The sequence below is a fragment of the Pseudomonas sp. NPDC086251 genome, from assembly GCF_044746405.1.
GTDB lineage: Bacteria > Pseudomonadota > Gammaproteobacteria > Pseudomonadales > Pseudomonadaceae > Aquipseudomonas.
The window spans coordinates 573,326-629,459 of sequence record NZ_JBIVBY010000001.1; the positions used below are offsets into that span (position 1 = coordinate 573,326).

The window sequence follows — 56,134 nt, forward strand, 5'->3', positions numbered from 1 at the left end:
TCGTCAGCAGCATGCGTCGCACATCCGGGTGCGCGATGATCGGGTCGGCTGATTGGTGGGGGGCCTGCGGACCGGTCGGCGCACGGCTCTGGGTGCGTTCGCGGGCATAGTCGATGGCGTTCTGGTACGAGCGCTCGCCCAGGGCCAAGCCTTGAATGCCGACGCCCAGGCGTTCGTAATTCATCATGGTGAACATCGCCGCCAGGCCCTTGTTCGGCGCGTCGATGATCCAGCCCGTGGCGCCGTCAAAGTTCATCACACAGGTGGCAGACGCCTTGATGCCCATCTTGTGCTCGATCGAGCCGCAGGACAGCGCGTTACGTTCGCCCAGCGAACCGTCGGCATTGACCAGCACCTTGGGCACCAGAAACAGCGAAATACCTTTGGGACCGGCCGGCGCATCCGGCAGCCTGGCCAGTACCAGGTGAATGATGTTTTCGGTCAGGTCGTGTTCACCGCCGGTGATGAAAATCTTGCTGCCACTGATCCTGTAGCTGCCGTCGGCCTGGGGCTCGGCGCGGGTGCGGATCAGGCCCAGGTCGGTGCCGGCATGGGCTTCGGTCAGGCACATCGAACCGGCCCAGACTCCGGCGTACAGGTTCGGCAGAAAGCGTTGCTTGAGTTCTTCGCTGGCATGCGCGTTGATCGACAGGCATGCACCCGCCGTCAGCATCGGGTACAGGCCGAATGACAGGCTGGCCGAATTGACCATCTCCTCGACCTGCGCCGAAATCACCTTGGGCATGCCCATGCCACCGAACTGCGGGTCGCCACCGACACCGCCCCAACCGCCCTCGGCGAACGCCTGGTACGCCGCCGCAAAACCATCCGGGGCGCTGACCGAACCGTTGCTCCAGGTACAGCCCTGTTCATCACTGTCACGGTTCAGCGGCGCGATCACTTCAGCACTGATCTTGCCCGCCTCTTCAAGAATCGCGGCTGCGGTTTCGGCATCGATCACCTCGGCCAGGCCGGGCATTTTGGCCCATCGCCGGGAGACCTCGAAAACCTCGTTGAGTACGAAGCGCATGTCGCGCAGGGGAGCTTTGTAGTCAGACATTGTTGGCTTACTCGGAAGTGGTCAAGGCATGAGGCATGCCGGGACGTTCAGTGGTTTCGGTATTTTCGGTTGATGCCACGGGGGCAGGCACCCGCTCACGCAGCAGGAAGTACGACAGGGCCGGAATCAGGATCAGCGCCCCGAGCATGTTCCACAGGAACATGAAGGTCAGCAGGATGCCCATGTCGGCCTGGAACTTGATCGGCGACCAGACCCAGCACACCACGCCGGCCGCCAGGGTGATGCCCACCAGGCCGACGACCCGGCCGGTGAACGACACGGCGTTACGGTAAGCCTGGGACAGCGGCAAGCCCTGACGCTGGAAATGCAGTTGCACGCTGAGCAGGTACAAGGCGTAATCCACGCCAATCCCCACGCCCAAGGCGATCACCGGCAGGGTCGCGACTTTCACGCCGATGCCCATGGCGACCATCAAGGCTTCACAGAGGATCGAGGTCAGCACCAGCGGCAACAAAGCCACCAGCGTCGCGCGCCAACTGCGGAAGGTGATCAGGCAGAACAGCGTGACCGCCGCGTAGACATACAGCAGCATGGTGCGATTGGCTTCGCGCACCACGATGTTGGTCGCGGCTTCGATCCCGGCGGTGCCGGCGGCCAGCAGGAACTGCCGATCATCGGTGCTGTTGTCCCGGGCGAACCTGTCGGCGATGGCCACCACGGCGTCGAGGGTTTCGGCCTTGTGGTCCTTGAGATAGGCAATCACCGGCATCAACGAGCAATCGGTATTGAACAACTCCGGGGAGTTGACCGAGGCTTGCTGCGCGGCGTAGTTCAGCACGTCCTGGTTGCGCTGGATGCTGTTGAGCTTGGGGTTGCCTTCGTAGGTCCCGGCGGTGATCTGGCGCACGGCATTGACCAGAGATGTCGTCGCTTGCACGCCGGGGTTCTGTTGCAGTTCCCAGGCCAGTCGATCGGCGAGGATCAACGTCTGGTAGCTCAGGCAGCCTTCCGCCGGGGTCTTGATCATCACCGCGAACAGGTCGCTGGACAATGCGTAATGCTGGGTGATGTAGGCGTTGTCGCGGTTGTAGCGCGAGTCGGCCCGCAATTCCGGGGCGCCACTTTCCAGGTCGCCGATCTTCAGGTTCAGGCTGACCACGAAGCCGCCGACGCCCATCAATACCGCGACCAACACTGCACCGGTGGCCCACTTGGCCGTGGTGAAGCGGTCGAGCCAGTCCCACAGTTTGCCAAAGCCTTTATGCGCACTCGCCCGCGTGTCGATTTTCAGTGCGCGCTCGGCCGCCTTGGCGCCGACGCCGACATACGACAGCGCCACCGGCATCAGCAGCAGCGAGGTGAAGATCAGCACCGCGACACCGATACTGGCGGTGATCGCCAGGTCCTGGATCACCGGGATGTCGATCAACATCAACACGGCGAAGCCCACCGCATCGGCCAGCAGCGCAGTGACGCCGGCAATAAACAGCCGGCGGAAGGTGTAGCGCGCGGCGATCAGCTTGTGGGTGCCACGGGCGATGTCCTGCATGATGCCGTTCATCTTCTGCGCTGCGTGGGACACGCCGATGGCGAAGATCAGGAACGGCACCAACACAGAATACGGATCGATGGCATAACCCAGCCAAGCGACGATGCCCAATTGCCAAACCACGGCAATCAGCGAACAGCCGACCACCAGCAGCGTGCTGCGCACGCAACGGGTGTAGGCGTAAATAATCAGCAGTGAAGTGATCACGGCCAGGCCGAAGAACATCATCACCTGGATCAGGCCATCAATCAGGTCGCCCATCAACTTGGCGAAGCCGATCACCCGCACCTTGTACTGGCCCTTGCCCTCCTCCCCGGCCTTGCGCGCAGCGCTATCACCGGCGTATTCGATCTTGTCGCGCAACTGCTCTTCGAGCATCTGCGAAAATGCGTGGTAGTTGATGCGTTGACCACCGGCCGCAGCCTTGTCCATCAACGGTACGATCAGCATGCTCGACTTGTAGTCGCTGGCCACCAGGCTGCCGACGATGCCGGCGCGGGAAATGTTCTGCCGCAGCTGTTCGATTTCTTCCGGCTTGCCCTGATAGGTATCCGGCATCACCGGGCCGCCCTGGAAACCGTCTTCGGTGACTTCGGTCCAGCGTACGGCCGGGCTCCACAACGACTTCATCCAGGCACGGTCGACGCCCTCGGTGAGGAACAACTGGTCGTTGACCTGCTTGAGTACGTTCAAATACTCGGGGTCGAAGATGTCGCCCTGAGTGTTTTCCACCACCACCCGCACCGAGTTGCCGAGGCCACGCAACGAGGCGCGGTTCTCGAGGAAGTTCTGGATGTACGGCTGACTCTGCGGAATCATTTTTTCGAAGCTGGGGCGCAACTCCAGGCGGGTCGCGGCCATGTAGCCGAACACCACGGTGGCCAGCGCCATCAGCAGCATGAACAGCGGGCGGTAGTTGAACACCAGCCGCTCCAGCCGGTTGCCGGACTGTCGGTCGAAATCACGCAGGTCGCGGATCACTGGCATGGCGTCTTGTTTGATATTGCCCATGTCTGGGTTCTCGCTCTAAGGGTTCGAGGGCTTGTCGACAGACTCTGTGCGCACGCCACGGCTGCCCACCAACACCAACGCGCCATCGGTGGCCCGGGTGGCGCCGGTCACTGGCGTCGGCCCGGGGCGCGGCAGCAGGAGCAATTGCGCACTCAAGTCCTGGCTGGCCAGCATCTGCCCACCCTGGGTGAACAAGCGGTAGTGACCGTTGCCGTCGACGAATCCGGCGGTGATGCTGACGTGCAGGCCTGTTTCAAGCCGAGTCCAGCTGCGACCGCCATCGGTGCTGCGCAGTACGTTGCCGCGCAACCCGTAGACGACCACCTCGCCCGGCTTGCCGACGACCCCGAAGAAACTGCCCTGATACGGTGTTGGCACCGCGGCAAAGCGCTGGTCGAGGTCATTCCACTTGAGCAACAGGCCCTGCTCCCCGGCGATGTACACGCCGTCGCCGGTCGAGGCGATCGCGTTGAGGTGAAATCCTTGCGGGTTGTCGGTCCGGTCCTGGAAAGGCGTCCAGCTCAGGCCGCCGTCCTCGGTGCGCAGGATCAGGTTGAACACGCCGACCACATAGCCGAGCTTGTCGTTGGCGAACCAGACGTCGAGCAAGGGTTTGTCCGCGCCCTGCTCGGTCAGGCGCTGACCTTCGGCGACCCGCAGCGGCCATTGCTCGTTGCCGGGCTCGGCAGTGGCCAGCGCCGAGTAATGCTTGACCAGCAAGTCGCCGATCTGGCGGCCGTCCAGTTGTTTGTGCCAGGTCACGCCGGCGTCGCTGCTGTGCAACACCACGCCGTCGTTACCGACCGCCCAGCCCTGCATCGCCGAGGGGAAATTGACCGCACTGAGGTCCGCGCTCACCGGTACTACGGCTTGCTGCCAGTGTTTACCGGAATCATCGGAATAAAGAATGTGCCCACGCTGCCCGACGGCGACCAGTCGGTCGCCGGCGCGAGCCATGCCGGACAACGGGCTGCTGACGGCCAAGGCACTGGCCCTGGCCGGCAGATCCAGTACGTCGATGTAACCCGACGCCTGGGACACGCCCTGCACCAAGACAATCAAGGCGCCCAGCGCCAGTTGCAGGTACTTCTTGTACGAACACATACCGCGTCCTCTTGGGAAAACCGCGCCGGGCTGCACAACCGTGCAACCCCACGTTCACACCGGCGCCCGGACCGATCGGACGCCGTGTCGCCACTGGCTCAGCGAATGCCGCTACCGGCCAGGGATTCCGGCGTCCACTGCGCCTTGGAGAGCGGATCGATGTACTTGATGCCGCCGTAAGGCCCCACAACGCCGTTGATGTTGTAGGAGCCACCGACCAGGTCGTAGATCATGAAGGGCGTGGAATCCGGGACTTGTTTGTCATAGCTCTGGCTGAGGAACGCGAACGAACCGCGATAGAGCTGACCACGGGCGTCGTACTGGTCGGAAGCCACAGCGCTCCAGCTGTCTTCATCGAGGTAGAAGCGACGCTTCTGATAGATGTGCCGCGCACCGGCCTTGAGGTTGCCCTCGACCACCCAGACGCGGTGTTTTTCCCAGCGCACAAAGTCCGAAGCCAAGTGATTGGGCGTGGTCAGCGACTTCGGATCCTGCGCGTAGGTCAGCTTGTAGGTGTTGTAAGGCACGATCATTTCCTGCTTGCCCACCAGCTTCCAGTCGTAGCGGTCCAGCGCACCGTTGAACACGAACACATCGTCATAGGTGCCAGCGCCGGCGGTGCCGGGGTTCGGCGTGTCGTAGGCCAGGTTCGGTGCCAATTTCACCCGACGCTGACCCGGCAGGTATTGCCAGGCGCGGCGCGGTTGCTGCAATGGGTTGGCGGCGTCCTTGAGCATCACCGCTTCGCCGGCCCGGCGCGCAGGGCCGGTGTAGGACAGCTTCATCTGGTAGTAAACGTCGGCGCTGCTGATCGGCTGCGCGAGGTTTTCGTAGATCGGGTAGGAGATGAACGCCTGCCCGGTGGTGGCCAGGCTCGGAACGCCGGCGGAATCGACGTTCCAGGAGTCGTACTTGGAGTTGATGTTCACGCCCTGATAGCGCAACAGGAAATTCCACATCGCTTCGTTACCCGATTGCGGGATCGGGAACGGCACGCCCGGCAACACATTGTCGATGGCCAACCCGCCTTCGAGGGATTTGGCCTCGGTGGCGTTTTTCACACCGTTGTCGAGCACCGCCTTGGGCAGTGCGACGGTGCGGTGGGTCGGATAGACATTCACATGGAAACTCGGGAAGCGCTTGGCCAGTTCCACGGTGGTCGCCGTGAGGGCACCCTTGTATTGATCGACGTTCTTGCCGTCGATCACCAGCAGCGGTTTTTCATCGGCGAACGGGTCCGGGCGCATGCTGTCACCGGCCTTGAAGCTGGCCGGCGGCGTGATCAGGCCACCGGCATAGGCAGGAATGGAGCCGTCGGCATTGCCAGCCTTTTCAGCGCCGACCAGCGTCAGGCTGCTGCCCAGTTTCGCCGCCTCCTGAGTGGAGACAGCGGCCTGTGCCTGGGCGGCAATGACCATGGCCAGCGAGGTGGCCAACACGGTGTGTACGAGTTTCATCTTGTTATTCTCCTGCTTGCATCGAGCAAGCCAGTGGTGAATCAAAAAGTGGTTTTCATCGTCAGGTAAACAGCGCCACGGTCCTCGGTCGTGGCACCACCACCGGAGAAGGCCGAGTAGCCACCGGCGTAACAGGCGTAGTTTTCGTTGCCGCTGAAGGCGTTCGGCGTCGAGCCGTCACCGCTGCCCGCGGCCGCCGCGCCGGTGCTCGAACCGCTGACGTTGCACTTGTCGGTTTTGCCGAAGGAGTCGACGTACTTCAGGTCGACAAAGTATTTGTTGTACACAACGGCACCGACGCCGATGGCGTAGTTGCCGGTGTCCTTGGCACCGCCACCGGACACCGGTGACACGCCGGCCAGGCCGACGTTGACCGACATCGGTGCGTTGAGGTCGACACCGGGGAACACCTGGTACCAGGTCGGTGTGAAGTTGACCGCGACGCCCCAGTTGTCCCGGGTCGGCTGGTCGATACCGCGATAGGTGTCCTTGCCTTTGTAGAGCGCTTCGTTCTTGCTATCGAGCTTGAGCAGGTTGCTGTAATACAACTCGCCAAGCAGGCTGGCCGAATCGAACAACGGCGTTTTCGACAGGGTCATCAGGCCGTTTAGCGTCCAGTGCAGCGTGTCGCCGGTGGCGCTCATGCTGTCGCCCTTTTCCGGGGTGTCGTAGATCACACCGGTCGCGGCGGTACGCGCCGGCAACAGGCCGAGACCGGCACCCAGGCCCAGCGGACTGGTCGAGCTGACAATCGCCGGAATACTGGCCAGCGGCATGTTGTGGCGGATGTTCAGGTCCGAACCCACGCTGACGCCGCCGACGTCCTTGGACAGGCTCAGGCCGACGATGTGAATGTTGTCGGCGTAGGCCAATTGATAGGTGCTGCTGCTCAGCGAGTTGAGGGTGTTAACCACGGCGGGCACCTGACCCGCCGGCGGGGTGCCGTTCGGATTCGCCGAGGTCAGGCCGGTGGCGTTGAGCCAGGCTTGCGGCAGGATTTCCGAGGTGTTGCGGTAGTAAACGCCGAGCGTTCCGTCCAGCCAGGCCGGCGACCACTTGGCCATCACGCCCCAGTCGCCGCGCTTGTCCGGCGTCAGGTCGTGGCCACGACGCACGTTGGTCAGGCCGTTGCACGGCGCCAGGCCGCAACCCAGCGGGCTGCCCGGGACCACGGCGTTGGTGTTGCCCAACAGGAACGATTGCGCACCAAAGCCCACCAGATCGGAACCGCCGTAATAGGTCCCCGCCTCAGGCAGGCGCGCGGCGTCCCAATCAAGGAAGTATTGCGCGCCGATGGTCAATTCCGGGTTGATGGTGAAGGACATCGACAGTTGATTACGGGGGACGAACAGTTCCTTGGCTTCGGTCCCCGGCGATGCCGCCAGTTTGGCCAGGTCCAGGCCCGACTGGCCGTAGCTGATCGAGTGCACCGGGTTGAGGATGGTCTCGCCCCAGAACACGTTGTGCTGGCCGGCCTTGACGCTGAGCATCGACTCCTCGCCCACTTCGGTGCTGTAGAACACGAACGCGTCGAGGATTTCGCCGGACGGACCGTTGTAGTAACGCTGGGCGTAGTTGCTCAGGTGCGGGCTGCCATTGCCGACGTTGTCATTGGTCACACCGGCCAGACGCGGGTCGTTGGCGACCAGGCCCGACGTCGATCCGTTGCCGTTGACGAACGGGTTGGAGTTGGAGCCGGTATTCTCATAAGCCTTGTCGTACCAGCTGGCGGCGCTGACGCGAAAGCCCATGCTGTTTTTGTAGACCACATCCATCTCGGTCAACAGATCGACACGGTTGGTGATGTTGGTCCCGGCCTTGCGAAAGTTGTAGTCGCCGTCGTTGTTGTTCGGCGTTGCCAGCATGCGCTTGTCGGCGCTTTCGGTGCGTACGCCGTAGTTGTACTTGACGGTGTTATCGAAACGGGCGGTCCAGTCCGGGTTCCCCGTATCAAGCTCGACGGCCTGAGCCGCCGGCAGGCTGGCGGCCAGGATCGCCGAGGCCAGCAAGGTGTAGCGCGAGGGTACGAACCGATGACTCTTATTGTTGTGCATTGCGTTGTCTCCGCCTTTTTGTATTTGTTTTAAGCGCAGCCGCCCTCACGCACGCCCTTGTTCCAGGGGTTACGTTTTCAGAGATGAGGGCAATGACCGGATGGCTTGCGACCAGCCGGCGTCTGAACTATCGATCCAGCTGTTGAATGAGTGCTTCGGCCTGTGGCCAGGCGCCGTAACCGGCCGCCGGGTTTAGATGGCCGACATCGCCCAGGTTGAGCAATTCGCTGCCCCAGCCTTCAGCCATGCGAGTCACCGCCTCCAGGCTGGCCAGGTGATCGTTGGTGCTGGCCGCCACCAGGCTGCGAAACGGCAGCGGGCCTTCAGGCAGGGGATCCCAGCCGTGGGTGCGCAACGTTTCAGGGGATGGGTAGCCTTGCGGCCAGGTGGCATGAAGATCCGGCGGCGCGGCCAGCAGTGCACCCTTGATCGGGCGACTGTGTTGCGCCGCCCAGTGCGCAACCATCAACACACCGGCACTGTGCGCCACCAGAATCACCGGGCCGTCGATCTGCTCCAGCGCGTGCTGGATCGCCCGGACACGGGCGGCGCAATCGAGCTTGTCGGTTTCAAGTGGCGCAACGCTACGTACATTGCTCAAGCGCGCCTCAAGCAGCGTTTGCCAATGTTCGGCAACATGCTCGCGCAGGCCCGGGACGATCAGAACGGTTGCGGCAGTCTGCAGTTTGTTCACTTGAATACCTTCGGCTTCTCGGTGATCGACTGGCTCTGTGGCCAGACTCTTCTTGTAGTGCCGACATTAAAGAGCCCCCACCCGACGCGCTTTTCATTCGACGTCAGTGACTTTTCTTTTCATGACAGATTGACGGGAAACGGAAGGACGCGACCGCTGGTCGAAAAACGCCCCGAGCGCGCTGCAGGCCACTGTAATCAATGCGTGGGCGATAATTGATCGCTGCCGAAGTGGTCAAGAGGCGCTGGCCTGGCTGCCTGTCACCGCACGCCTGGCAACTATTCAATCGATGACGTGCTGGCTATAGTCGCCACGCTTGTTTCCATCGCTACCGGCCCAGGGAAGAACCTCGCATGACCAAGCTTGTTCGCGCCGCCGTCCTGACCAACTACCTGGAGGTCACCCAGTACCTGGGGTTCAATCCGCGGGATGTGCTGGACGCCGTTGGCTTGAAAAAAGCGCAGCTGCAAGCCCCCGAGCACCGTATTCCCATCGATTCCGCCGTGCGCCTGCTGGAAGAGTCGGCGGCGGCCAGCGGCTGTCAGAGCTTCGGCCTGAGCATGGCCGAATCGCGCCAGCTCTCGGACTTCGGTGTGGTCAGCCTGCTGCTCACGCACCAGCGCACGCTGCGTGATGCCTTGCAGGTGGTGGTCAATTACCGGCATCTGATGAACGACTCGCTGGCGATCTTTATCGAAGAGGCTGGCAAGATGGTGATCATTCGTGAAGAAGTGGTCACCGAGTCGCCGATGCCCTGCCGCCAGGCCAATGAGCTGGCCATCGGCGTGATGTTTCGCCTGTGCGCCGCCCTGCTCGGTGCGCACTGGCATCCCTACAGCGTCAACTTCACCCACCAACCGCCGGACAGCCTGCAACTGCATCGCCGCCTGTTCGGCTGCAATCTGGAGTTTGGCAGCGAGTTCAACGGCATTGTCTGCCCCGATGCCAGCCTCGACATCACCAACCCCCATGCCGACCCTGCCATGGCGCGCTACGCGCAGCGCTACCTTGACTCGCTGCAGGGCCACGAAGGACCGTCGATTTTGTTCGAGGTGCGCAAGGCAATTTACCTGCTGTTGCCGATGGGCCGCGCCACGATCGAGCAGATTGCCCAGACCCAGGGCATGAACGTACGCACCCTGCAGCGTCGCCTCAAGGACGATGGTTGCGCGTTCAATGACCTGATCAACGAGGTGCGCTGCGACCTGGTGCTGCGTTACCTGGAGAACCCGAACTACTCGCTGGGCCGGATCGCCGACATGCTCGGCTACTCCATGGCGAGCTCCTTCACACGCTGGTTCATCGCCCAATTCGGCATGCCTCCGGCCGCGTGGCGCAGTACGCACAAACAGACCGGCACAACCCCCAAACAGCCCTGACAACGCAGCAAAAAAACGGCGACTGCTGGTACAGTCGCCGCAAAAAATTGATGTGGACACCCAAATCCCTGTGGGAGCGAGCCTGCTCGCGAGGGCGGCGTGTCAGGCGATATTGATGTTGGATAGGCCGGCCTCTTCGCTGGCAAGCCAGCTCCCACAGGTTTCGTGTCGTGCGCGGATTTCAACGCACGCGAATGGTCGGTGTCTCTGCCCCACGACGCAGGGTCGTGAGGAAGCTTTCCAGCGGTGCGGGTTCGGCGATCTGCGGCAGCGCGTCCTTGTCCGGGCGCTGTGCCCAGAACGTGTCCCAGGATGGAAACAGCTCATGGAAGGTGCCAGCGTACGGCTCGCGGCCCGGCCAGCGCATTTTCAGGCCGCCGATCGGCGGCTTGTTCAGGTCGGTCGCGTACCAGTAACACGGCAAGCGGCGCCGGAAACACCAACGTCCGTCGATGCGCTCATAGTCGTCCCAGTACAGCATCTGCATGATCACCCACTCCGGGCCGGTCTCATGCTCGTTCTTCGAATAGACCACGCCGGTGGCGTGATCGACATCACTGAACTCGATGATGTGCTGGCCCAGGTGATGGGACGTACCGTGGAACTGCTTGCGCATGGTTTCGTCCAGCCACACCTTCAGGTGCGCGCGGCCACTTTTGTCGCGGCCCACGCGCACGTCCGGGGCGAAGCAGTTGGCCATGGCGTCCATGTCGCGCATGTCCAGGGCCAGCGCGTACTTGCCGGCCAGTTGACGGATTTCGTCCAGCGATTCCAGGCGATCGACCCGCGCGAGCAAGGCGCTCGTCTCCGGGCCCATCAGTCGAGCACCGTGTACAGGTCCGAACCGCGCCCGCCATCCACCGCCAGGCTGGCGCCGGTGACATACGAGGCTTCGTCACTGGCCAGGAATAGAATGGCGTTGGCCAGTTCCACCGGCAGGCCGACCCGTTTCATCGGGATCACTTTTTCAGTGTTGCTGCGGGTCTTGGCATCGCCCAACATGCCGGCCGTGGCCGGGGTGTCGACCACGCCAGGGATGATCACGTTGCACCGGATGTTGTGCGGTGCGCCTTCGCTGGCAGCCGCCCGGCTGAAGTTGATCACCGCGGCCTTGGCCGCCGAGTAGCCGGCCATCCACGCCGTGCCGAACAGGCCGCAGATCGAGGCGATGTTGACGATCGAGCCGCCGCCCTGCGCTTTCATCAGCTGCATCGCGGTGCGGGTGCCCCAGAAGGTGCCATCCACGGTGGTGGCGAAGTTGGCGTGCCAGTCTGCGGTGGTCATCGCGTCGATGCCGCCCCAGGTGTAGGCCATCGCGTTGTTGACCAGAATATCGAGGCGCCCATGGCGTTGCGCTGTGGCTTGCAAGGCGCCGACGTAAGCCTGTTCATCGCTGACATCGGCCACGGCGATCTCGGCCTGCCCGCCCTGGGCACGGATTTTTTCCTGCACGCCTTGCAGGGGCTCGATGCGTCGTCCACACAACACGACCGTGGCGCCCTCTTCGGCGAACCGTAACGCAGTGGCTTCGCCGATGCCGGAACCGGCGCCGGTGACGAAGGCAATTTTTCCTTGTAGACGCTTGCTCATGGGTAACTCCCTGATCAGATAAAGGCCATGCCGCCGTTGACGGCGATGTTCTGCCCGGTCATGAAACTGGCGTCTTCACTGGCCAGGAACACCGCGACCCTGGCGATCTCGTCGGTCTCGCACATGCGGCCCAGCGGCACGTTTTTCAGCAGCGCTTGCATGTATTCATCAGGAATGCCCGCCATCATCGGTGTGTTGGTCGGCCCTGGCACCAGGGTGTTGACGCGGATGCCGCTGGCCGCCAGTTCACGGGCGATCGAACGGGTCAGGCCCATTACCCCGGCCTTCGAGGTGCAATAGTGCGTGGGGCCGTCACCGGTCAGCGCGGCGGTGCTGGAGAGGTTGATGATCGCGCCCTTGCGGCCGCCCTTGAGCATCAATCTGGCGCCTTCACGGCTGCACAGAAAAGTACCGCCCAGGTTCACACCGATCACTCGCGCCCAGCTCTCGTCCGAGGTCTCGAGAAAACTGTCCAGACCGCCGACGCCGGCATTGTTGACCAGGATGTCGAGGCCGCCGAAGTGCTGCTCAGCCTGACCCATGGCATCGGCCACGGAGGCGCCGTCAGCGACGTTGCAAGCCACGGCCAGGACCTTGTCGCCCAGGTCCGCGAGGCTCTCGGCCAGGGTGGCCTGGTTCAGGTCGACTGCCACCACCTTGGCGCCTTCGGCGACAAAACCACGCACGATGGCCTGGCCCATGCCCTGTGCGGCACCGGTCACAAAGGCCACTTTATTGAGTAACTTCATAGCGTTCTCCGAATGTGCAAATACGCTGCGGCCCGCTGCCCTTGCAGTGGAACCGTCACCCGAATGATTAGCGGCCAGTGCCCTGGTCCACATCGTCCGATGGGACTAGCGTCGCGTGGTCTGAACGGACGATGCCGGCATCGCCATGCGGGCCCAGCATCGGCAGGGTGCGCACCACGCCAGGCGCAGCGTTCCCCTTCACTTGCCGTAGCGCCTGGCGCGGTTGTGCTTCATGAATCCGCAGACAATGGAGAACCCCATGAACCAACCCGTAGACCTGCCCCTGCCCGTCGGCCATTACGCGACGCTGCCCAACGGCTTGCGCCTGCACTATCTGGATGAGGGAGCGGGCCCCGTCGTGTTGTGGCTGCATGGCAGCGGGCCCGGCGCCAGTGGCTTCAGCAACTTCAAGGGCAACTACCCGCAATTCGTCGCCGCGGGCTATCGCAACCTCGTGCTCGACCTGCCGGGTTTCGGTCGCTCGGACAAGCCCGAGGACGCCCAGTACCACCTGGAATTCTTCGTCGACTGCGTGGCGGCATTCCTCCAGGTCGTCGGTGTGCAGCGCTGTACGATCCTGGGTAACTCGCTCGGCGGCGCGATTGCCCTGGGCCTGGCCCTGCGTTTGCCGCAACTGCCGCAGAGCCTGATCCTGCTGGCACCGGGCGGTGTCGAGGAACGGGAAACCTACTTCAAGATGGAAGGCATCGTGCGCATGGTCAGCCTGTTCAATGCCGGCCCCATTGGCATGGAGGAAATGCGCAGCATGATGCGCTTGCAGTTGTTCGATGATTCGATCCTGCCTGAAAGCCTGCTGCAGGAACGAGTGGCGGTGGCGGTGACGCAGCCGAAGAACCTGTTCAGCACGATGATGGTGCCGAACATGGAAGCGCGTCTGGGCGAGATCCAGTGCCCGATCTTCGGTTTCTGGGGCACCAACGATCACTTCAACCCGATCAGCGGCGCCCAGCGCATCATCGACGGCGCGCCGAACGCGCGGTTCCTGGTGCTCAACCGCTGCGGCCATTGGGTCCAGGTGGAACACCGCGAACTGTTCAACCGCAGCTGCATCGACTTCCTGCAAAACGGTTGATCACAGTCACCCTGAACCCGCTGATGCCAACCTGTTTCCACCAACCCCTGTAGGAGCTGCCGAAGGCTGCGATCTTTTGATCTTGGCGGCCTTCTAGCCGACCAGATTGTTGTTGACCGAGTACATATCCATTCCTTCGGTAACGGCTGCTGGCGGTTCCGCTTTTACAGCGGGTCACTTGGAAAAGCCCCAAGTAACCAAGGGCTCTTGCCCCTTTCGTTCGGTGCCTCGCTGTGGCTCGGCATGCCCTCGAGGGGGCGCCAAAATCAAATGCGCTCGAGGCGGCCTACCGGCTGGCCTGGTAGGGGGGTTGTGCGCAGCTCCTGTGGGAGCCAGCCTGCTGGCGATGGGGCCACCGCGCCTGGTGAAGACGGTTGCTCCCACAGAAATTTCTGGTGCACCCCGCCTTTGCATAACGCCCACGCCCTGTGAAAGCAGACTATGCGGTTCATCTGTAGCGTCCGGTTATCCTTTTAACGATCCGCCGCCTTCTGGCTATTCAACACGGCGTCGCCGGGCTGGCCCAGTACGCAGGAGGTGCCGCCGGGGGTGTACATCATGGCGACGCAGCGGTTGCAGGCGGTGCAGATCGAGTCACGACTGGCGCCGCTGGCGAGTTTGTTGACGTAATCGTTTTCGGCCAGCAACACCCGGCCCATGGCGACCAGGTCGAAGCCCTCGGCCATGATCTTTTCGATGCTCGCCAGGCTCTTGGCACCGCCCAAATAAGCCAGGGGCATCTTGACCGCCGCACGCACTTTGCGCGCATGTTCCAACAAATACAGTTCCCGGAATTCTACGGTCGGCTCTTTACGGCGCTGGATGGCCATCGCCAGGGCAATGATCTTGTTCTTCTGCTGCACGCGGTTTTCCTTGGGGAAGGAAGAGCCGAACATGGTGGTGATCGATTCGGCGTTCATCCCGGCGCTGAGCACCAGCAAATGCGCGCCCTCTTGTTCCAGCATGCGGGCGATCCGGGCGCCGTCTTCGGCGCTGTTACCCGCCCTCACGCCTTCAGTGATGCTGTATTTGCAGATCACCGCCATCTCCTGGCCGACAGCATCGAGCACCGCGCGCAGCACCCGCCGCGGAAAACGCAGGCGGTTTTCCAGACTGCCGCCGTACTGGTCGCGGCGCTTGTTGTACATCGGCGAGATGAACTGGCTCAGCAAGTAGCCGTGACCCATGTGGATTTCCACGGCATCGAAACCCGCCTGGCGTGCCAGGCGCGCGCCTTGGGCGAAATCACGAACCACTTGTTGCATGTCGGCTTCGTTCATTGCCTGCTTGAGGAACATGCCGCTCATCAGGCCGATCTTGTTGAAACCACCACTGGCTGACAGCGGGCGCTTGGTCGAGCGTTCGCGAATGAAGGTGAAGCAGCCGCCGTGGGTAATCTGCGCGCTGGCCAGTCCACCGGCCTGGTGCACCCCGTCGGTCAGGGCCTTGAAGTGCGGCAGGCTGGATTGGCTGAGGGTCAACTGGTTGGGCAAGGTGCGACCATCGCTGCTCACCGCGCAATAAGCCACGGTGGTCAGCGCAGTACCGCCGGTTGCCAGCGCCGAATGCAGTTTGACCAGTTGCTTGGAAGGCACGCCCTGGGCGCTCATGCCTTCATTGGTCGCCGCCTTGATGAAACGGTTTTTCAGGGTCAGTGGACCAATCTCGACGGGGCTGAACGGAGATGGGATTGAACGAGGATTCATGACAGGCCTCTCTTTATTTTTATCAGGCTACGAACGAAAGACTGCGCCGCCGGATCGCGACGCAGCACTGATCTTCAGAAGGTGTATTTGGCGTTGAGCGACAGGTAATCGCGGTCAGCCAGCAATCGACCCTGCGCGACATCCGGCGAACTCAGGTAGGCGACATAGGTCATGCCGACCTGGAAGTTGCCCAGGTACTTGAAATCGCCACCCACGGTCAGGCGCTTTTCGTCGCGCCCCAGGCCTTGATAGGCACTGCCGTCGACATTTTGCGTCCACACCACTTTGGTGCTCAGGTCCAGGCCGTTGGCGATGGACGGGTAGTCCATATAGGCGCCAATACCCAACAGGGTCGAGCCACGGGTCTGGGTCGCCGACTCGAACCTGTCGAACGTGCCGTCCACCCCTGCCCCTCCGCCGGTAATCGTCAGGCTGTCGACGCCGGCGATGTGTTGATGCACCACTTCCCCCATGAAGGTGGTCTGCTGGGCCAGCATGCTCGGGCCAAGGATGTAAGAGGCATTGAGGTTGCCTTGCCAGATCTGTCCGGTGGTCGGTGCGCCGTTGTTCAGGTACACCGAGGCGCCATCGCGGTAGCTCAGGTCACCGGCATACTGCACCGAGTCGCCGACCTTTGAGCTGAAGCTGACCCCCGTCAATTTGACGTTTTCGAAATAGCCCATTCGATAGGTCGACGCGGTGCCGTCATGGCCGATGTTCTTGAGCGAGGAGTATTGGGTGGTGCCGGTGAAGTCGAAAAACAATGAACCGACGCGCTCGTTGTAGCGGTAGTGAAATAGCCCGACCTCGGTGTTTTCGGTGAGCCGGTAGCGCACGCCCAGGCCCCATTGACCGCTGTCGCTGGCGTCTTTCTCACCGCCATAACCAACGGCCACGCCGTTGGGCAGGCTGTCGACTATCCCACTGCCCAGACGGTAGAACTCGGCACCGGGTCCGAAGGTATCGCTGCCGAAGTAATCACCCACAGGGTTGAGCTGAGTCTTTTCCCACTCATACTGGTAGAAGCCCACCAGCGCGAGGTTTTCATTGAGCGACCACGACCCGGACACCTGCCCCACCGGCAGGTAAGAGTCCTTGGCCTCGGTGCCCGGCACGTTGAATTTGGTGGCATCCACCGGGGCCTGGCCCTGGCTGATGTTGGCCCAGAACAGGCTTTCGCCCCAGGCCACCAAGTGCCGCCCGGCCTTGAGCGACAGATACTGGGTCTCGCCGACGTCGAAGTTGCCGTACACATACGCGTCGAGCAGACGCGCGGCGCTGCCGCTCAGCCGACGGGTTTCGTCGCTGAAACCGTCGTTGTGGCCCGTCTTGTTAACCGTCTGCGGCGAGTCGTTGGCATTTTTCTGGTTGTAGACATCGTCATAGAACTGACTGCCGCGCAGCACCGCACCGAGGTTGTCGTGCTTGAGCTGCAACTCACCGAAAAGGCTCAGGCGATTGTTGATCAACGAGCCGCGCTTGAAGTTTCGCGTGCCATCGTCGTTGTTCGGGTCATTGAGGTATTGACTGGCCTGCTTGGCCGTACGCATGGAGGCGGTGTAGTTGACCGTCAGCGACGAATCCAGGGTGGTGTTTTCCCCCAGTTCGATCGTCGGCGCCGCGCTGGCCGTGGCACTGGCGACCGTGATGCCCATAGCGAACAGGCAACGCCCATCGAACGCTTTCCCCGGACGGTGCGCAACAATGTTTCGGATAAACATGTCCATCTCCTTTTTTGTTGTTTTGTTTTGTGCCCCCACAGCATGAAAAAAACCGCTTTCGCGCACATCGTCCGTTTGGTGCGATGCGCGTTTCTCATGCCTGAGCGCTGTCGGCCACCATCGCGCGCAATTCGCTCTTCACCACCTTGCTCGACGGGTTGAGCGGCAAGGCACTGAAAAAACGTACCTGGCGCGGCACCTTGTAATTGGCCATGTGTTCACGGCTCCACGCGATCAATTGCGCCTCGTCGAGTTCTGCTCCATTGCGCAGCACCACGCAGGCACAACCGACTTCGCCCATGCGCTCATCGGCAATGCCAATCACCGCCACCTGCGCAATCGCCGGATGCCTGATCAGTGCCGCTTCGATTTCTGCCGGATAGCAGTTGAAGCCGCCGACGATAAACATGTCCTTCAGCCGGTCGGTGATCATCAGGTTGCCCGCTTTATCCAGACGCCCGACATCGCCGGTGTGCAGCCAGCCCTCGGCGTCGATGGCTTCGCGAGTCGCTTCGGGGTTCTGGAAATAGCCTTGCATGATGTGAAAGCCACGCAGGCAGATCTCACCCGTCAGCCCTGGGTCCAATGCCTGGTTTTGCGGATCGCGGATGCTCACTTCGGTGCCGGCGATCGGCCGCCCGCTGGTGCCGGCGATCACCTGCGCCGAGTCTTGTGGATCGCAGATCGTTGCCAGACCGCCGCATTCGGTCAGGCCGTAGGCGGTGGTGACCACGGCGAATCCCAACTCGTTGCGCATGCGTTCGATCAGGCTCGGCGGGATGCTCGCCGAACCGGTGACCGCAATACGCAGGCTCGACAGGTCGGTCTGCTTGAGCAGCGGATGAGCCAGCAGCGAGAGGTACAGGGTCGGCGCACCGGGCAAGACGCTGATGCGCTCACGGGCGATGCGCTGGAACACCTGCTCGGCATCGAACACCGCATGGGGCAGGATGGTCGCGCCGCCGATCAGGCACGTCAGCCAGCCGGCCTTGTAGCCAAAGGCATGAAAGAACGGGTTTACGATCAGGTAACGGTCGCCTGGTACCAGGCCGATGACCTTGACGTATTCGGTGAAGGCTCGCAGGTTCTGTCCGTGGCCGCTCATCACGCCCTTGGGTTTGCCAGTGGTGCCAGAGGTGAACAACAGGTCGCACATGGCTTGCGGCGGAACCGCCAATGCCCGGTGCCTGGCGCTATCGACGTCGATGGTTGCGGCGCCGAGCAGGAACGAGGCAAGGGTCAGGTCCGCAGCGAGACCCGGCGTATCACCGTCAAATATCACCTGGTGTTCGAGGCTGGCCGGTCGATGGGGCGCGAGCAGTGCCGGGTAATCGACATCGAGAAATCGCTGCTGCACAAACAAAAGCCGGCAGCCGCTGCGCTCCAGCACATCGGCAGCCTCAAGGCCCTTCATTCGCGTGTTGATCGGCACCAGCACCGCACCGGCACACTGGATGCCCAGCGCGGCGAGGATCCACTCGCCACTGTTCGGTGCCCAGATACCGACCCGGTCACCGGCCTGGATCCCCAGGGCCATCAAGCCCCGGGCAAAGCCCATGACCCGCTCGGGCAACTCGGCGTAGTCGATGCATTGGCCGTTGTCGTCTATGGCGGTGCGCCCGGCAAAACGTTCGGCGCTGCTGAAGACCAATTGGGCCAGCGTGGCGGGGGTGGCGCTCAGAGGCGCGGCAAGGTTCAGGCTCTGATTCATCGTGGGCTCGTGCTTGGCATCATTGAGGGCTTCATTCTGGAAAGCGGATACGCAGTTGCGCGCTGGTGGGCACCGCCTGACAGGCCAGGATCCAGCCTTCGGCCAGCTCACCCGCATCCAGCGCATCGTTGTGCAGCAACTCGACGTCGCCACTTTCCAGCGTGCACATGCACGAGGCGCAGCCACCGACACGGCAGGCGCTGGGCGGGTTGAGGCCGGCACGTTCCATGGCGGCCAGTACGGTTTCGCCGCTGTCGCAGGCCAGCTGGTGGTCCTCGCCATCCAGGCGCACTGCCAACTGCGCGGCGACTGCCGCCTCGCTGCTGGTCACCAGCGGCAATTCGCCTTCGCCGGGCAATGAGACGAAGCGCTCGACATGGACCCGGCGATCCGGCATGCCCAAGCCCTTGAGTGCACTGACAGCCGCGTCCATGAACGGGCCCGGACCGCAAATGAACGCCTGGGCGTCGATGAATGGCCGGGCCAGTTCGGCCAGTTGACCGACGCTGGGGATGCCCTGCACCGAATCCAGCCAATGGACGACTTGCAGGCGTTGCGGATGGGCGCTGGCCAGCGCTTTGAGCTCATCCTTGAAAATCACCGACGCCTCGTCGCGATTGGCGTAGATCAACAGGACCCGCCCGGTGCCCGCGAGTAACGCCGAACGCAGGATCGACAGCACCGGCGTCACGCCGCTGCCTCCGCCGAACAACAACAGATCGCCGTCCAGGCTGCGTGGCACGAACACGCCGGCGGGCGCCAGGACTTCCAGGATCTGACCGGCCTGCAGTTCGCTGCACAGCCAGTTCGAGGCACGTCCCTGGTGCACGCGCTTGACCGTGACCCGCAACGGTTCACCCAGCAACGGCGTGCTGGACAATGAATAACAACGGGGCAGCCAGCCGTCCTCGAAGGGCACGCGCAAGGTCAGGAACTGGCCGGGTTGATAGCGAAAGCGTTCAGCCAGATGCTCCGGCACGTCGAACACCAGCGAACGGGCATCCGCCGTTTCCTCGATGACTCGCGCCACGCGCAGGGCAAGATAATTGTTCATAGTTCAGGTACTCATGACCACCTGCCCGCGTATCGCTGGCAGGTGTGAACCCAGGGGTTTCAAATCGGGCGTCATGCCCTCAGACGTAAGGGTCCGGGTTGGGCAGGCCGAGCATCACTGCGCCATAGCTGCGCCCGTAGGCCATATAGTTGTTGGCGATGTGCCCACGTGCCTGGTGCAGGTCGCGGAACAACCGCGCCACCGGGTTGGTGTTATACAAGCCAGAGGCGGCCATGCTGCGTAGCAGGTCGTTGGCCCGTTCGGCGCAGATGTTGGTTACGTAGGCCGACTGGTAGCGATACAGCAAGCGCGTTTCGGTATCAGGGTATTCGCCGGCTCGGGCCAGACTCATCAGGTGCTCGTAGTTGCGTTCCAGCACCAGGCGCAGGCTGTCCACGGTGATCATCGCTTCGGCGACGGCGGTTTGCGCCACAGGATCGTCGGCCGTGCGGGCGCCGTGCTTGCCAATATGTTTGGCGGCATTGTCGCGGAACTCGTTGATCGCTCCCTGCAAGGCGCCGATGGCCGAGGTGGACACGGCGCGGGAGAACACCTGGGCAAACGGGATCGCGTAGATCGGGTTGGTGTTGACCAGCCGCCCGGGGGTCGCTTCGAGGGTCCAGTTGTTGGTGCGCTGCACGCGATGGGCCGGAACGAATACATCCTCGACCACGATGTCGTGGCTTCCGGTGCCGCGCAGGCCCATCACGTCCCAATTGCGTTCGATCTGATAGTCCTTGCGCGGCAGCAGGAAGGTGCCGTGCTCAGCGCCCAGTTCGCCATCGGGTGGCAGGATCCCGCCCAGGAACACCCACTGACAGTGCTCGCTGCCGCTGGAAAAACCCCAGCGCCCGCTAATGCGGTAACCGCCCTCGACCACCGTGACGCTGGCCGCAGGCATATAGGTCGAACAGATCAGGGCGTCGTGGTCATCAGCCCAGACTTCGCGCTGCGCTTCGATCGGGTAACGCGCCAGTTGCCACGGGTGAACCCCCATCACGCCGTAGATCCAGGCGGTTGACATGCAGCCCTCGGCGAGAATGGTCTGGATTTCGAAAAAGGTCCGGGGGTCCACTTCATAACCACCGAACGCCCGTGGTTGCAGGGCCCGCAGCAGGCCGGAGGACTGCAACTCGACGACGCTTTCCACCGGCACTTTCAAATCCTTGTCGGCCTGCGCCGTGCGTGCCTTGAGTGCCGGCACCAGGCTGCGTGCCCGTTCCAGCAGATCACGTTCGTCCTGGGTCTTTTCTCGCATGCTGTGCATCACTCAACTCTCCCGATCTCACTGCGCCACTGCGCGAGTTGTGACGAATCATCGGATCGAGCGGGCAATCATTCATCGTCAAAGCGGACTAGGGGAGACCGGCCCCCTCCCCCGTAGGAGCGAGGCTTGCCCGCGAAAAACGATGACACGGTCTGACTGTTACACCGCGGCGCCTGGTTCGCCGGCAAGCCTGGCTCCTACAGGCGAGGAACGATAGCGCGGTGAGACAGAGACACCGCCACATCCGGTTCGTCCGTAGGCGCGATAGCGCTAGTCCGTTGAGACGATGCTCGCGCCGGCCGTTGCGGCGATATTCAATCCATCGACAACCGACCCCACGGAGCAAGGGCCCATGAGTATTTTGCAGCGTTTCCAGATGCACGGCAGTGTCGCCATCGTCACCGGCAGTGGCCGAGGCATCGGTCGGGCGATTGCCCTGGCGTACGCCGAAGCCGGTGCCGATGTTGTGTGCTCGGCGCGGTCACTGGACGAAGTTCAAGCCGTGGCCGAAGAAGTTCGCGCCTTGGGCCGACGCGCCCTGGCGGTAGCCTGCGACGTCAACGATGCTGAACAACGCCAGGCGCTGGTGCGTCAGAGCATTGAACACATGGGCCGCCTCACCCACCTGGTGAACAACGTCGGCGGCGGCGGCCCCAACGATCCATTGACCCTGTCACCCGACCAATTCGCCCAGGTGCTGAACTTCAACGTCGCCACCAGTTATGCCTTCTGCCAGTTGTGCGTACCGCTGATGCGCGAGGCCGGCGGTGGCAACATTATCAACATCAGTTCGGTGGCAGCGCGTTATGCCCAGCGCCATTTCAGCGCCTACGGCACGGCCAAGGCCGCCCTCAGCCATCTGACCCGCCTGCTGGCCCAGGATTTCGCCCCGCAGATCCGCGTCAACGCCGTCGCCCCGGGCCCGACCCTGACCGAAGCACTGAACGGCGTGATGCCCGCCGCCATGCGCCAAACCATGGAAGCCAATACTCCGCTCCAATGCCTGGGCACCCCGCAAGACATCGCGGCCGCCGCGCTGTACCTGGCCAGCCCGGCGTCGGCCTGGGTGACCGGCAAGATCATCGACGTCGACGGCGGTGCCGATTCGTCGGTCTGGCCCGGCTGAACCCCTCCTTTGGGCTCGTCCTCGATGACATTTGGGACGGGCCTTTTTTTTCTCCCTCAACCCCTCTGGAGCCCTCGCCATGGACGTTCATTTGATCAACGCGCTCGGTGACGAGCTATTCAACGCCCTGCGCGGCCGCCAGACGCTGGCGCCCCTGACCCGCCGCTATCCGCAGATCACCCTTGAACAGGCATACCGGATTTCCCTGCACTTCCTGCAACGCCGCGAAGCCTTGGGCGAGCGGGTGATCGGCAAGAAGATCGGGGTTACCAGCCGCGCCGTGCAGGACATGCTCGATGTCCACCAACCGGACTTCGGTTTCCTCACCAACGCCATGCAGGTCGAGGATGGCAGCGACGTCAGCCTGGCCCGCCACAACTTGATTCAGCCGCGGGCCGAAGGGGAAATCGCCTTCATCCTCGGTGAAGACTTGCAGGGCCCGGGCATCAGCGCCGACGACGTGCTGGCCGCCAGTCAATGGGTCGCACCGTGCTTCGAGATCGTCGATTCGCGGATCGACGACTGGCAGATCCGCATCCAGGACACCGTGGCCGACAACGCTTCGTGTGGCGTATTCGCCCTTGGCAACCAACGCATTGACCCGCGTTCACTGGACCTCGCTGCGGTGCACATGCAACTGCTGAAAAACGCTCAACCGGCAGGTTCGGGCTTCGGCTCGGCAGTGCAAGGCCATCCCTGCGCGGCAGTGGCCTGGCTGGCCAATACCCTCGGCGAGCTGGGCATCCCTTTTCGCCGTGGCGAAATCATTCTTTCCGGTGCCCTCGCGCCGTTGGTGCCAGTGGTCGCCGGCGACCGTATCAGCCTGTCCATGAGCGGGCTCGGTGAAGCCAGCCTGCGCTTTGTCCCGTGATCACCCCTTCCCTTCCCAGGAGCCCTAGACCATGAACAAAAAGATCAAATGCGCGCTGATCGGGCCGGGCAACATCGGCACCGACCTGCTGTACAAATTGATGCGCAGCGAGGTGCTGGAACCGGTGTGGATGGTGGGCATCGACGCCACTTCCGAAGGCTTGTCGCGTGCTCGCGAGCTGGGTCTGAAGACCACCGCCGAGGGCGTCGACGGCCTGCTGCCCCACGTCCTTGAAGACCAGATCCAGATCGCCTTCGACGCCACTTCGGCCTACGTGCACGCGCAGAACTCGCGCAAGCTCAATGCCCTGGGCGTGTTGATGATCGACCTGACGCCGGCGGCCATTGGCCCGTATTGCGTACCGCCGGTGAACCTCAAGGCGCAACTGGGCCTGGGCGTGATGAACGTCAACATGGTCACCTGCGGCGGCCAGGCCACCATTCCGCTGGTGGCGGCGGTGTCCAGTGTGCAGCCGGTGGAATACGCCGAAATCATCGCCACCGCCGCCTCAAAATCGGTCGGTCCCGGCACCCGGAAAAATATCGACGAGTTCACTCGCACCACCTCAAGCGCCGTGGAAAAAGTCGGCGGCGCGAAGAAAGGCAAGGCGATCATCATCATCAACCCCGCCGAGCCACCGCTGATCATGCGCGACACCGTGCACTGCCTGACCGAGAGCGAACCGGATCAGCCGGCGATCACTGCCGCGATCGAGGCCATGATCCTGCAAGTGCAGCGCTACGTGCCCGGCTACAAGCTGGTCAACGGTCCAGTGTTCGATGGCAATCGGGTGTCGATTTTCATGGAGGTCGAAGGCCTGGGCGACTACCTGCCCAAGTACGCCGGCAACCTCGACATCATGACCGCCGCCGCGGCGCGCACCGCCGAAATGTTCGCCGAGGAAATCCTCAAGGGCGAGCTGGTGCTGCAAGCCACTGCCCATACCGCCCACGCATAAGGAACCGACCATGGATCTTCGCGGCAAAAGCATCACCGTTCACGACATGTGCCTGCGCGACGGCATGCACCCCAAGCGTCACCAGATCAGCCTGCAGCAGATGAAAGACATCGCCTGCGGCCTCGACGCGGCCGGTGTGCCGCTGATCGAAGTCACCCACGGCGATGGCCTGGGCGGCAGCTCGGTGAACTATGGTTTCCCGGCCCACACCGATGAGGAATACCTGTCGGCGGTGATTCCGCTGATGAAAAAGGCCAAGGTTTCGGCCCTGCTGCTGCCGGGTATCGGCACCGTCGACCACCTGAAAATGGCCCACGAACTGGGGGTCAACACTATTCGCGTGGCCACCCATTGCACCGAGGCCGATGTCAGTGAACAGCACATTTCCCACGCCCGTGGCCTGGGCATGGACACCGTCGGTTTCCTGATGATGGCCCACATGAACAGCCCCGAAGGTTTGGTCAAGCAGGGCTTGTTGATGGAAAGCTACGGCGCCAACTGCATCTACCTGACCGACTCGGCGGGCTACCTGTTGCCCCATGATGTCAGCGCTCGTGTGGCGGCGATGCGTGCGGCACTCAAGCCCGAGACCGAGATCGGGTTTCATGGCCATCACAACCTGTCGATGGGTGTGTCCAACTCCATCGCCGCGATTGCCGCCGGGGCCAACCGCATCGACGCTGCTTGCGCGGGCCTTGGCGCCGGCGCCGGCAACACGCCGATGGAAGTGCTGGTAGCGGTGTGTGATCGCATGGGTATCGACACCGGCGTCAGCGTTTTTGGCATCCAGGACGTCGCCGAAGACCTGGTGGTGCCGATCATGGACTTCCCGATCCGCAGCGACCGCGATGCCTTGACCATGGGGTATGCCGGGGTCTACGGCTCGTTCCTGCTGTTCGCCAAGCGTGCCGAGAAGAAATACGGCGTCTCGGCCCGGGAAATCCTCGTTGAAATGGGCCGTCGCGGCATGGTCGGCGGCCAGGAAGACATGATCGAAGACACCGCCATGACCCTGGCCCGCCAACGGCGCCAGGCATAACCCCGCAACGCTGGTTCCGACGCTTTCGCGGGCAAGCCCGCTCCCACAGGGTCCGTGTCGTACACAAAATCTGCGTACATCACTGAACCTGTGGGAGCGGGCTTGCCCGCGAAGAGGCCATGTCGGTCGGCATCGTTGGCGACTGGCCCACCGCTTTCGTGAGCAAGTCACTCCAACATGATGTCAGCGCCAGTCGGCAACGATGCCGTGCGCCAGGGCAAACGGCTGCGCCGCGATGGTTCGGCGTTGAAAATCAGGTGCCTGGTCGGCAGTGGCTAACCACAGCATCACCGCCGCCGGCACATGCGGCGGGGCACTGCCGGCGCGCAAGGCGATCATGCCCTTGTCGCCGATGGTGGCCTTGAGCGCTTCAGTGGTGACCACGCCCGGATTGAGCGTAAACGCGCGCACACCCGCCTCACCCAGCTCCGTGGTCAACACCCCGGAAAGCCTCGACACCGCTGCCTTGCCCGCGCCATAGGCATAACCCCAGCCGCCCTTGCCCGCTGCCACCGGAGGGTCGCTTTCGCCGGCGCCGGAAGTGACGTTGATCACCACCCCGCCGCCGCGCTTCACCATGTGTTCGGCCACGGCCCGGGTCAGCAGGAACGGAGTGAGGATGTAGCCCTGGAACATCCGTTCCAGCGTCTGCACCTGCAAGTCCATGAACCCGGCATTGAGGTCACTGCCCTGGTAGATCGCGTTATTGATCAGCACGTCGATGCGCCCGTACTCAGCCAATACCGCCTCACAGGCCGCCAGCGCCGAGTCGCTGTCGAGCAGGTCCATCGGCACCACGAGCACCCGGCAACCGAGTTCTCGCAACGCTGCTGCGGTGCCGTTGAGACTGCCCGCCAACGGCGCCCCGGCAGCATCGCGCAAAGCATGTTCATGCTGCTCGCCCTCGTTGAGGGTACGGGCGCTGATCGCCAGGTCGAAACCGGCGCGGGCGAACGCCAGCGCCGCCTCGCGGCCGATACCCCGGCTGGCGCCGGTGATGAATGCCACCTTGTTCATACCGTTTCCTTTTAGAAGCGCGGGGCGCGGACCATGGCGTCCATGCCGCCATCGACGAACACCACACTGCCATGGACAAACGAGGCTTGCGGCGACTGCAGGAACGCGACCACCGCAGCGATTTCCGCCGGTTGGCTGGCGCGGCCCAAGGGCGCGACGAAATCACGGGTCGCCTGACCGAAGCGTGCATCGTCCAGCGAGGCCTGGTGCAACGGGGTTTCCACTGCGCCCGGTGCCACCACGTTCAAGCGTATGCCCTGTTTGCCCCAGTTCACCGCCAGACTGCGGGCATGCCGGCTGATCGCATACTTGGAAGCGGCATAAGCCACGTGGGGCTGGCCGAGGGTGTTGGCCAGTTCCAGCGCCTGGACCTCATCGCCTGCGATCATCATTTCAATCATCGGCTGGCCGTCTGGCCCCGAGTGAGTCGCCGCCACTGAGCCGATCACCAGCGCCGCCGGCTGCTGCCCCTTGGCCAATGCGCCTTGCAGGCCGTCGAGCAACTGGCTGACGCCAAAGTAGTTGACCGCCAGGATCAGACCGCCGTTGGGCGCCGTGACACCGATCCCGGCGCAGCAGATCAGCCCATCGAGCACCCCGCCGCTCTGTTCGAGCACGTGTGTGATGGCCGCCTCTCGGCCCTGAGGCGTGGACAAGTCGGCGATCACTTCGGCGTTGCTGCGATCGATACCGATGACCCGGTGCCCGGCGGCACGCATGGCGGCGGATACGGCAGCCCCGATTCCCGAGGCACTTCCGGTGATGACGGTGATAGGCATTGTTGTTCTCCGTGATTGGTCTGCCCAGTATCGACAGCGCGATCACGGACCGGCATCGTCCGTGCGGACTAAAAACGCCGCGGCGTGCCTGTCAGACCGCGTTGTCGTTCTTCGCCGGCGAGCCAGGCTCCTACAGGCGAACCGGGCGTCGCGGTCAGGCCAGGCGAGACATCGGCACGGCCAGCTTAGGCGGTGGGACCTTGATTTTCTCCGCCACTTTCAAGGACAGCCTGGGTTTGCCCAGAGCCACCACGCTGTTGAGCAGGATGCGCACCAGCTCGGTCTGGCGGCGCACGCCGGTCTTGGAGAAGATCGAGCGCAAATGTGCACGCGCCGTGTTGCGCCGAATATTCAGGACCTCGGCCGCTTCCTCCAGGGACAAACCGTTGGCCAGCTCCATGGCCAGGGCGGTTTCAGCCTTGGTCAGGTTGAACAGTTGCTTGGTCACCACTTCGCTGGCCAGGGATTTGCTCGAGGCATCGCGGATGTACACCAGCGCCGCCGGCTGCCCCTTTTCCTCGGCCCAGTCCAGGGACGGTATCGACTCAACCACCACCCCAAGATTGACCAGCCCTGAAGGACGGGTTACCGACATGGCCTCGGCGCTTTTCGGCGCGTCGGGGGAAAACGCGCCGCGAATCAGGCGCTGCAGCTCGCGGTTGTCGCTGGGGTACGTTGCCTCCAGGCGCCCGCCCACCAGTTTCAGGCCATCGGAACGGGCGAGGATTTCCTGGGCCACCGGGTTGACCCGCAACACGCTGCCACTCTCGTCGAGCACCAGCGTGGCCACCGACAAACGGCTGATGGCCTGGGAATACAGCTCACTGAGCGACTCGCTGCGGTCCAGCAGGTTGTGCAACTGCAATGCCCGGCGCAGGTGCGGCAGGAACATGGCGCACAGCGCCCGCTCATTGGCAGAGAAATTCGGCGAGCGTTTGGGACGAGTGATGCGGAAGCGCAGCTTGCCGCCGTCCGGCGTGGAAATATCGGCGCCCATCACGTGGTAGACGTCGTTGGGACCGCAGAAGGCCTTGAAGTAGGCGCTGTGCTCCCACTCCGTGGAGGTCATGATGTCATCGACGGCGAATACCTGATCCAGCGGCTGGTTGACGAACGGCGTGTTGGTCTGCGGATAGGTCATGTAGCTGACATCCCCGGCGCCTTCGATGTCGCCGGCGATAATCATCACGCCCATGTCAGGTTGATCCGGCACCCGCAGGATCAGGGTGACGTAGTTGGCATCGTAGAGCTTGAGAAAGCTTTTGAGGGCGTTGGCCATCAGTTTCGGGTCGAGCGCACCTTCGTAGACTTCACCCACCAACTGGCTGAAGCGCGTAAGGTCCAGGCCAAGGCCCGCCAGGGCTTCAGCGGTCAAGACAACATCTTGCATAGTCTTCTCCTCGCACGGGTAAGGACGTTGCCCTTCCCTTGTTATTTTTATAATTTCGGCTGGGGAGAACCGAAGTTCCCCCTCTTGACTGCGAATTGCCTGTGGGGGCCCGGCAATGGGGCCCGTATTTATTTTCAGTTTCCCTATCGCCTGGGCACTCCACAATAGGCGTGGCAGGTTTATTTTTGGCTACTGTGAATCACGCGCCGCCGGGCTGTTTTTCAGCTGGAACCGGCCTTGCACAGGCGCCGGCTGGCGTAGCCGCTCAGTGACCAACGGTCGTCCGCGATTGAACCAGGCCGCCAGCGCCGGCAGGAGGAAAATCGCCCCCAGCACGTTGACCAGGAACATGAACGACAGCAACACGCCCATGTCAGCCTGGAACTTCAGCGGCGCGAACGCCCAGGTGCAGACGCCGATCGACATGGTCACAGCCGTGAACACCGCGGCGGTTCCGCGTTGGCACATCGCTTCGTAGAACGCCTCGCGCAGATTGGCGCCGCGCAGCATTTCGTGCTGGATGCGCTCGTACAGATAGATGCCGTAGTCGACACCCACGCCCACGCCCAGTGCCATCACCGGCAAGGTGGCGACCTTCAGGCCGATGCCGAGCAGGGTCATCAGTGCGTTGCACAGGATCGCGACAATCGCCAGCGGCACCAGAATGCACAACACGGCGCGGATCGACAGGAACGTCAGCCAGCAAAACAGCGCCACCGAACCGAACAACGCCCCCAGCATGATCACCTCGGCACGCTTGACCGCCTCGTTGGAGGCCGCCATCACACCAACGTTGCCACCGGCGAGGAGGAATTCGACCTGCGGCGAACTGACTTCGGCAATGATCCGTTTGGCTTCATTGATTGTATGAGTGACGGTGCTGCCTTCGTGGTCGGCCAGGAACACCAGAATCTGCATCTGCTGGCAGCCATCGGTGACCAGTCCGTCATCCGGCATGTAGGCCCGGGCGCCCTGACTCAGGCCGCGCGGCGAACCGGGTATCGCCGCCCACCGCGGGTTACCTTCGTTATTGCCGGCAATCACCCGCTTGCCCATGTCCGCCACGCTCTGGATCGACTGCACGCCGGTGACCGTGCGCATGCGGAAATCGAACGCTTCCACCGCACGCATCACGGCAGGTGACAAGCACCCTTCTTCGACGCCTTTGACCTGGACGAACACCGACATCACGTCGAGCCCGATCGAGTAGCTGCTGATGATCTTGCCGTTGTCCTGGTTGTAGCGCGAGTCGGCCCGCAACTCCGGCGCACCGGCACCGATATCGCCCACCGCCAGGTCGCGGGCCTTGTAGGCTCCGGCCAACAGCAGCAACAGGCTGACGGCGAACACACCCAACGCAGGCCCGGGTTCGGCCAGCGCCGACAGCCGCCACCACAGGCGGTGCTTGCCCGCCGGGCGCAATTGCGCCCGACGCAACAGCGCAGGTTCCAGGCGCAGGTAGGAAATGATGATCGGCAACATCAGTTTGTTGGTGATGATCATCAGCATCACACCGATGCAGGCCGTCACCCCCAGTTCATGGACGATGGGAATGTCGATCAGCATGATCACCGCAAACCCCAGGGCATTCATCAGCAAGGCCAGCGAACCGGGGATGAAGATTTTGCAGAACGCCGAGCGCGCCGCTTCCTTTGACGTATGGCCGGCCAGCACGTCCTGTTTCCACGCATTGGTCATCTGCACCGCATGGGACACGCCGATGGAGAAGATCAGGAACGGCACCAGGATCGACATCGGATCGATGCCCAATCCCAACAGCGGCAGCAGGCCCAGCAGCCAGACCACCGGCAGCAACGCCACCAGCAGCGCCACCACGGTCAGCCGCAGGGAGCGCGAATACAGCCACAGCAGCAGCCCGGTGATCACGAAGGCGACGACAAAGAAGCCGATCACCGTGTTCAGCCCTTCGACCACATCGCCCACCAGTTTGGCGAAGCCGACGATGTTGATCTCGATATCGGCGCTGTTGTACTTGGCGCGGATTTCTTCCAGGCGCGTGGCGATGTCGACATAGGACACCGGCTGGCCGGTCTTGGGGTCGGTGTCTTGCAGGTCGGCGCGGACCATGGCCGACTTCAGGTCGTTGGCCACCAGGCGCCCGACCTGGCCGGAAGCCGCGGTGTTGCTGCGCACTTGCGCCAGGTCTTGTGCCGTGCCGCTGAAGCGCGGCGGCACCACCACGTCGCCGAAAAAACCTTCCTCGGTGATTTCGATGTAGCGCACGTTGGCGGTGAACAGCGACGTCACGCTGGGGCGACTGACGCCGGAAATGAAAAACACGTCGTCGGTGACTTTGCGCAGGGTCTCGAGGTACTCGGCGTTGTAGATGTCGCCCTCGCCTTTCCAGCGCACGCTGACCAGGAAGCGGTTGGCGCCGGTGAAGTAGCGGCTGAACTTGAGAAAATTGATCATGTAGTCATGGCGCACCGGGATCTGTTTGTTGAATCCCGGATCCAGTTGCGTATGAGTGGCGCTGTAGCCCAGGCCCAGTGACACCAGGACAAACAGCAACAACAGTCCCTTGCGCCAGGCCATCAGGTGGTCCGCACACGTTTCGACGCAGCGCGTCACCCAGTGTTTACCTTGATTCATTGCCCGCCTCTCATTTACTGGGTGGCCTGTGTGGCCACTAGGGCAGCGACGCTGCCACCTGAACCTTGCAATACCCCACGCTCACCGCCCACCAGCAGGCGTGAGCCGACCACCGTCGCCGAGGTCAACGTACCGAGCCCGGCAAGGCGCGAAACGCCAATTAGCGCGCCTTGTGGATCAAGCCGCACCACCGAGCTGCCGGCACCGACGATCACCAGCCCCGAGTGGTCGGGCAGCAGCACATGGCCGTACAGCGGCAGTTGGTTGCCGACGTTGATCTGGGTCCAGGTGTCGCCGAAGTCGTGGCTGACGAACACATGCCCGCGCATGCCGTAGGTCACCCAGTTCTCCGCGCTCAGGCGCACGATGCCGAACAACGAGCCGCTGTAGAACGCCGGCAAGGTTTGCCAGTGCTGCCCGGCATCGGCCGTGCGCAGCACCAGGCCCTGCTCGCCCACCAACATGCGCCGGCCATCCTTGCCACCGGCCATGCTGTTGAGGTGCGCGTTGTCGATGTCCAGTAACTGCGGGGTCCAGGTCTGTCCGGCGTCGAGGGATTGATAGAACTTGCCGAAACTGCCGAACGCCATCACGTTGTCGCCACCACCGCTCCAGATGCCCAGCAGCGGCTCGCCCAGATCGGCGTCGTAGCGAATTTCCTGCCAGTGGCTGCCGGCATCAGTGGAACGCAGGATCCAGCCGTCATGCCCGACGGCCAGCAAGCGTTTGTCATCCAGCGCCACCAAGGCAGTCAGCGTGGCATTGCGTTGCGTGGTGACGCTGGCGGGTTGCCAACTGACGCCTTGGTCATCGCTGAGCAGGATGCTGCCACGCTCACCGACGGCGACCACACGCGAGCCAAGATTGAGCAGGCCGTTGATCTGCACCCGGTCCGGACGCGTGGCCAGCGATTCTGCTAGTGGGGGAGTTTTTGGGGAAAAGGTGTAGCCAATGGTCAGGGCGACCACCAGGCAGACCACGTAACCGATCACAGAGCGCATGAAGCACACTCCTGTTCGCGGCACGCGTGCATAGGGCAAGTCATAGGGCCAATCCTCTTGTTCTTGTCAGGCGCCGGAGCATGCGAGGCAATCGAGATAGGCGTTGCCTCTGAGGAGATAGTCGGCGCAAGGCCTGGGTAACACATCGTCCAAATGGCTTATGCAATGGCGCAAATGACATAGAGCCGGAGGGAGCGGTGCATCTGCTGCACCGCGATATCACTCACGCCCTGTAGGAGCGAGGCTTGCCCGCGAAGAACGATGACGCGGTGTAACAGTCACACCGCAGCGCCTGGTTCGCCGGCAAGCCTGGCCCCTACAAAAATCGGGAGCAGTGCATCTGCTGCACCGCGATATCACTCACGCCCTGTAGGAGCGAGGCTTGCCCGCGAAAAACGATGACGCGGTGTAACAGGCACACCGCAGCGCCTGGTTCGCCGGCAAGTCTGGCCCCTACAGAAATCGGGAGCGCGATCAGGCGATGTAGAGGATCACCAGATCGTTGATCACCGACGGCCGGTCCTGGCCCACCACGTGGGTGGTGAGTTCCAGGGTCAATTGGGTGCCACGGGCCAACAGCTCGATTTTTTTCACCCGCGCCCGGGAATGGATGCGCGAGCCGGCAGGTACCGGCGCCGGGAAGCGCAGGCGATCCGAGCCGTAATTGATCTGGGTGGTGAAACCGCTGATCTCGAAGCCCAGCGCCAGCTTCATCCGTGACTGCAACACCTGCACCAGCGCACCGTGGGCGATGGTCCCGCCGAACGGGCTTTGCAGACGCGCCCGCTCAGGATCGGTGTGGATCCAGTAATCGTCCCCCGACAACTGCGCAAAGGCATCGATCAGCGCCTGATCGACCACCACCGCATTGCTCCAGTCGCAGAACGCTTCACTGACCAGGGCTTGCAGGGCCGGCCCGTCATTCATGTCGATCTGCTGCACGGCCGGTTGCTCCGACGCCACCGACAGTGCCTCGCTGTCCTGCGCGGGAAGCGATTCCAAGCTCGACGCATCCTTGTCCACCCCGGTGAATCGCAGCAGGCGGTTACCCTTGGCATCGACTTCGGCGAACACCGGTTGCAGCGGCATGCCGATTTCGATTTCGCCCTCGTCCAGACCGACCAGGTTGGTGTTGATGCGCACCCCTTGCGCCAGCTCCACCACCGCAAGTTTCTGCGGCATTTCATCGATGAAGTCGGGCAAGGTGGCAATGCGCGTCACGGTGTAGCTATAAAGCGTCGCGGCGCCATCCACTTCGCGCCACGCCAGGTCATGCTCCAGGCACACCGGGCAATGCCGGCGCGGGTAGAAGTTCCAGTGCGAACAGGCGTTGCATTGCTGGATCAACAGACGGCGAGCCTTCAGGCCCTCCCAGAACGGCGCGGAAATCTGCGTCGGAACCGGCATCGGTTTGTTGTTGGACATGTGTTTATGCTCCCTGAAGTATCAATGCGCCCTGCTCACTCATCACGCCACCGGTGCCGGAGACGTAGACGCTGTCGCAGCGCCCCAGCTGGCGCTCACCGGCGGTACCGGCGATTTGCGTCACCGCCTCGATCACTTGACTCATGCCACCGGCCGAAGCCGACTGACCGAAACTGAGTTGCCCGCCGTGGGTGTTCATCGGGAAATCGCCACGCCAGGTCAGGTCGTGCTCGCGCACGAACGCCATGCCCTCGCCCTTGCCGCAGAACCCGGCATCTTCCAGGGTCAGCAACGTGGTGATGGTGTAGCAGTCGTAGATCTGCGCGGCGTCGACGTCCTTGGGCTTGAGCCCGGCCATGGCAAAGGCCCGCTGGGAAGCCGGGCCGATCGGCGTGTTCAGCATGTCCTCGGCATAGGACGGCGATTTGAACGCCAGGTGTTCGCCAAACCCGGTGATGAAGGCCGGACGTTTACGCGCCCGTGCCGCCACTTCCTTGTTGGTGATGATCATCGCGGCGCCACCGGCCACCGGCATGACGATCTCCAGCACGTGCAACGGATCGGCGACCATTTTACTGGCCAGGACCTGCTCGATGGTCAGCGGCTGGCCGTAGAACATCGCTTGCGGGTTGGCCAGGGCATTGGTGCGCTGGTCGACGGCGATCTTCGCCATGGCCCGCTGATCGTAGTTGTACTGCGCGGCATAGCGCTGGGCGATCATCGCGTAGCCGGTGTTCTGGCCCATGTGCCCGTAAGGCAGATCGAACTCGGCTTCGGGGGCGCCGAAGGCCGTGCTGTGTCCACCAAAGCGCATGGACCGGGCCATCCAGCCAGGGTCTTCATCGGGACCCAGCGGCGCCATGCGCGCGGGAATCACGCACAGCACGGCCTGGCACAGCCCCAGTTCGATCGCGGCGGCGGCGCGCCAGACCATGCCCACCGAGGTGCAGCCGCCCAGGTCCACCACTTCGGCGAAGTTCAGGCGCAGGCCGAGGTACTCGGCGGCCATCGCCGGTACGAACACCGACGCTTCATGAAAATGCGGGCCGTTGATTACCAGTCCGTCGAGGTCCGAGGCTTTGAGCCCGGCATCGCGCAGCGCCTGGGCCGCCAGGTCGGCGACCTGCTCAAGATGAAACATCCGCGGCGCGGTCGCGTATTTTTCCGGTTTGTATTGCGCGGTTCCAACAATGGCCGCATGCCCTTTGAGCCCCATGGTGCCTCCATGCCGAAGCGCAGGGCTTCGGCCAGTTCAAGGTGGTGTTCAGGTCCGCGAATAGCGGACATCGAGTGGTCAATCAGAAGGTGTATTTCATCGAGAACGTGGCGTAGTCAGGGTCCGCGAACGGACGATCGATCGGGTCCGGCTCGCCCAGGTAGGCGATGTATCTCAAGCTGACTTCCAGGTTGCTCAGGTATTTGAAGGTGGTACCCGCGCTCAGGCGTCGGTCGCCTGCGACTCCGGAGATGCTCCCGGCCATGGGCGTGGAGCCACTGAAGACGTTGGAGAAGCTGAAGGGGACTTCCAGATCCCAGCCTTGGAAAACGCCCGGATAACTGAACGATGCGCCCACGGTGTAGGCGCTGGCGGACTGGGTGCGGTAACCGGCACTGGTGCTATAGGTGTAGTCATCGGAAGGGGCCACTAAAGTTGCCACGGCGGGCACGAGGTTAAGACCTTGCAGGTTGGGCGCGGCCGACGTCGAGTCGACGCTGTCGACCTGCACACGGATGACTTCGGCAGTCAGCGTGGTCTGGCTCGCCCACGGACGGCTCCCCAGGATACGCATCGCCGACAACTGCATCTGCTGACCCTTGCCCTTGGCCGGTACGGCACCAAGCCCGGTATTGACCATCACCGGCGCACCGTCGCGATACGACCACTCGCCGCCAATCTGGTATTCACCGATCTTGGTCGAGGCACTGATGCCGGTCAGCTTGATGTCTTCGAAATACTTGATCCGGTAACCATTGGGACCGGACATGGCAAACAAGCCGCCACCGAGCGCTCGCGGGTCGTAGCCGACCAGGGCGCTGGCCGGGTTCTTGTCGTGATAGTTGACGTGGAACAGCGACAGCTCGACCGCCGGCACCGGGCGATAGCGCACTTGCACGCCCCACTGTCCACCATCCCTCGGTTCATCGGTGCCACGATAGGCAACCTTCTGGCCGTTGGCATAAAGGAACTCACGACCCGGCCCCACCACATCGCTGCTCGACAGGTAACTGCCCACCGGCGGAAGTTCGGTGCCCTTCCATTCGTATTGCACATAGGCACCGAAAGTGATGCTGGGGTTGAGGCGGTACGAACCGGAGAACTGCCCGACCGGCAACAGCACCTCCTTGACTTCAACCCCCGGCTGCGAGGCTTTCACCGCATCGGACGGGTTTTGTACGCCGTTCACCCCCGGGTAGTACAAGCTCTCGCCCCAGGATTCGATGTGCCGCCCGGCCTTGACGTCGAGCATGGTGTCGTTGTCGAAGCGCCAGCCGCTGAACACGTAGGCATCGAGCAGACGGGTACGACCGCCGCTGTAGTAACGGGTATCGCTGGTGAATTCGTCGTTGCTGCCGTTCTTGTTCACGGTGGCGGGCGAATCGTTATCGTTGTCCTGGTGGTAGACGTCGTCGTAGAACGTACTGCCGCGCACCACGGCGCCGTAGTTATCCTTGCGCAGGATCAGTTCGCCCAGCGCGCCCACGCGGTTGGTCGTCAGACTGCCGCGATCGAAGTTGCGGTTGGCATCGTCGGCGTTGATCGTCAGCAAGCGATCGCTCTGGCTGCCCGTTCGCACACCGATGCCGTAACTGGTGGTCACCGACCAATCCATGGTCGCACCGTTGTCGAACTCGACCGTGTCACCGGCCCATATCGGTGTGGAAACCATTGCCATGGCGGCCGCCAGGCTGGTGACCTGAAAGGCGCTCGAAGCCATGATCGTAGCGTTATTGTTGTTTTTGTTGATCACACTGACTCTCCTGAAGGGCAACCGACGGGTTGCCTGGAATGTTCAACACTGCTGCCGTGCCGTCCGCTCAAAACACATTGGGCGGTGTAACAGCGCACGCTCCCCTTACAGCACTCCGGTAGCGATAGCGCCCCCGGTCCTCTTCCCGCGCCAGCGACCCTTCGGCCACCAGGTAGTTGGCATGGGCCAACGTCTCGCCCAGTGCCATCAGCTCGTCGAAACGACCCGATAACCGGGGAAACAACACGGCCATCAGTTCGAGCACGGTGCGTGGCTCGTCACAGGTGGCCAGAACCAACGCCAGATGCCCGCGGTGATGGGCTTCCAGCTGATCCAGGCGCTGATGCAGATTGAAGAACGGCCGCTCGTGCGCCGGCAGTACCAACACGCTGTCGGGCAAGGCACGCAGGCGTTCGATGGATTCGAGCCAGTCACGCAGCGGATCGGCCAACGGTTCGGTGGCGTGGACGCCGACGGTGGAGGTAATGCGCGGCAACACCTGATCGCCGGAGATCAACAGGCCATCGTCGGCGGCATACAGGCAGGCGTGTTCCGGCGAGTGGCCGCGACCGACGACTACCTGCCAGTCACGGCCACCGATGTGCAGGCGGCTACCCTCGTGCAAACGACGGAAATGGTTCAGTGGTGCCGGCAGGAAATGCGCGTTGCTCATCACCCCGAACATCTCGGTGCTCTGTGCATCGTCGACGCCCGCCTTGCGGTAGAAGTCGAGGAAATCCCAACCTGGCGGTTGATCGCCGGGGAACCGGACATGCAACGACTGGAACTCGCTGGCGGTCATGTACACCGGGCAGTGAAAACGCTCGGAAAGCCACGCGGCCACGCCGGCGTGATCGGAATGAAAGTGCGTGCAGACCACCGCCAGCAGCGGCAGCCCGCCACACACTTCACTCAGCACCCGGTCCCATACTTCGCGGGTCTGGTCGGTGTTCATCCCGGTGTCGACCACCACCCAGCCATCGGTGTGGCGCAGCAGGTAGAGGTTGATGTGGTCCAGGCGAAACGGCAGCGGCATGCGCAGCCACCACACGCCCGGTGCCACTTCGCGCACCTGCCCGGCCTCCGGTGCCTGCGGCCAGGGATAGCGCAGGCCGCCGCGCAGTTCGTGACCGTTGGCGTCGAGATCAGTCATGGTCGGCCACCGCGAAAGGCGTCAAGCCAGCGTGCGTCAATGCCTCTTCTGAATAGGGCACATAGGTGCGGGCTTTGTCGTCACGGATAAACAGCGGATCGCTGCAACGGCGTGGGCAATAGCCCTGTCGCTGCAAATCGACCTTGCGCAATTTGTAGCTGGCGGTCAGGTCTGCCGAACGCGTCACCCGCACGAACACCGGGGCGGCATAGCGCGGCAGGCGCGCTTCAGTGAGGTCGTACAGCGCGGCCGGATCAAAGGTCTGGTCCGCCTGCATCAGCACCGCCGCCATGCCGGCGCGGCCTTCATGGCCCGGCACCTGCACGCCATAGATATTGATCAACTCAAGGCCCGACAGATCGCTCAGGGCGTCCGCCACTTCCTGGGTCGAGACGTTCTCGCTCTTCCAACGATAGGTATCGCCGATGCGGTCGACGAAATAGCAGTAGCCGTCGGCGTCCTCGCGCAGCAAATCGCCGGAACTCCAGTAGGCATCGCCCTCACGCAAGACATTGCGGCGAATCTTGTTCTCGGTGGCTTCGCTGGAGGTGTAGCCCTCGAAACGCCCGCCGCCGATTTGCGGATGATCGACAATGAAGCCCATCGCCTCGCCGATCTCGCCCACTTCGCAGACTTGATAAAAACCGTTGTCGTCCCGTGGATGGCAGTCGTTTTCAATGTCGTAACGGATCAACCGCAGGTTGGTCTTGTTCCAGTCCGGCACGCGTCCGCAGGAGCCGAAATAGTTGTCGACGTTGATCAGCGCCGCATTGGCCTCGGTGGCGCCCCAGCCTTCGAACACCTGGATCGGACCAAAGCGTTCCAGCCAGCGCTGCCACGAATCAGGCGCCAGACCGGCGCCGAGCATGCAGCGCAGGCTGTGCTCACGCTCGTCCGGCCGCGCCGGCTGATTGAGCAGGTAGCGGCAGATTTCGCCGATGTACTGGAAGATGCTGATCTGATGGCGCGCCACGTCGCTCCAGAACTCACGCACGCTGAATTTGCGGCGCACCACGATGGCCGCGCCGGCCCGCAGCGCAGTCGACGTCACCGACGTGGCGGCGGCACCGTGGTACAGCGGCAAGCAGCAATAGAACACGTCTTCGCACGTGACATTGAGGGTCGGTTGCATCACATCGCCGGAAGACATCCAGCGCATGTGGCTGTAGCGCGCGGCCTTGGGCAAGCCGGTGGTGCCGGAGGTGAAGATCAGCAGCGTCGGGGTCTGCGCTTCGATGTGCGCACGGATATCACGCGGGAACGGCGTGCTCGGGGCTTTCTCCAGACGCGCATCGAAATGCCCGTCGATGCCTTTGGGCAGTGCTTCGGTCCACGGATTTTCCGCGTCGCGGATCAGCCAGCATGGCACGTCCGGAAAACCCTCGGTGGCCTGCACATTGGCCAGGCATTCCTCGCCGATCACCAATGCCTTGGCCTCGGTGGTGTGCAAGGCGTGCAACAGCGGGCGGCCGTTGACCTGGGTATTGATGAACGCCACCACCACGCCGAGCTTGACCAGGCCGAACCAGGTGCAAAAGAACGCCGGGCGGTTTTCCATGGCCAGCGCGCAGACATCGCCGGCACGCAAGCCGTTGGCGTAAAAGGTGTGGGCCATCTGGTTGGCCCGTGCATCGACCTGCGAGTAACTCAGGGTCTGATCGCCGTAGATCAGAAACGTCCGCTCACCTTGTTCGCGCGCTTGCTGCTCCAGACGGTCGGCCAGGGTGTAGAGGTCGCCGGGTTTGATCAGCCCCGCAGCCGCCGAGCGCTTGTCGAGCAGTGCCTGGGTGTGTTCCCGTGGCACGGGGTGCTTCGGCAGGACGTGGTTCATGTCATTCAGGTTCATTGCGCCACCTCCCGGGCAGCTGCTTGATAGGCGGGGTAATCCGAGTAGCCGGTGGAGCCCGGCGTGTAGAGGGTCTTGCGGTCGAAGCGACTCAATGGCAGGCCGTGCTTCAAGCGCTCGACCAGGTCGGGGTTGGCAATAAAATGACGACCGAACGACACCGCAGCCCCCTCGCCCGACGCGAGTGCTGCGCTGGCCGACGGGCCGTCGAAACCGTCGTTGAGAATCAACGCGTGAGGGCTGTGCTGGCGCGCCAGCGCGAAGGCATCGAGGTCGGCCAGCGGCGAACGCATGATGTGCAAGTAAGCCAGGCCCAGCGGCGCGACGGCTTCGCACAGGGCCGCCGCAGTGGCCGCCGGGTCGTGGTCTTCGATGTCGTTGTAAGGGTTGCCGGGGCACAGGCGAAATCCGACACGCCCGGCGCCGATTGCAGCGGCCATGGCCTCGATCACTTCCCTGGCAAAACGCACTCGAGCGCTCGCATCGCCGCCGTAGGCATCGCTGCGCTGGTTGCTGCCGCTGGCCATGAATTGCATCGGCAGATAGCCGCTGGTGCAGTGCAGCTCGACGCCGTCGAACCCGGCCTGGCGCGCATTCAAGGCGGCCTGGCGATAGTCTGCGATGACCTCGCCGATGCCTTGCAAGGTCAGCGCCTCGGGTTCGTCGGTGTCCACCAGCCCCGCGCTGTCACTGAATACCTGGGTACGCGCACGCAGGGCCGAAGGTGCCACCGTAGCGGCCCCCTCAGGTTTGTTATGCTGACTGGCGGCGCGGCCGACGTGCATCAGCTGCAGGACGATGCGCCCGCCCTCGGCATGCACCGCGTCGGTCACCTGCCGCCAACCGGCGATCTGCTCGCGGCTGTAGATGGCCGGTGTGCGGCAATAGCCCAGGCCGCTGGCGGAAGGCGCCGTACCCTCGGCCACAATCAGCCCGGCACTGGCGCGCTGGCGGTAGTACTCGACCATGTCACGGCCGGGTATCGCATCGACCAGGGCGCGGCTGCGTGTCATCGGCGCCATGACAATGCGGTTGGCCAGTTGCAGCTCGCCCAGGGTGACCGGCTCGAACAGGACGCTCATTTCAATTCCTCAGCTTCTTATAGTTTTCGGGTGGTCGCCTGGCCCGCCACAAACGGGGCTAGTGCTGACTGACCAGCGAAGATGGGCTGAATGATTGATCCTGAGCGCGAGCGAAACATCGTCCGACAAGACTAGGTTCGCTATGGTGTACGGCGGTTTGCCCGCCGGGGAAAAATGGTCTGAACGGACGATGAGAAAAAACCGCGGCAAGCCGAGTATCGCGACCACCAGAATAAAACCGGGAGCACCCGCAGTGAACCAATCCACCCCCGTGACATGGCGAACGCATTACGCGCTTTTCGTGCTCGCCAGCATCTATGTGTTCAACTACATCGACCGCCAGTTGATGGCGATCCTGATCGAGCCGGTGAAGCTCGAATTCGGCATTTCCGACACCGGGATCGGCCTGCTCTCGGGCGTCACCTTCGCGGTGTTCTACACCGTGTTCGGCTTCCCGCTGGGGCGTCTGTCGGACCGTATCGGGCGCAAGCCGGTGATCGCGTTCAGCTGCATCGCCTGGAGCCTGATGACCATGCTCTGCGGCATGGCCGGCAACTTCTTGACCCTGGTGCTGGCGCGCATCGGTGTCGCCGTGGGTGAGGCCGGCGGCACGGCGCCGTCGGTGGCGATGGTGTCGGATTTATACCCGGCCAACCGCCGCTCAACGGCCCTGGCCTTCCTGATGCTCGGTTCCAGCCTGGGGGCGATTGTCGGCCTTGGCCTGGGCGGCTGGATCGCCCAGCACCATGGCTGGCGCTACGCCTTCCTGCTGATCGGCGCGCCCGGCATATTCCTCGGTCTGCTGCTGCTTTTCACCGTGCGCGCTCCCAAACGCGTCGTGCCGCTGAGCAACGTCACGGTGCAACAGGATGGCTGGCTGAAAACCCTCGTCGAGTTGTTCCAGATGCCCTCGTTCCTGTGGCTGGTCCTCACCGGTGGCGCGGCGGCAATTGCCGGCTACGCCATCGGCACCTGGAGCCCGAGCTTCCTGATCCGCTCCCACGGGCTGAACATGCAAGAGGCCGGGTTTCTGGTCGGCGTGGTGGGTGGCACCGGTTCGACCGTCGGCACCCTGGTCTGTGGCCTGCTCACCGACCGCATGGCGCGCCGCGACGTCGGCTGGCAAATCGGCGTGCCGCTGCTGGGCACGCTGATCAGCATCCCCTTCGCGCTGGCGTACTTCCTCTGGCCACAGGGCACCGCGTTCCACATTGGCAGCATCGCCGTACCGCAAGCGTTCCTGTTCTACAGCGCCTTCGGTTTCTTTGGCGTGTGGTGGGCGACGCCTTGCCTGAGCGCCATCACCCACCTGTTCCCGGCCACGCGACTGGCCCAGGCCACGGCGATTTTCGTCATGTCCATGACCCTGCTGGGCGTGGGTGTCGGGCCGCTGTTGGTCGGGATGCTCAGCGACTTCTTTGTGCCGAGCCTGGGCACTGAATCCCTGCGCTATGCCCTGGCTGCCTCCGTGTCGATGCTGGTGCTGGCCAGCGTGTTCCTGACCCTGGCGCTGCCACGTTACCGCCAACAGATGAAAAACCCCGCCGTGCTTCGCGCCCCGGTACAGGCCGTGACGGCCTGAGTACTTCCCACCCTTTTGCCGCTGCCATCCTTACGGGTTGCGGCGGCTTTTTTTTATGAGGATCGCCATGAGCAACAGCGCCCTGCAGATCAGCAACCTGCTCTACCGCTACGCCGAATACCTCGATAGCGGCCAACTGATCGAAGCCGCCGAACTGTTCCGCCATGCCCGCATCAAGGTGCAGCGCCAGGGCTTGCTGGATCACAACGATCTGCTGGGGATCTGGCAGCAACGCATCAAGCGCTACCCCTGCGGCACACCCCGCACCAGACACATCATCAGCAACCCCATCATCGACATCGACGAAACCTCGGGCACCGCGACGGTGCGCTCCAGTTACACGGTATTGCAAGCCACCGACACCCTGCCCCTGCAACCCATCGCGGCCGGGCGTTACCTTGACGAGTTCGAGCGTGTGGACGGGGTGTGGCGGTTCAGTTTTAGGGATTATTCGCAGTTGGACATGGTGGGGGATATGACGGGGCATCTGGTGGGGTGAACTTAAAAAAGTGCTCGTCACGTTTAGCCGCGTTTACCTTTAGTGTCGCAATATCGGATGACGCCGTAGGACCTTGTAGGCAAACTCCGAATCTCGCGTTTGGGCACTTTGATGCCTTGTTGCGTTTTTCTTCGACGGGATACTCTCCGGACGTCGCTGACCCTTCAGCGATCGGGCTTGGAAACCCGTCGAGCGTAGAACAACAACGTGCCCAACATGACCGCAGACGTTTACGCCTGCAATCCTGTGTCATGGCGGCTGTGCGTGGGACGTCTTCGGACGTGCCGGTTTCCTAAGCTCCCGGTTTTCCAACCTGCGCACAGCTGCCACCCATTCGCTTGGAAACGAACGTGGCAGCTCCTCAAGCTTAGGAGTTTCACCATGGCTAAAAAAAATCCGTCCAGCTCATCACAACTCAAAACCATCGGTTTCACCCCCTTCATCTACTGCTCCAACCAGGCGCTGTTCCACGTCAGTCGCGGCGTGCCCGTCGTCGACGCACTGGCCCAAGCCTCCAACCTGCTGTACCTGGCCAAAGAATTCGCGATGGACGCCGCCTACGCCAAAGACACCGACCGCCACGCCTGGGCCGCGCATTACCTGACCGCCATGAGCAAAGCCGTGATCGATGACGTAACGAAAGTGCTGGAACGCGGACCCGATTGAAGCGCAGCAAACACACCCCTCTGTAGGAGCTGTCGAGTGCAACGAGGCTGCGATCTTTTGCCGTTAACGCATTTACAAACCGTGAGCGTAGAAATGCGGGTTGTCGAGGCCAGGCTTGCCGTAACGCAGCACATCCCCGGCAAGGGTGCGGATCTGCCCACCCGCCGCGACCAGCACCGCATGCCCCGCAGCAATGTCCCATTCCATGGTGCGTCCCAGGCGCGGATAAAGGTCGGCCTCGCCGGCCGCCACCAGGCAAATCTTCAGCGATGAGCCGGCGCTTTTCAGTGATCGCACCGGGCGCCCGTCGAGGAATTTCTCCAAAGCCTGGGCATCGCCATGGGAGCGGCTAGCGACCACGTCCAGGCCCTCTGGCGAGACTGCACGGCAGTGGATGGGCTGGTGTTGTCCGGCCTGTTCGATAAAGGCACCACAACCACGGGCACCGGCGAACAAACGCTCCAGCGCAGGCGCGAGCACCACCCCGAGCACGGGCTCACCGTTATCGATCAGCGCGATGTTGACGGTGAATTCACCGTTGCGATTGATGAATTCCTTGGTGCCATCCAGCGGGTCCACCAGCCAGAAACGCTCGCCCACTTCGGGTACCTGACCGGCTGCGGCGGCCTCTTCCGATATCACCGGAATCTGCGGGGTACGCGCAGCCAGGGCTTGCAGAATCAAGGTCTCGGCACGTTCGTCCGCTTCGGTCACCGGCGAGGCATCGTCCTTGCCACGCACTTCGAAATCCGAGCGATATACCTGCAACACCACTTCGCCCGCTGCGCGAACAATACCGATGACATCGTCGAGCAGAACAGCCATTGACTCGTTCATGGGGTCTCTCCTGTTTTTATTCTTCGTGTAGTCCATACAGCCTATGCGCCGTTTTTCGGATCCGGGAACAGTACAGACATCCACACCTTCGCTAATCAGCAAATGGATGTTTAACAGGAGTTCCTGTGTCCCACGGCAATCCGTTACCCGTTGCACAGATCAATCAGCTGCGCCTGCGCGCCGTGCAGTTGCGCATCGCCGGCAGCACGCTCAAAGCCATCCGCCAGGACACTGGGCTCTCGTCGCCGACGATCATCGCGGCCTACAAGGCGTGGCAAGCCGGTGGCTGGAATGCCGTGCCCGTGCGCGACCGCGGGCGCAAGCAAGGGGAAGGTCGCAGCCTCTCTGCCGAGCAGGAACTGAACATCTACCGCTTGCTGGTCAGCACGCCACCGGAACGGCATCAGTTGCCGTTTCTGCTCTGGCACCTGGAAGCGATGCAGGCACTGGTCAAGCAACTGCACGCGATCGATTTGCCGGAACGCACCGCCGCCCACTATCTGCAACGCTGGCAGCTCAATGCCGAGCGCCCGGCAAAACGCGTGGCGAAGGCTTCGCTGGCGGTGCAGCGCTGGTATCGCAGCACCTACCGGGACATCGTCGAGCAGGCGCGGGTGCAGAACGGCGAGATCCACTGGATCGATGACTACGGTGCGCGCAGCGACCAGGGCAAGCTCAGTCACGGAGTACTGCGCGCGGTCAGCAATCGTGGCAAGGTGCTCTGGCTGCCTTACGAAGACGGGTTGCGCGCGCCCCACCTGGAAGCGTTCTTCGAGCGCCTGCATCGATCAACCGAACGCACCGTGTTCGCCCTGCTCTCGGGTATGCACTGGCAACGCGCGGCGAGCTTCATCACCTGGGCCGGTGAACACGCCGAACGCCTGCATCTTTTTCATTTGCCCGAAGCCAGCGCCATGCTCAGCGGCGCCCGCGAACTGGCGTCGCAGATCAGTCGGCAAGCCGCGCGCGTCAGCCCTGACGATGGGCCAGCCAAGGTCGTCCCGCCCCTGCCCCGCGACCCCATGCTGCAGATGTTGCGCCTGATGTTAAAACATCAAGTCGCGCATAAGTCCGAATCGCAGCAGTTGTACGTTGATAAACGACAACAACAAAAAGCGAGAGGCAAATCCATGACGCTTACCCACCTGCAACGACTGGAGGCTGAAAGCATCCAGGCCATGCGCGAGGTCGTCGCCGAATCCGACAACCCGGTCATGCTCTATTCCATCGGCAAGGACAGCGCGGTCATGCTGCACCTGGCCATGAAGGCCTTTTACCCGGCCAAGCCGCCCTTCCCCTTACTGCATGTCGACACCACCTGGAAGTTCCAGGAGATGTATCGCTTCCGCGATCAGATGGTGGCCAAACTGAACGTCGACCTGCTGACCCACACCAACCCCGAAGGCATTGAAATGGGCATCAGCCCGTTCAAGCACGGCTCGCAGATCCACACCGACATCATGAAGACCGAGGGCCTGAAACAGGCGCTGGATCACTACGGTTTCGACGCGGCTTTCGGTGGCGCTCGTCGCGACGAAGAAAAATCCCGGGCCAAGGAACGGATTTTTTCCTTCCGCTCCGACCAGCATCGCTGGGATCCGAAGAACCAGCGCCCGGAGCTTTGGCACCTGTACAACACGCGTAAACACAAGGGCGAGTCGATCCGCGTGTTTCCCCTGTCCAACTGGACCGAGCTGGACATCTGGCAATACATCTATCTGGAAAACATCCCGATCGTGCCGTTGTACTTCGCCGCGCCACGGCCAGTGGTGGAGCGTGACGGCATGTTGATCATGGTCGACGACGAGCGCATGCCGCTCAATCCGGGCGAAGTGCCGATGATGCGCAACGTGCGCTTCCGCACCCTCGGTTGCTACCCCCTGACCGGTGCCGTCGAATCCGATGCCGACACCCTGCCCAAGATCATTCAGGAAATGCTGCTGACCCGCACTTCCGAGCGTCAGGGGCGAATGATCGACCACGATTCGTCCGCATCGATGGAGAAGAAAAAACAAGAGGGATATTTCTGATGGCACACGTATCTGACCTGATTGCCGAGGACATCGGCCAATACCTCAAGGCCCACGAGCACAAGAGCCTGCTGCGTTTCATTACCTGCGGCAGTGTCGACGATGGCAAGAGCACCTTGATCGGACGCCTGCTCTACGATTCGAAAATGCTCTTCGAAGACCAGATGGAAGCGCTCGAGGCCGACTCGAAAAAAGACGGGACACAAGGCGGCGAACTGGACTTCGCCCTGTTGGTGGACGGTCTGGCTGCCGAGCGCGAACAAGGCATCACCATCGATGTGGCCTACCGTTTTTTCTCCACCGACCTGCGCAAGTTCATCGTCGCCGACACCCCCGGCCATGAGCAGTACACCCGCAACATGGTGACCGGCGCGTCTACGGCGGACGTGGCCGTGGTGATGATCGATGCCCGGCGCGGCGTGCTGACCCAGTCCAGGCGTCACAGCTTTCTGGCCTCGCTGCTCGGCATTCGCAAGGTGGTATTGGCTGTCAACAAGATGGACCTGATGGACTACTCGGAGAAAGTCTTCAACGCCATCGTCGAGGACTATCGCGCCTTCGCCCGGCAGATCAATCTGGAGGATTTCACCGCGATTCCGATGTCTGCGTTGCGCGGTGAAAACATCACCGAACAAAGCGAGCACATGCCGTGGTACCGCGGCACCACACTCATGGGCTACCTGGAAACCGTCGAGATCGACGAAGCACGCCAGCAGAAGCTGTCGTTCCGCATGCCGGTGCAGTGGGTCAACCGCCCCAACCTGGATTTCCGTGGGTTCACCGGCACCATCGCCAGCGGCGTGGTCCGTCCCGGCGACCGCGTGCGGGTGCTGCCGGGCGGCCAGGAGAGCCGCATCTCGCGTATCGTCACCCTTGACGGTGACCTGCAACAAGCGCTGGCCGGACAGTCCATTACCCTGACCCTCAGCGATGAAGTCGATTGCAGTCGCGGCGATGTGCTGTCCACCGCCGAGGACCCGACCAGCGTGGCCGACCAGTTCCAGGTCAGCCTGATCTGGATGCACGAACAGCCCATGCTCGCCGGGCGCCCGTACCTGATGAAGATCGGCGGCAAGACCTTGCCGGTGACCTTGTCGATGCCCAAGTACAAGATCAACGTCAACACCATGGAGCACCTGGCGGCCAAGGAACTGGCGCTGAACGAGATCGGTGTGTGCAACCTGTTCACCAGCCAGCCGATCGCTTTCGATGCCTACAAGGACAACCGCGAGACCGGCAGCTTCATCCTCATCGACCGCCTGAGCAACGCCACGATCGGCGCAGGCCTGATCGATTTCTCCCTGCGGCGCTCGCAGAACATTCACATGCAGCACGTGGATGTGAACAAGAAAGCCCGCGCCGAACAGATCGGCCAGCAACCAGTATTGCTGTGGTTCACCGGTTTGTCGGGCGCCGGCAAGTCGGCCATCGCCAACTTGCTGGAAACCCGCCTCTACGCTCGCGGCCGCAGCACTTACCTGCTCGACGGCGACAACGTGCGCCATGGCCTCAACCGCGACCTGGGCTTCACCGATGCCGATCGTGTGGAAAACATCCGCCGGGTAGCCGAGGTCTCGAAGCTGTTCGTGGACGCCGGGCTGATCGTGTTGACGGCGTTCATCTCGCCGTTCCGTTCCGAGCGCGAAATGGCGCGCGGGCTGCTGCAGGAAGGCGAGTTTATCGAGATCTTCGTCGACACGCCGCTGTCGGTGGCCGAGGAGCGCGATCCGAAGGGCCTGTACAAAAAAGTCCGCCGTGGCGAACTGAAGAACTTCACCGGCATCGACTCGCCGTACGAGGTGCCGGACAAGCCCGACATCCACATCGAAACCAGCAAGCTGACGCCCGAGGGTGCGGTGGATCGCATCATCGCAGTGCTGGTCGAGCGCGGCATCATCACTAAAACGTTCTAGTCCCGGCGCCCGGTTCGCCGGGCGTTCAACTCAAGAGAGTCTAACAATGACAATCAGCTCTATTGACGAACAACAGCTGTTGAGTGGCCAGACCTGGGCCACGTTCTGCGATCACCTCAAACGCTGCGGCGAGCAGATTCTGCGCCCAGAAGCCCCCGCCGATGCCGCCACCCGCGCCGAGGGCTTCCGCTACCTCACGCGCCTGCTGCGCATCGGCCTGGAGATGCACATCGAATTTGCCGACCCGGCCTTTCCCAGCTTCTTCAAAACCTCCCACGAGAGCGCGAAGATCGGTGCCGACAACCCGGACAATCTCTACGAATATTCGCGCCTGGACGGCACGCTGCAGTACCGCATCAAAGGCCAGCGCGGCAGTGTCGCGTACCTGAGTTTCGGCACCCAGAAAGGCGGTTATGAAACCGACGGCACCTTGACCCAGACCGGGTTTATCGATGCCAGCCAGTTACAGCTCGATGCCCAGGGCAACTTTGAAATCATCCTCAGCCGTGAAGCGCAACCGGGCAACTGGTTGAAAATGGAAGACGCCACCAATGCGCTGATCGTGCGCCAGACGTTTCTTGACCGTGGGAGCGAAGTGCCGGCCAAGTTGAGCATCGAGCGTATCGGTACCGATGCCAAGCCGGCGGCCCTCGACCCGGCCACTTTCCAGCAAGGCCTGGCGCGCGTGTCCAGCTTCGTGGAAAACACCGCCAGGCTGTTCGCCGACTGGAGCGAGAGTTACTTGCCGCACAGCAATCAGTTACCACCGGCCAACCAGGCGCTCTGCCAGTCCGTGGGCGGCGACCCGAACATCTTCTACTACCACTCGCACTGGGCGCTGGCCGCCGACGAAGCGCTGGTCATCCACATCGACAAGGTGCCGGAATGCGACTTCTGGAACCTGCAGATCAACAACTACTGGATGGAGTCGCTGGACTACCGCTACCACCAGATCTGCATCAACAAACACCAGGCCCGCTACGACGAAAACGGTGGCGTCACCCTGGTCCTCAGTGAGCTCGATCCTGGGGTGAACAATTGGCTGCGAACCGCTGGCGTGCGCCAAGGCACGATGTGCCTGCGCTGGGTCGGTGCCCAGGAGCAATGCCACCCCACCACACGGGTTGTCAACGTGGCTGACGTCGCGGAGGTCGTATGAACGCGCACACCCGAATTGCAGATTTGACGGTCGACAAGCTGTTGGCCAGCGCCATCGCGCGCACTGACGGCCTGAGCCATTTTGGCGATGACAACTATCGCGAGTCCTTGCAGGCGCTGCTGGTGGCCTTGGCCGCCGAAGCCGAACTGTCGCCCTCCGGCCTGTATTTGCTGGAGGAAAGGTTGGTGGGGCAATTGGTCAACCGCCTGGTGATGGAGGACTACCTGAGGCGCTATCCGCAGATCACCGAAATACCGATCGACGACCCGTTGGTGATCGTCGGTCTGCCGCGCACCGGCACGACGATGCTGCAGCGCACACTGGCAGTGGACCCGCGCTTCTATTCGGCTGCCTGGTGGGAGACTCGCTATCCAGCACCGCTGCCGGACGAAACCCTGGCCGCACCGGCCCAGCGCATTGCCCAGGCCAGGGCCGAGGTCGAGCTGATGGCCCGGGTCATCCCGCAGATACTCGCCATCCACCCACTGGACGCCATGCTCTGCGACGAAGAGTTCATGCTCATGGAGCATTCCTTCATGTGCGCCATGGACGCCTACGTCAACGTGCCCAGCTACACCCGTTGGCTGGATCAGCAAGACCAGCGGCCGGTCTACACCCAGCTGAAAAAGATGCTGCAATTCCTGCAATGGCAGAAGCAGCAACGGGGTGAACCGACCGGCCAGCGCTGGCTGCTCAAAGCCCCGCAACACCTGCACACCCTGCACCTGCTGCTGGAGGTTTTCCCCAAGGCGCAGGTGATTCTGACCCACCGCGAACCGGCCCAGACCATCCCTTCGATGGCCAGCATGGCCCACACCCTGTGGCAGATGTACAGCGACAACCCGGACCCGAAAGCCGCCGGCGAACAGTGGAACAACCGCATGGCCCGTGGCATCCGTCACACCCTGCAGGTTCGCGAACAACACGCGGCCGAGCGCTTCCTCGACATCCACTTTGCCGACACGGTGACCCAGCCGCTGCACGTGCTGGAAAGGGTTTACGCCTTTGCCAATCTGCCCTTCACCGACCAGGCCCGAGCCGACGCACAGCGCTGGCTGGCGCAAAACAGCCGGGAAAAACGTGCCAGCCACGACTACAGCCTGGAGCGCTTCGGTCTGACGGAAGCACAGATGACCCAGGACTACCGCGAATATCGCGCCCGTCATCTGAGCGTCAATCACTGAGCGAGCGCCCATCCGGCAAGTGAGGTTTCCCATGTTGGATCTACAAGCCATCGAGCTGATCAAACAGCTCAAGGCGCGCTATTTCCGCGCCATCGACACCTGCAACATCGAGATGCTCCAGGGCATGCTCACCGAAGACGTCGCCTTGTCGTTCAAGAGCCCGGCCTACTCGTTCCACGTCAACGGCCTGGGCGATGCGCTGGACTTCTACCGCAGCTCGTTCACCAAGACCCGCCTGGCCACCCACAACGGCCACACCCCGGAAATCGAGGTCGACGGCAACCACGCCACGGCCCTCTGGTACCTGAGCTATGTGTTCATCAACCTTGAAGACAACACCCACATGCACGGCAGCGCGATCTACCAGGATCGCTACATCAAGCGCGGCGAGCGCTGGATGATCGCCGAGACGGGTTACCAGACCCTGCTCGAGACGGTCGAGCCCTTGAGCGAACACCTGCAAATCACCTCCCGCCCCATCAACTGATCACACAACAGGAGACAGTCATGGCCAGAGCCGAAAACATCGTGACCTCCCACACGGTGGAAATTAACGCCCCCGCCCGAGTGGTCTGGGAAGTGCTGATAGATCTGGACAACTACCACCAGTGGAACAGCTTCTGTCCAAGCATTCAGTGCGGGCTGCAAATCGGTGACGAAGTGCATATGCAGGTACGCAACCCCGATACCGGCGAAACCGTTCCGGTCTTCGAATACCTCGTGGCCTGCGACCCCGAGCGGTTGTTGTCATGGGAGCAGCGTCCTGTCCCGGAAAACATGGACGCCGCCCGCCGTGACCAGTACATCACGGCGATCGATGCCAACCGCTGCAGCTATTTCACCACGGATATTTTTCTGGGCCTGAACCAGGACACCATCATGCGAGAACACGGTGCGTGGGTAAAAATCGCCTTCGATCAGGTGGCCCTGGACCTGAAACGCCGCGCCGAAGAACTGCACGCCAGCGGCGTCTGAACGACCCATTTCCCCTCATAAAAACAAGAAGGTAATTGCCATGTTGCTGAAGGATAAAGTTGTCATCATTTCCGGTATTGGCCCCGGCCTGGGCATCAAGCTGGCCGTACGAGCCGCGGAGTACCAGGCCAAAGCCGTGGTGTTGGCCGCGCGCACGCCCGCCAAACTGGATCAGGCCGAAAAAGCCGTCCGCGACGCCGGCTACAGCACGCCGATCCTGAAAGTCCCGACCGACATCACCCAGGCCGACCAGTGCCAGACACTCGCCGACCTGACGATCGAGCATTTCGGCCGCATTGACGCACTGATCAACTCCGCCTACGCCCATGGCGCCTGGGGCAGCGCTTCCGAGTCGTCAATGGACGACTGGCGCAACGCGATGGACGTCAACCTGTTCGGAACCATGAACATGACCCAAGCCGTGTTGCCGCAGATGAAGAAACAGCAGTCAGGGAGCATCGTCATGATCAACACCATGGCCACGCGCACCCCCAACCAGCTGGAATCCGGCTATGCCGTCTCCAAGGGCGCGTTGAAAACTGCCGTGCAGTACCTGGCTCAGGATCTCGGTCCGTTCGGTATCCGCGTCAACTCCACCTTCATGGGCTGGATGTGGGGCGCGCCGGTGATCGGTTACTTCAACAGCGAAGCCAAGCGCCTGGGTGTACCGATGGAGTCGCTGGTCGACCAGGTCGCCCAACAGATCGCGCTGCGCAAAATCCCCGAAGACAGCGACTGCGCCATGGCCGCCCTGTACCTGGCCAGCGACTACGCCAAGGTCATTACCGGCGCACAACTGGATGTCAACGGCGGCCACTTCCTGCCTTGCTGAATAACCCGAGGCGACAGCGATGTCGCCTCGATCAGCGACTCACCGAATGGCCGCATGGCCATCACCCTTCCCCTGGAGATCAACACCATGATGGATCTCGTTGCCATCGAGCAAATCAAACAGCTCAAGGCCCGCTATTTCCGCGGTATCGATACCTGCAACCTGGACCTGCTGCGCAGCATTCTGGCCCCTGATGTGAAGATCAGTTTCGACAGCCCGACCTACCAGTTCGAACTCAACGGGCTGGAGCAGGCCATCGAGTTCTACCGCTCCAACTTCAATAACCGGCGTTTCGGCATGCACCACGGCCACACCCCGGAAATCGAGGTCAATGGTGATGAAGCGACGGGCCTGTGGTACCTCAACGACCTGTTCATCAACCTCGATGCGCAGACCCTGCTGAACGGCAGCGCGATCTACGAGGATCACTACGTCAAGCTGCAAGGCGAGTGGCGCATTCTGCGTACCGGTTACAAACGGCTGCTGGAGATGATCGGGCCACTGGATCCGCAATGGTCGATCACCTCTCAACCGATCAACTGACTGATGTTCCCCTGTAGGAGCGAGCCTGCTCGCGATGGTCGTGAACGATAACGCGTTAAACCAGATGCCCCGCAGCGCCCTCAGGTTTTTCGCGAGCAAGCTCGCTCCTACAGGGATTTTTGGGCGAAAAAAAGCCCCATCCGTTTTCGATGGGGCTTTTGTTTAGCTGGGCTTAGCGGCCGATGGCTCGCGCGGCATCCGCAGTGTACTGGTCTGGGGTGAATTTGCCTTCGTTGAGGATCGGGCCCTTCTTCGACTCGTTGGTCATGCCGTAACCGGTGTACTGGCCAGAGTTCAAGTCCAGGAAGAACTGCGAGCCGGCCTGCCAGCCGCTCATGTCCGGGTGGTAGTAGTAGTTGATCATGGCGTGCTTCCACAGTTGCCCACGAGCATCGTAGTTGTCGGCCATGACCGCATTCCAGGTGTCTTCGTCGATGAACAGCACGCGCTTGCCATAGACATGGCGATAGCCTTCCTTCAAGTCGGCTTCCAGCACCCACACGCGACGCAATTCATAACGCATCAGGTCCGGGTTGGGGTGGTTAGGCGTCAGCATGTCAGCGTACTTGACGGTCGCGGCATTGGCCTTGAACGCGTTGGCGGGGGTGTAGATCTCGCGCTTGCCGATCAGTTTCCAGGTGTAGCGCTCTGGTGAGCCGTTGAACAAGCGGTCTTCGTCGACGGTCATGGTGCCGTTGGTGCCGATCATCGGCTGATCGTACCCGTAACCCGGCAGTTGCCGCACGCGCCGGGTCGACGGGCTGTAGGACCAGGCCTGACGCGCATCCGTGCCGTAGTTGTAGGGTTCATGGGCAATGCTCAGGGTACCGTTGTCACGGGCCGGCTTCAGGGTCATGTTGTTGCTCATGGCCGAAAGCTTGTCCTCGGTCCGGGGGTCTTTGTTGGGTGAGTTGGCCATCGACAGGTTACGCGCGTAGGCACGTCCCCAGCCGATGCTGCCGTTGGGCAGGACCGAGGCCAGGTCGGAGGTTTTTTCCTCGGTGTAGGCTCGCGCCGGCAGTTGGTGGTTCCACAACACTTCAGTGCCGTTTTTCGGGATCGGGAACGGCACCTGGCCAATCCCGGTGAAACCTTCCCCGTCATTGACCAGCTTGGCGTGCAGCGCGTTGTCCATCGCGCGGCGGCAGACGTAATCGGGATAGCGGAAGTCCCGATGGCCAGGGTAGATGTTCATCTTGTAGGTGGTCGGGTATTTCTTCAGCAGGGCCTTCTGCCCTTCGGTCAGGTGCGACTCGTACTGGCTCATGTTCTGCGCGGTGATCACCAGGATCGGCTTCTCGGCAGCGTAAGGGTCAACCGGCTGATCACCGGAATACTTCACGTGATTCCAGCCCGGCACCTCGCCCAGGTATTTGCCGGTGTACGGTGGAATGGTGCCCTCGGCGTTCCCCGCCTGCTCGGCGCCGACGCAGGTCAGCTCCTTGCCCAGTTTGGCGGCTTCCTGAGGGGATACCTCGGCGTGCGCATAACCGATCAGCCCGCTATTGGCTGAGACTGCGACCGCGAGCATGAGACCTGTTCTTGTTATTTTCATGTATTGCCTCCTTCGCTGATAAGGCTGTGTGGATGGACCCATTGTTCGTGTTCTGCCGGCTCGAACATCGTCCGGAAAGACTAAGGAGGCGTTATGCGCCCAACTTTTCCTGCAGTTGCGCCTTGAGCACCTTGCCCGTGGCATTGCGTGGCAAGGGTTCGAAGACGCGAAAGACGTGCGCCGGCACTTTGTAGCCTGCCAGGCGTGCGGCGATGAACGCGCAGACTTGCGCCTCGTGCGGCAGCGTCGACGCCTGGCCATGCACGGCCAGCCCGACCGTTTCGCCCAGCAGCGGGTCGGCGATGGCGAACGCCGCCGCCTCCAGTACGCCGGGCATATCGAGGATGCAGGTCTCGATTTCGGCGGCGGAAATCTTCTCGCCACCGCGGTTGATCAACTCCTTGACCCGGCCGGTAATGCTGAGGAAACCCTCGTCGTCGAGGTAGCCGATATCGCCGGTGTCGAGCCAGCCGTCGCGCAGGGTTTGCGCCGTGGCTTCGGGCAAATTCCAGTACTCGCTCATGAGCGTTGGCGAACGCAGCCAGATCACCCCACGCGTGCCCGCCGACTGTGGTTGGTGCGGATCGGCGCCGATGCGGATATCGACAATCGGCAAGGCCCACCCCGCCGTCGCCGGCTTGTACACGAACGGGTCGCCACCGATGGCAGCGCCAATGCCGTTGCTTTCGGTCAGGCCGTAGCCGGCACCGCCGATGGCATCAGGCTTGAGCTTGAGCATGTTGTCCAGCACCCCGGCGGACGAGGCGCCGCCGCCCAGACCGAGGCCGAACAGACTGGCGGTGTGCTCGCCACCAAAACGTGGCGACGCGAGCAATTGCTGCATCATGACCGGCGCGCCATTGAACTGAGTGCAACGCTCGTCGCGGATCAGGTCCAGCGCCTGCTCCACATCCCACTTGTACATCAGCAACAACCGCCGTCCCCCGCGCAAGGCTGAGAGAAACTGTGCATGCAAGCCGCTGACATGAAACAGTGGAACGGCCGCCAGCGTGGTGGGCAGGTAACCGCTGTTGATCACCACGCCAATGCGCTCGGGCGAACTCATTGCACAAAACGCACCCTGGAATTCCAGGGCAAAGAGCGCCTGGCAAATCGCCCGGTGACTGGACACGGCGCCCTTGGCGCGGCTGGTGGTGCCGGAGGTGTAGAGGATCAGCGCCGGCGCGTCGGGGTCGATTTTTATCGCCGGCAATGGTGATGCCGGGGCGTTGATCAGGTCTTCGAAACGCACGCAATTCTCGGGTAACGACCCGCCTTCCACGCCGACAACAATCGTTGCTCGTAGCTCTCGGGGCAAATTTTCGCGCAGTATGTCGAGGCGTGCTTCGTCGCATAGCAGCAGCCGCGAACCGCTGTCCTGCAAGGCGTATTGCAACTCATCGCGCAGCCCCCAACTGTTGAGTGGCACACACACCGCGCCGCAACGCTGGATAGCGGCGAACGCCACCAGCCATGCCGGTTGGTTGCGCATGGCAATCGCCACCCGCTCGCCCGGTCGCAGGCCAAAACGAGCAATCATTTGCTCGGCCAGACGATCGACCTGATCGAAGTATTGCTGGAAGGTCAGGCGTTGCGACTGCCAGATGAGGAACTCACGATCACCATGCACACGACCGGCGTCGATCACCTGAAGCAGGTCGTGGGCGGCGTGACGGAAATAGCGTGGGCCGCCGTCATCGGGCGTCACCACTTCAAAAGGCGCGCCGGGGGCGATCAGTTGTCGCCACGCGGTTTGCCAGCGTTCAATGCTCATTATTGTTTTCTCCAGAACAAACGAAAGGCCTGTGGGAGCGGATTTGAGTCGTGCTCATGTGTTCCGCCCCCGCCGAATAACCTGTGGGAGCGAGCCTGCTCGCGATGAGGCCGGCGCAGCCAACACCTGCATCGCCTGACACTCCGCCATCGCTGG

General features: G+C 62.5%; 46 protein-coding genes (1 of these 46 only partly in view). 17 read left to right on the forward strand and 29 right to left on the reverse strand.

What is annotated here, in order from left to right; genetic code table 11:
* The 6 genes from ACIPL2_RS02560 to ACIPL2_RS02585 all read right to left on the reverse strand — a co-directional run.
* On the reverse strand, positions 1-1,060 hold the 5' portion of the coding sequence (locus tag ACIPL2_RS02560; RefSeq protein WP_401352707.1) for an acyl-CoA dehydrogenase C-terminal domain-containing protein. 719 nt of this gene lie to the left of the window's left edge; the window shows 1,060 of its 1,779 coding nt (coding positions 1-1,060); it begins with the start codon at positions 1,058-1,060; its stop codon lies beyond the left edge, outside the window.
* Positions 1,061-1,067: 7 nt separating this feature from the next.
* Positions 1,068-3,581, reverse strand: coding sequence for an RND family transporter (locus tag ACIPL2_RS02565; RefSeq protein WP_401352709.1), 2,514 nt, complete (start codon positions 3,579-3,581; stop codon positions 1,068-1,070).
* A 15-nt stretch (positions 3,582-3,596) separates the two neighbouring features.
* A complete protein-coding gene (locus ACIPL2_RS02570; protein ID WP_401352711.1) occupies positions 3,597-4,685 on the reverse strand; it encodes a WD40/YVTN/BNR-like repeat-containing protein in 1,089 nt (362 codons plus the stop codon).
* A 98-nt stretch (positions 4,686-4,783) separates the two neighbouring features.
* Positions 4,784-6,142, reverse strand: coding sequence for a DUF1329 domain-containing protein (locus ACIPL2_RS02575; RefSeq protein WP_401352712.1), 1,359 nt, complete (start codon positions 6,140-6,142; stop codon positions 4,784-4,786).
* 41 nt (positions 6,143-6,183) lie between these two features.
* Positions 6,184-8,196, reverse strand: a complete 2,013-nt coding sequence (locus ACIPL2_RS02580) for a DUF1302 domain-containing protein (RefSeq protein ID WP_401352714.1) — start codon at positions 8,194-8,196, stop codon at positions 6,184-6,186.
* A 127-nt stretch (positions 8,197-8,323) separates the two neighbouring features.
* Positions 8,324-8,890 carry an RBBP9/YdeN family alpha/beta hydrolase gene (locus ACIPL2_RS02585; protein ID WP_401352716.1) on the reverse strand — a complete coding sequence of 189 codons (567 nt, stop codon included), beginning with the start codon at positions 8,888-8,890 and terminating at the stop codon, positions 8,324-8,326.
* 353 nt (positions 8,891-9,243) lie between these two features.
* On the opposite strand from ACIPL2_RS02585, the gene ACIPL2_RS02590 reads away from it, so the two are divergent.
* Positions 9,244-10,269, forward strand: a complete 1,026-nt coding sequence (locus ACIPL2_RS02590; protein WP_401352717.1) for an AraC family transcriptional regulator — start codon at positions 9,244-9,246, stop codon at positions 10,267-10,269.
* A gap of 181 nt (positions 10,270-10,450) precedes the next feature.
* Here ACIPL2_RS02590 and ACIPL2_RS02595 read toward each other — a convergent pair whose 3' ends face one another.
* The 4 genes from ACIPL2_RS02595 to ACIPL2_RS02610 form a co-directional block, all read right to left on the reverse strand.
* Positions 10,451-11,086, reverse strand: a complete 636-nt coding sequence (locus ACIPL2_RS02595; RefSeq protein WP_401352719.1) for a nuclear transport factor 2 family protein — start codon at positions 11,084-11,086, stop codon at positions 10,451-10,453.
* Positions 11,086-11,859 (reverse strand): SDR family NAD(P)-dependent oxidoreductase, encoded by a 774-nt coding sequence (locus ACIPL2_RS02600; protein WP_401352721.1) that lies wholly within the window; start codon positions 11,857-11,859, stop codon positions 11,086-11,088. Before ACIPL2_RS02600 ends, ACIPL2_RS02595 begins: the two co-directional genes overlap by 1 nt.
* Positions 11,860-11,873: 14 nt before the next feature.
* Positions 11,874-12,608 (reverse strand): SDR family NAD(P)-dependent oxidoreductase, encoded by a 735-nt coding sequence (locus ACIPL2_RS02605; protein WP_401352723.1) that lies wholly within the window; start codon positions 12,606-12,608, stop codon positions 11,874-11,876.
* Between the two features lie 67 nt (positions 12,609-12,675).
* Positions 12,676-12,810 carry a hypothetical protein gene (locus tag ACIPL2_RS02610; RefSeq protein ID WP_401352724.1) on the reverse strand — a complete coding sequence of 45 codons (135 nt, stop codon included), beginning with the start codon at positions 12,808-12,810 and terminating at the stop codon, positions 12,676-12,678.
* A gap of 57 nt (positions 12,811-12,867) precedes the next feature.
* Here ACIPL2_RS02610 and ACIPL2_RS02615 point away from each other — a divergent pair, with 57 nt between their 5' ends.
* The gene (locus ACIPL2_RS02615) at positions 12,868-13,701 is read left to right on the forward strand and encodes an alpha/beta fold hydrolase (protein WP_401352726.1); all 834 of its coding nucleotides are present in this window, start codon (positions 12,868-12,870) and stop codon (positions 13,699-13,701) included.
* 473 nt (positions 13,702-14,174) lie between these two features.
* On the opposite strand, the gene ACIPL2_RS02620 is transcribed toward ACIPL2_RS02615, so the two are convergent.
* From ACIPL2_RS02620 to ACIPL2_RS02640, 5 genes are all read right to left on the reverse strand, one after another.
* Positions 14,175-15,407: an NADH:flavin oxidoreductase gene (locus ACIPL2_RS02620; RefSeq protein ID WP_401352727.1), complete on the reverse strand. Its 1,233-nt coding sequence runs from the start codon at positions 15,405-15,407 to the stop codon at positions 14,175-14,177.
* A 74-nt stretch (positions 15,408-15,481) separates the two neighbouring features.
* Complete coding sequence (locus tag ACIPL2_RS02625; RefSeq protein ID WP_401352729.1) at positions 15,482-17,128, reverse strand: DUF1302 domain-containing protein; 1,647 nt, start codon at positions 17,126-17,128, stop codon at positions 15,482-15,484.
* A gap of 94 nt (positions 17,129-17,222) precedes the next feature.
* On the reverse strand, positions 17,223-18,839 hold the full coding sequence (locus ACIPL2_RS02630; protein WP_401352731.1) for a FadD3 family acyl-CoA ligase: 1,617 nt from the start codon (positions 18,837-18,839) through the stop codon (positions 17,223-17,225).
* 31 nt (positions 18,840-18,870) lie between these two features.
* Positions 18,871-19,893 carry a 2Fe-2S iron-sulfur cluster-binding protein gene (locus tag ACIPL2_RS02635; RefSeq protein ID WP_401352733.1) on the reverse strand — a complete coding sequence of 341 codons (1,023 nt, stop codon included), beginning with the start codon at positions 19,891-19,893 and terminating at the stop codon, positions 18,871-18,873.
* 79 nt (positions 19,894-19,972) lie between these two features.
* Positions 19,973-21,160 carry an acyl-CoA dehydrogenase family protein gene (locus ACIPL2_RS02640; protein ID WP_401352735.1) on the reverse strand — a complete coding sequence of 396 codons (1,188 nt, stop codon included), beginning with the start codon at positions 21,158-21,160 and terminating at the stop codon, positions 19,973-19,975.
* Between the two features lie 352 nt (positions 21,161-21,512).
* Here ACIPL2_RS02640 and ACIPL2_RS02645 point away from each other — a divergent pair, with 352 nt between their 5' ends.
* The 4 genes from ACIPL2_RS02645 to dmpG all read left to right on the forward strand — a co-directional run bounded on the left by ACIPL2_RS02645 (position 21,513) and on the right by dmpG (position 25,154).
* Entirely contained in the window at positions 21,513-22,286 is a 774-nt protein-coding gene (locus ACIPL2_RS02645) for a glucose 1-dehydrogenase (protein ID WP_401352737.1), read from the forward strand.
* Positions 22,287-22,365: 79 nt separating this feature from the next.
* Entirely contained in the window at positions 22,366-23,157 is a 792-nt protein-coding gene (locus ACIPL2_RS02650; protein WP_401352738.1) for a fumarylacetoacetate hydrolase family protein, read from the forward strand.
* A 31-nt stretch (positions 23,158-23,188) separates the two neighbouring features.
* Positions 23,189-24,115: an acetaldehyde dehydrogenase (acetylating) gene (locus tag ACIPL2_RS02655; protein ID WP_401352740.1), complete on the forward strand. Its 927-nt coding sequence runs from the start codon at positions 23,189-23,191 to the stop codon at positions 24,113-24,115.
* Between the two features lie 10 nt (positions 24,116-24,125).
* Complete coding sequence (gene dmpG, locus ACIPL2_RS02660; protein ID WP_095059605.1) at positions 24,126-25,154, forward strand: 4-hydroxy-2-oxovalerate aldolase; 1,029 nt, start codon at positions 24,126-24,128, stop codon at positions 25,152-25,154.
* Positions 25,155-25,337: 183 nt separating this feature from the next.
* Here dmpG and ACIPL2_RS02665 read toward each other — a convergent pair whose 3' ends face one another.
* The 11 genes from ACIPL2_RS02665 to ACIPL2_RS02715 form a co-directional block, all read right to left on the reverse strand.
* Complete coding sequence (locus ACIPL2_RS02665; RefSeq protein WP_401352742.1) at positions 25,338-26,171, reverse strand: SDR family NAD(P)-dependent oxidoreductase; 834 nt, start codon at positions 26,169-26,171, stop codon at positions 25,338-25,340.
* A gap of 11 nt (positions 26,172-26,182) precedes the next feature.
* Complete coding sequence (locus ACIPL2_RS02670; RefSeq protein ID WP_401352744.1) at positions 26,183-26,950, reverse strand: SDR family oxidoreductase; 768 nt, start codon at positions 26,948-26,950, stop codon at positions 26,183-26,185.
* Between the two features lie 154 nt (positions 26,951-27,104).
* On the reverse strand, positions 27,105-28,340 hold the full coding sequence (locus tag ACIPL2_RS02675) for a helix-turn-helix transcriptional regulator (RefSeq protein ID WP_401352745.1): 1,236 nt from the start codon (positions 28,338-28,340) through the stop codon (positions 27,105-27,107).
* 189 nt (positions 28,341-28,529) lie between these two features.
* On the reverse strand, positions 28,530-30,953 hold the full coding sequence (locus ACIPL2_RS02680) for an RND family transporter (RefSeq protein ID WP_401352747.1): 2,424 nt from the start codon (positions 30,951-30,953) through the stop codon (positions 28,530-28,532).
* A 14-nt stretch (positions 30,954-30,967) separates the two neighbouring features.
* Positions 30,968-31,954: a WD40/YVTN/BNR-like repeat-containing protein gene (locus tag ACIPL2_RS02685; protein WP_401352749.1), complete on the reverse strand. Its 987-nt coding sequence runs from the start codon at positions 31,952-31,954 to the stop codon at positions 30,968-30,970.
* A 474-nt stretch (positions 31,955-32,428) separates the two neighbouring features.
* Positions 32,429-33,379, reverse strand: coding sequence for an OB-fold domain-containing protein (locus ACIPL2_RS02690; protein ID WP_401352751.1), 951 nt, complete (start codon positions 33,377-33,379; stop codon positions 32,429-32,431).
* A 4-nt stretch (positions 33,380-33,383) separates the two neighbouring features.
* Positions 33,384-34,595, reverse strand: a complete 1,212-nt coding sequence (locus tag ACIPL2_RS02695) for a thiolase family protein (RefSeq protein ID WP_401352752.1) — start codon at positions 34,593-34,595, stop codon at positions 33,384-33,386.
* An 82-nt stretch (positions 34,596-34,677) separates the two neighbouring features.
* Positions 34,678-36,348: a DUF1302 domain-containing protein gene (locus tag ACIPL2_RS02700; protein WP_401352754.1), complete on the reverse strand. Its 1,671-nt coding sequence runs from the start codon at positions 36,346-36,348 to the stop codon at positions 34,678-34,680.
* 67 nt (positions 36,349-36,415) lie between these two features.
* Positions 36,416-37,501: an MBL fold metallo-hydrolase gene (locus ACIPL2_RS02705; RefSeq protein ID WP_401352756.1), complete on the reverse strand. Its 1,086-nt coding sequence runs from the start codon at positions 37,499-37,501 to the stop codon at positions 36,416-36,418.
* Positions 37,494-39,347, reverse strand: a complete 1,854-nt coding sequence (locus ACIPL2_RS02710) for a long-chain-acyl-CoA synthetase (RefSeq protein ID WP_401352758.1) — start codon at positions 39,345-39,347, stop codon at positions 37,494-37,496. Before ACIPL2_RS02710 ends, ACIPL2_RS02705 begins: the two co-directional genes overlap by 8 nt.
* Positions 39,344-40,429 (reverse strand): alkene reductase, encoded by a 1,086-nt coding sequence (locus ACIPL2_RS02715; RefSeq protein ID WP_401352760.1) that lies wholly within the window; start codon positions 40,427-40,429, stop codon positions 39,344-39,346. Before ACIPL2_RS02715 ends, ACIPL2_RS02710 begins: the two co-directional genes overlap by 4 nt.
* A gap of 253 nt (positions 40,430-40,682) precedes the next feature.
* Between ACIPL2_RS02715 and ACIPL2_RS02720 the strand changes: the two genes are divergently transcribed.
* The 3 genes from ACIPL2_RS02720 (at position 40,683) to ACIPL2_RS02730 (ending at position 43,176) form a co-directional block, all read left to right on the forward strand.
* Positions 40,683-42,011 (forward strand): spinster family MFS transporter, encoded by a 1,329-nt coding sequence (locus tag ACIPL2_RS02720; protein WP_401352762.1) that lies wholly within the window; start codon positions 40,683-40,685, stop codon positions 42,009-42,011.
* Positions 42,012-42,078: 67 nt separating this feature from the next.
* Positions 42,079-42,510: a nuclear transport factor 2 family protein gene (locus ACIPL2_RS02725; protein ID WP_401352763.1), complete on the forward strand. Its 432-nt coding sequence runs from the start codon at positions 42,079-42,081 to the stop codon at positions 42,508-42,510.
* Between the two features lie 381 nt (positions 42,511-42,891).
* Positions 42,892-43,176 (forward strand): DUF3077 domain-containing protein, encoded by a 285-nt coding sequence (locus tag ACIPL2_RS02730; RefSeq protein WP_401352765.1) that lies wholly within the window; start codon positions 42,892-42,894, stop codon positions 43,174-43,176.
* Between the two features lie 72 nt (positions 43,177-43,248).
* Here ACIPL2_RS02730 and cysQ read toward each other — a convergent pair whose 3' ends face one another.
* Complete coding sequence (cysQ, locus tag ACIPL2_RS02735) at positions 43,249-44,013, reverse strand: 3'(2'),5'-bisphosphate nucleotidase CysQ (RefSeq protein WP_401352767.1); 765 nt, start codon at positions 44,011-44,013, stop codon at positions 43,249-43,251.
* A 1,043-nt stretch (positions 44,014-45,056) separates the two neighbouring features.
* On the opposite strand from cysQ, the gene cysD reads away from it, so the two are divergent.
* From cysD to ACIPL2_RS02775, 8 genes are all read left to right on the forward strand, one after another.
* Entirely contained in the window at positions 45,057-46,043 is a 987-nt protein-coding gene (cysD, locus tag ACIPL2_RS02740) for a sulfate adenylyltransferase subunit CysD (protein WP_401353348.1), read from the forward strand.
* Positions 46,043-47,956 carry a sulfate adenylyltransferase subunit CysN gene (gene cysN, locus ACIPL2_RS02745; RefSeq protein ID WP_401352769.1) on the forward strand — a complete coding sequence of 638 codons (1,914 nt, stop codon included), beginning with the start codon at positions 46,043-46,045 and terminating at the stop codon, positions 47,954-47,956. The genes cysD and cysN overlap by 1 nt, the downstream gene beginning before the upstream one ends.
* A 46-nt stretch (positions 47,957-48,002) precedes the next feature.
* A complete protein-coding gene (locus tag ACIPL2_RS02750; protein WP_401352771.1) occupies positions 48,003-49,115 on the forward strand; it encodes a DUF1214 domain-containing protein in 1,113 nt (370 codons plus the stop codon).
* On the forward strand, positions 49,112-50,299 hold the full coding sequence (locus ACIPL2_RS02755; RefSeq protein WP_401352772.1) for a sulfotransferase family protein: 1,188 nt from the start codon (positions 49,112-49,114) through the stop codon (positions 50,297-50,299). The genes ACIPL2_RS02750 and ACIPL2_RS02755 overlap by 4 nt, the downstream gene beginning before the upstream one ends.
* Before the next feature lie 31 nt (positions 50,300-50,330).
* Entirely contained in the window at positions 50,331-50,786 is a 456-nt protein-coding gene (locus ACIPL2_RS02760) for a nuclear transport factor 2 family protein (RefSeq protein ID WP_401352774.1), read from the forward strand.
* A 20-nt stretch (positions 50,787-50,806) separates the two neighbouring features.
* The gene (locus ACIPL2_RS02765; protein ID WP_401352776.1) at positions 50,807-51,274 is read left to right on the forward strand and encodes an SRPBCC domain-containing protein; all 468 of its coding nucleotides are present in this window, start codon (positions 50,807-50,809) and stop codon (positions 51,272-51,274) included.
* 40 nt (positions 51,275-51,314) lie between these two features.
* Positions 51,315-52,106, forward strand: a complete 792-nt coding sequence (locus ACIPL2_RS02770; RefSeq protein WP_401352777.1) for an SDR family oxidoreductase — start codon at positions 51,315-51,317, stop codon at positions 52,104-52,106.
* A gap of 87 nt (positions 52,107-52,193) precedes the next feature.
* A complete protein-coding gene (locus ACIPL2_RS02775; protein WP_401352779.1) occupies positions 52,194-52,649 on the forward strand; it encodes a nuclear transport factor 2 family protein in 456 nt (151 codons plus the stop codon).
* A gap of 172 nt (positions 52,650-52,821) precedes the next feature.
* Here ACIPL2_RS02775 and ACIPL2_RS02780 read toward each other — a convergent pair whose 3' ends face one another.
* Both ACIPL2_RS02780 and ACIPL2_RS02785 read right to left on the reverse strand, forming a co-directional pair.
* Positions 52,822-54,204 (reverse strand): DUF1329 domain-containing protein, encoded by a 1,383-nt coding sequence (locus tag ACIPL2_RS02780; protein ID WP_401352781.1) that lies wholly within the window; start codon positions 54,202-54,204, stop codon positions 52,822-52,824.
* Positions 54,205-54,295: 91 nt separating this feature from the next.
* Positions 54,296-55,978, reverse strand: a complete 1,683-nt coding sequence (locus ACIPL2_RS02785) for a class I adenylate-forming enzyme family protein (RefSeq protein WP_401352783.1) — start codon at positions 55,976-55,978, stop codon at positions 54,296-54,298.
* Between the last annotated feature and the right edge of the window lie 156 nt (positions 55,979-56,134).

What these genes read in the sequence shown, in the direction of transcription:
- ACIPL2_RS02565 (WP_401352709.1), bottom strand. Translation starts at nt 3,581, where the DNA reads ATGGGCAATATCAAACAAGACGCCATGCCAGTGATCCGCGACCTGCGT.
- ACIPL2_RS02570 (WP_401352711.1), bottom strand. Translation starts at nt 4,685, where the DNA reads ATGTGTTCGTACAAGAAGTACCTGCAACTGGCGCTGGGCGCCTTGATT.
- ACIPL2_RS02575 (WP_401352712.1), bottom strand. Translation starts at nt 6,142, where the DNA reads ATGAAACTCGTACACACCGTGTTGGCCACCTCGCTGGCCATGGTCATT.
- ACIPL2_RS02580 (WP_401352714.1), bottom strand. Translation starts at nt 8,196, where the DNA reads ATGCACAACAATAAGAGTCATCGGTTCGTACCCTCGCGCTACACCTTG.
- ACIPL2_RS02590 (WP_401352717.1), top strand. Translation starts at nt 9,244, where the DNA reads ATGACCAAGCTTGTTCGCGCCGCCGTCCTGACCAACTACCTGGAGGTC.
- ACIPL2_RS02595 (WP_401352719.1), bottom strand. Translation starts at nt 11,086, where the DNA reads ATGGGCCCGGAGACGAGCGCCTTGCTCGCGCGGGTCGATCGCCTGGAA.
- ACIPL2_RS02600 (WP_401352721.1), bottom strand. Translation starts at nt 11,859, where the DNA reads ATGAGCAAGCGTCTACAAGGAAAAATTGCCTTCGTCACCGGCGCCGGT.
- ACIPL2_RS02605 (WP_401352723.1), bottom strand. Translation starts at nt 12,608, where the DNA reads ATGAAGTTACTCAATAAAGTGGCCTTTGTGACCGGTGCCGCACAGGGC.
- ACIPL2_RS02615 (WP_401352726.1), top strand. Translation starts at nt 12,868, where the DNA reads ATGAACCAACCCGTAGACCTGCCCCTGCCCGTCGGCCATTACGCGACG.
- ACIPL2_RS02620 (WP_401352727.1), bottom strand. Translation starts at nt 15,407, where the DNA reads ATGAATCCTCGTTCAATCCCATCTCCGTTCAGCCCCGTCGAGATTGGT.
- ACIPL2_RS02625 (WP_401352729.1), bottom strand. Translation starts at nt 17,128, where the DNA reads ATGTTTATCCGAAACATTGTTGCGCACCGTCCGGGGAAAGCGTTCGAT.
- ACIPL2_RS02630 (WP_401352731.1), bottom strand. Translation starts at nt 18,839, where the DNA reads ATGAATCAGAGCCTGAACCTTGCCGCGCCTCTGAGCGCCACCCCCGCC.
- ACIPL2_RS02635 (WP_401352733.1), bottom strand. Translation starts at nt 19,893, where the DNA reads ATGAACAATTATCTTGCCCTGCGCGTGGCGCGAGTCATCGAGGAAACG.
- ACIPL2_RS02640 (WP_401352735.1), bottom strand. Translation starts at nt 21,160, where the DNA reads ATGCACAGCATGCGAGAAAAGACCCAGGACGAACGTGATCTGCTGGAA.
- ACIPL2_RS02645 (WP_401352737.1), top strand. Translation starts at nt 21,513, where the DNA reads ATGAGTATTTTGCAGCGTTTCCAGATGCACGGCAGTGTCGCCATCGTC.
- ACIPL2_RS02650 (WP_401352738.1), top strand. Translation starts at nt 22,366, where the DNA reads ATGGACGTTCATTTGATCAACGCGCTCGGTGACGAGCTATTCAACGCC.
- ACIPL2_RS02655 (WP_401352740.1), top strand. Translation starts at nt 23,189, where the DNA reads ATGAACAAAAAGATCAAATGCGCGCTGATCGGGCCGGGCAACATCGGC.
- dmpG (WP_095059605.1), top strand. Translation starts at nt 24,126, where the DNA reads ATGGATCTTCGCGGCAAAAGCATCACCGTTCACGACATGTGCCTGCGC.
- ACIPL2_RS02665 (WP_401352742.1), bottom strand. Translation starts at nt 26,171, where the DNA reads ATGAACAAGGTGGCATTCATCACCGGCGCCAGCCGGGGTATCGGCCGC.
- ACIPL2_RS02670 (WP_401352744.1), bottom strand. Translation starts at nt 26,950, where the DNA reads ATGCCTATCACCGTCATCACCGGAAGTGCCTCGGGAATCGGGGCTGCC.
- ACIPL2_RS02675 (WP_401352745.1), bottom strand. Translation starts at nt 28,340, where the DNA reads ATGCAAGATGTTGTCTTGACCGCTGAAGCCCTGGCGGGCCTTGGCCTG.
- ACIPL2_RS02680 (WP_401352747.1), bottom strand. Translation starts at nt 30,953, where the DNA reads ATGAATCAAGGTAAACACTGGGTGACGCGCTGCGTCGAAACGTGTGCG.
- ACIPL2_RS02685 (WP_401352749.1), bottom strand. Translation starts at nt 31,954, where the DNA reads ATGCGCTCTGTGATCGGTTACGTGGTCTGCCTGGTGGTCGCCCTGACC.
- ACIPL2_RS02690 (WP_401352751.1), bottom strand. Translation starts at nt 33,379, where the DNA reads ATGTCCAACAACAAACCGATGCCGGTTCCGACGCAGATTTCCGCGCCG.
- ACIPL2_RS02695 (WP_401352752.1), bottom strand. Translation starts at nt 34,595, where the DNA reads ATGGGGCTCAAAGGGCATGCGGCCATTGTTGGAACCGCGCAATACAAA.
- ACIPL2_RS02705 (WP_401352756.1), bottom strand. Translation starts at nt 37,501, where the DNA reads ATGACTGATCTCGACGCCAACGGTCACGAACTGCGCGGCGGCCTGCGC.
- ACIPL2_RS02710 (WP_401352758.1), bottom strand. Translation starts at nt 39,347, where the DNA reads ATGAACCTGAATGACATGAACCACGTCCTGCCGAAGCACCCCGTGCCA.
- ACIPL2_RS02715 (WP_401352760.1), bottom strand. Translation starts at nt 40,429, where the DNA reads ATGAGCGTCCTGTTCGAGCCGGTCACCCTGGGCGAGCTGCAACTGGCC.
- ACIPL2_RS02725 (WP_401352763.1), top strand. Translation starts at nt 42,079, where the DNA reads ATGAGCAACAGCGCCCTGCAGATCAGCAACCTGCTCTACCGCTACGCC.
- ACIPL2_RS02730 (WP_401352765.1), top strand. Translation starts at nt 42,892, where the DNA reads ATGGCTAAAAAAAATCCGTCCAGCTCATCACAACTCAAAACCATCGGT.
- cysQ (WP_401352767.1), bottom strand. Translation starts at nt 44,013, where the DNA reads ATGAACGAGTCAATGGCTGTTCTGCTCGACGATGTCATCGGTATTGTT.
- cysD (WP_401353348.1), top strand. Translation starts at nt 45,057, where the DNA reads ATGTTAAAACATCAAGTCGCGCATAAGTCCGAATCGCAGCAGTTGTAC.
- cysN (WP_401352769.1), top strand. Translation starts at nt 46,043, where the DNA reads ATGGCACACGTATCTGACCTGATTGCCGAGGACATCGGCCAATACCTC.
- ACIPL2_RS02750 (WP_401352771.1), top strand. Translation starts at nt 48,003, where the DNA reads ATGACAATCAGCTCTATTGACGAACAACAGCTGTTGAGTGGCCAGACC.
- ACIPL2_RS02755 (WP_401352772.1), top strand. Translation starts at nt 49,112, where the DNA reads ATGAACGCGCACACCCGAATTGCAGATTTGACGGTCGACAAGCTGTTG.
- ACIPL2_RS02760 (WP_401352774.1), top strand. Translation starts at nt 50,331, where the DNA reads ATGTTGGATCTACAAGCCATCGAGCTGATCAAACAGCTCAAGGCGCGC.
- ACIPL2_RS02765 (WP_401352776.1), top strand. Translation starts at nt 50,807, where the DNA reads ATGGCCAGAGCCGAAAACATCGTGACCTCCCACACGGTGGAAATTAAC.
- ACIPL2_RS02770 (WP_401352777.1), top strand. Translation starts at nt 51,315, where the DNA reads ATGTTGCTGAAGGATAAAGTTGTCATCATTTCCGGTATTGGCCCCGGC.
- ACIPL2_RS02775 (WP_401352779.1), top strand. Translation starts at nt 52,194, where the DNA reads ATGATGGATCTCGTTGCCATCGAGCAAATCAAACAGCTCAAGGCCCGC.
- ACIPL2_RS02780 (WP_401352781.1), bottom strand. Translation starts at nt 54,204, where the DNA reads ATGAAAATAACAAGAACAGGTCTCATGCTCGCGGTCGCAGTCTCAGCC.
- ACIPL2_RS02785 (WP_401352783.1), bottom strand. Translation starts at nt 55,978, where the DNA reads ATGAGCATTGAACGCTGGCAAACCGCGTGGCGACAACTGATCGCCCCC.